This window comes from Halalkalibacter oceani (genome assembly GCF_023715605.1).
GTDB lineage: Bacteria > Bacillota > Bacilli > Bacillales > Bacillaceae_D > Halalkalibacter > Halalkalibacter oceani.
The window spans coordinates 1-57,671 of sequence record NZ_JAMBOL010000001.1 but is presented as its reverse complement, the minus strand read 5'-3'; the positions used below and the strand labels follow the sequence as shown (position 1 = coordinate 57,671).

General features: G+C 43.4%; 46 protein-coding genes, 13 tRNA genes and 3 pseudogenes (1 of these 62 running past the window's edge). 7 read left to right on the top strand and 55 right to left on the bottom strand.

Going from position 1 to position 57,671, the window contains the following annotated elements; all coding sequences use genetic code 11:
* From M3202_RS00300 to M3202_RS00260, 9 genes are all read right to left on the bottom strand, one after another.
* A protein-coding gene (locus tag M3202_RS00300) for an ABC transporter permease (protein ID WP_251221388.1) crosses the window boundary here: on the bottom strand, positions 1-170 show its 5' end (the start). The gene continues 826 nt to the left of window position 1, outside the view; 170 of the gene's 996 nt are visible here — the first part of the coding sequence; the start codon lies at positions 168-170; its stop codon lies beyond the left edge, outside the window.
* A complete protein-coding gene (locus M3202_RS00295) occupies positions 167-1,678 on the bottom strand; it encodes a sugar ABC transporter ATP-binding protein (protein WP_251221387.1) in 1,512 nt (503 codons plus the stop codon). The genes M3202_RS00300 and M3202_RS00295 overlap by 4 nt, the downstream gene beginning before the upstream one ends.
* An 82-nt stretch (positions 1,679-1,760) precedes the next feature.
* On the bottom strand, positions 1,761-2,924 hold the full coding sequence (locus M3202_RS00290) for a sugar ABC transporter substrate-binding protein (protein WP_251221386.1): 1,164 nt from the start codon (positions 2,922-2,924) through the stop codon (positions 1,761-1,763).
* A gap of 116 nt (positions 2,925-3,040) precedes the next feature.
* Positions 3,041-4,480: an aldehyde dehydrogenase family protein gene (locus tag M3202_RS00285; RefSeq protein ID WP_251221385.1), complete on the bottom strand. Its 1,440-nt coding sequence runs from the start codon at positions 4,478-4,480 to the stop codon at positions 3,041-3,043.
* A 14-nt stretch (positions 4,481-4,494) separates the two neighbouring features.
* Positions 4,495-5,637, bottom strand: a complete 1,143-nt coding sequence (locus tag M3202_RS00280; protein WP_251221384.1) for a zinc-binding dehydrogenase — start codon at positions 5,635-5,637, stop codon at positions 4,495-4,497.
* A gap of 21 nt (positions 5,638-5,658) precedes the next feature.
* Positions 5,659-6,735 (bottom strand): zinc-dependent alcohol dehydrogenase, encoded by a 1,077-nt coding sequence (locus tag M3202_RS00275; protein ID WP_251221383.1) that lies wholly within the window; start codon positions 6,733-6,735, stop codon positions 5,659-5,661.
* Positions 6,736-6,976: 241 nt separating this feature from the next.
* On the bottom strand, positions 6,977-8,533 hold the full coding sequence (locus M3202_RS00270) for a response regulator transcription factor (RefSeq protein WP_251221382.1): 1,557 nt from the start codon (positions 8,531-8,533) through the stop codon (positions 6,977-6,979).
* Positions 8,508-10,262 (bottom strand): cache domain-containing sensor histidine kinase, encoded by a 1,755-nt coding sequence (locus M3202_RS00265; RefSeq protein WP_251221381.1) that lies wholly within the window; start codon positions 10,260-10,262, stop codon positions 8,508-8,510. The genes M3202_RS00270 and M3202_RS00265 overlap by 26 nt, the downstream gene beginning before the upstream one ends.
* A gap of 65 nt (positions 10,263-10,327) precedes the next feature.
* A complete protein-coding gene (locus M3202_RS00260) occupies positions 10,328-11,452 on the bottom strand; it encodes a sugar ABC transporter substrate-binding protein (protein ID WP_251221380.1) in 1,125 nt (374 codons plus the stop codon).
* A gap of 405 nt (positions 11,453-11,857) precedes the next feature.
* Here M3202_RS00260 and M3202_RS22670 point away from each other — a divergent pair, with 405 nt between their 5' ends.
* A complete protein-coding gene (locus M3202_RS22670) occupies positions 11,858-12,046 on the top strand; it encodes an alpha/beta hydrolase domain-containing protein (protein WP_432805959.1) in 189 nt (62 codons plus the stop codon).
* 142 nt (positions 12,047-12,188) lie between these two features.
* Here the strand turns inward: M3202_RS22670 and M3202_RS00255 are convergent, their stop codons facing one another.
* Entirely contained in the window at positions 12,189-13,070 is an 882-nt protein-coding gene (locus tag M3202_RS00255) for a LysR family transcriptional regulator (protein ID WP_251221379.1), read from the bottom strand.
* A 113-nt stretch (positions 13,071-13,183) separates the two neighbouring features.
* Here M3202_RS00255 and M3202_RS00250 point away from each other — a divergent pair, with 113 nt between their 5' ends.
* Positions 13,184-14,410: an MFS transporter gene (locus tag M3202_RS00250; protein ID WP_251221378.1), complete on the top strand. Its 1,227-nt coding sequence runs from the start codon at positions 13,184-13,186 to the stop codon at positions 14,408-14,410.
* Between the two features lie 250 nt (positions 14,411-14,660).
* On the opposite strand, the gene M3202_RS00245 is transcribed toward M3202_RS00250, so the two are convergent.
* From M3202_RS00245 to M3202_RS00235, 3 genes are all read right to left on the bottom strand, one after another.
* The gene (locus M3202_RS00245) at positions 14,661-14,978 is read right to left on the bottom strand and encodes a transposase (protein ID WP_251221377.1); all 318 of its coding nucleotides are present in this window, start codon (positions 14,976-14,978) and stop codon (positions 14,661-14,663) included.
* Positions 14,979-15,184: 206 nt separating this feature from the next.
* Positions 15,185-16,774, bottom strand: a complete 1,590-nt coding sequence (locus tag M3202_RS00240) for an acetate--CoA ligase (protein ID WP_251221376.1) — start codon at positions 16,772-16,774, stop codon at positions 15,185-15,187.
* A 143-nt stretch (positions 16,775-16,917) separates the two neighbouring features.
* A complete protein-coding gene (locus tag M3202_RS00235; RefSeq protein ID WP_251221375.1) occupies positions 16,918-17,682 on the bottom strand; it encodes an ATPase in 765 nt (254 codons plus the stop codon).
* Between the two features lie 62 nt (positions 17,683-17,744).
* On the opposite strand from M3202_RS00235, the gene M3202_RS00230 reads away from it, so the two are divergent.
* Complete coding sequence (locus M3202_RS00230; RefSeq protein ID WP_251221374.1) at positions 17,745-18,197, top strand: DinB family protein; 453 nt, start codon at positions 17,745-17,747, stop codon at positions 18,195-18,197.
* 79 nt (positions 18,198-18,276) lie between these two features.
* Here the strand turns inward: M3202_RS00230 and M3202_RS00225 are convergent, their stop codons facing one another.
* Positions 18,277-19,128 carry a DUF3221 domain-containing protein gene (locus M3202_RS00225; RefSeq protein WP_251221373.1) on the bottom strand — a complete coding sequence of 284 codons (852 nt, stop codon included), beginning with the start codon at positions 19,126-19,128 and terminating at the stop codon, positions 18,277-18,279.
* A gap of 202 nt (positions 19,129-19,330) precedes the next feature.
* Positions 19,331-20,197, bottom strand: a complete 867-nt coding sequence (locus M3202_RS00220) for a pirin family protein (protein ID WP_251221372.1) — start codon at positions 20,195-20,197, stop codon at positions 19,331-19,333.
* Between the two features lie 210 nt (positions 20,198-20,407).
* On the opposite strand from M3202_RS00220, the gene M3202_RS00215 reads away from it, so the two are divergent.
* On the top strand, positions 20,408-21,058 hold the full coding sequence (locus tag M3202_RS00215; RefSeq protein WP_251221371.1) for a helix-turn-helix transcriptional regulator: 651 nt from the start codon (positions 20,408-20,410) through the stop codon (positions 21,056-21,058).
* A 103-nt stretch (positions 21,059-21,161) separates the two neighbouring features.
* Here M3202_RS00215 and M3202_RS00210 read toward each other — a convergent pair whose 3' ends face one another.
* From M3202_RS00210 to M3202_RS22665, 4 genes and pseudogenes are all read right to left on the bottom strand, one after another.
* Positions 21,162-22,640, bottom strand: coding sequence for an aldehyde dehydrogenase family protein (locus M3202_RS00210; protein ID WP_251221370.1), 1,479 nt, complete (start codon positions 22,638-22,640; stop codon positions 21,162-21,164).
* Positions 22,641-22,961: 321 nt separating this feature from the next.
* The gene (gene eutH / locus M3202_RS00205; protein WP_251221369.1) at positions 22,962-24,239 is read right to left on the bottom strand and encodes an ethanolamine utilization protein EutH; all 1,278 of its coding nucleotides are present in this window, start codon (positions 24,237-24,239) and stop codon (positions 22,962-22,964) included.
* Between the two features lie 288 nt (positions 24,240-24,527).
* A complete protein-coding gene (locus tag M3202_RS00200; protein ID WP_251221368.1) occupies positions 24,528-25,277 on the bottom strand; it encodes a potassium channel family protein in 750 nt (249 codons plus the stop codon).
* A gap of 65 nt (positions 25,278-25,342) precedes the next feature.
* Positions 25,343-25,621, bottom strand: a pseudogene (locus M3202_RS22665) (hypothetical protein); the annotation flags it as partial.
* A gap of 233 nt (positions 25,622-25,854) precedes the next feature.
* Here M3202_RS22665 and mntA point away from each other — a divergent pair.
* A complete protein-coding gene (mntA, locus tag M3202_RS00195; protein ID WP_251221796.1) occupies positions 25,855-26,256 on the top strand; it encodes a type VII toxin-antitoxin system MntA family adenylyltransferase antitoxin in 402 nt (133 codons plus the stop codon).
* Complete coding sequence (gene hepT / locus M3202_RS00190) at positions 26,246-26,650, top strand: type VII toxin-antitoxin system HepT family RNase toxin (protein ID WP_251221367.1); 405 nt, start codon at positions 26,246-26,248, stop codon at positions 26,648-26,650. The genes mntA and hepT overlap by 11 nt, the downstream gene beginning before the upstream one ends.
* 377 nt (positions 26,651-27,027) lie before the next feature.
* Here hepT and M3202_RS00185 read toward each other — a convergent pair whose 3' ends face one another.
* Together M3202_RS00185 and M3202_RS00180 are read right to left on the bottom strand one after the other, a co-directional pair.
* On the bottom strand, positions 27,028-29,097 hold the full coding sequence (locus M3202_RS00185; RefSeq protein WP_251221366.1) for an S-layer homology domain-containing protein: 2,070 nt from the start codon (positions 29,095-29,097) through the stop codon (positions 27,028-27,030).
* Entirely contained in the window at positions 29,094-29,429 is a 336-nt protein-coding gene (locus tag M3202_RS00180) for a hypothetical protein (protein WP_251221365.1), read from the bottom strand. The genes M3202_RS00185 and M3202_RS00180 overlap by 4 nt, the downstream gene beginning before the upstream one ends.
* Positions 29,430-29,800: 371 nt before the next feature.
* Between M3202_RS00180 and M3202_RS00175 the strand changes: the two genes are divergently transcribed.
* Positions 29,801-30,250, top strand: coding sequence for a DUF1569 domain-containing protein (locus M3202_RS00175; protein ID WP_251221364.1), 450 nt, complete (start codon positions 29,801-29,803; stop codon positions 30,248-30,250).
* 184 nt (positions 30,251-30,434) lie between these two features.
* Here the strand turns inward: M3202_RS00175 and M3202_RS00170 are convergent, their stop codons facing one another.
* From M3202_RS00170 to M3202_RS00005, 34 genes and pseudogenes are all read right to left on the bottom strand, one after another.
* Positions 30,435-32,225 (bottom strand): S-layer homology domain-containing protein, encoded by a 1,791-nt coding sequence (locus M3202_RS00170; RefSeq protein WP_251221363.1) that lies wholly within the window; start codon positions 32,223-32,225, stop codon positions 30,435-30,437.
* 586 nt (positions 32,226-32,811) lie between these two features.
* A complete protein-coding gene (gene garR / locus M3202_RS00165) occupies positions 32,812-33,708 on the bottom strand; it encodes a 2-hydroxy-3-oxopropionate reductase (RefSeq protein ID WP_285890037.1) in 897 nt (298 codons plus the stop codon).
* Between the two features lie 696 nt (positions 33,709-34,404).
* Positions 34,405-35,349 carry a D-2-hydroxyacid dehydrogenase gene (locus M3202_RS00160; protein ID WP_251221794.1) on the bottom strand — a complete coding sequence of 315 codons (945 nt, stop codon included), beginning with the start codon at positions 35,347-35,349 and terminating at the stop codon, positions 34,405-34,407.
* Positions 35,350-35,428: 79 nt separating this feature from the next.
* Entirely contained in the window at positions 35,429-36,682 is a 1,254-nt protein-coding gene (locus tag M3202_RS00155; RefSeq protein WP_251221362.1) for an enolase C-terminal domain-like protein, read from the bottom strand.
* Positions 36,666-38,159 (bottom strand): tripartite tricarboxylate transporter permease, encoded by a 1,494-nt coding sequence (locus M3202_RS00150; protein WP_251221361.1) that lies wholly within the window; start codon positions 38,157-38,159, stop codon positions 36,666-36,668. The genes M3202_RS00155 and M3202_RS00150 overlap by 17 nt, the downstream gene beginning before the upstream one ends.
* A gap of 69 nt (positions 38,160-38,228) precedes the next feature.
* Positions 38,229-39,221 (bottom strand): Bug family tripartite tricarboxylate transporter substrate binding protein, encoded by a 993-nt coding sequence (locus tag M3202_RS00145; protein ID WP_251221360.1) that lies wholly within the window; start codon positions 39,219-39,221, stop codon positions 38,229-38,231.
* 21 nt (positions 39,222-39,242) lie between these two features.
* On the bottom strand, positions 39,243-39,722 hold the full coding sequence (locus M3202_RS00140; protein WP_251221359.1) for a tripartite tricarboxylate transporter TctB family protein: 480 nt from the start codon (positions 39,720-39,722) through the stop codon (positions 39,243-39,245).
* A gap of 741 nt (positions 39,723-40,463) precedes the next feature.
* Positions 40,464-41,156, bottom strand: coding sequence for a GntR family transcriptional regulator (locus tag M3202_RS00135; RefSeq protein ID WP_251221358.1), 693 nt, complete (start codon positions 41,154-41,156; stop codon positions 40,464-40,466).
* Between the two features lie 251 nt (positions 41,157-41,407).
* The gene (locus M3202_RS00130; protein ID WP_251221357.1) at positions 41,408-41,575 is read right to left on the bottom strand and encodes a hypothetical protein; all 168 of its coding nucleotides are present in this window, start codon (positions 41,573-41,575) and stop codon (positions 41,408-41,410) included.
* Positions 41,576-41,762: 187 nt separating this feature from the next.
* On the bottom strand, positions 41,763-41,999 hold the full coding sequence (locus M3202_RS00125) for a DUF5348 domain-containing protein (protein WP_251195967.1): 237 nt from the start codon (positions 41,997-41,999) through the stop codon (positions 41,763-41,765).
* Positions 41,996-42,796 carry an ExeA family protein gene (locus M3202_RS00120; protein ID WP_349775588.1) on the bottom strand — a complete coding sequence of 267 codons (801 nt, stop codon included), beginning with the start codon at positions 42,794-42,796 and terminating at the stop codon, positions 41,996-41,998. The genes M3202_RS00125 and M3202_RS00120 overlap by 4 nt, the downstream gene beginning before the upstream one ends.
* A complete protein-coding gene (locus M3202_RS00115; protein ID WP_251221355.1) occupies positions 42,789-44,144 on the bottom strand; it encodes a DDE-type integrase/transposase/recombinase in 1,356 nt (451 codons plus the stop codon). The genes M3202_RS00120 and M3202_RS00115 overlap by 8 nt, the downstream gene beginning before the upstream one ends.
* Before the next feature lie 46 nt (positions 44,145-44,190).
* Complete coding sequence (locus M3202_RS00110; RefSeq protein ID WP_285890036.1) at positions 44,191-44,721, bottom strand: DUF6431 domain-containing protein; 531 nt, start codon at positions 44,719-44,721, stop codon at positions 44,191-44,193.
* Between the two features lie 374 nt (positions 44,722-45,095).
* Complete coding sequence (locus tag M3202_RS00105; protein WP_251221353.1) at positions 45,096-46,622, bottom strand: DndE family protein; 1,527 nt, start codon at positions 46,620-46,622, stop codon at positions 45,096-45,098.
* A 2-nt stretch (positions 46,623-46,624) separates the two neighbouring features.
* Positions 46,625-48,616 (bottom strand): DNA sulfur modification protein DndD, encoded by a 1,992-nt coding sequence (gene dndD / locus M3202_RS00100; protein ID WP_251221352.1) that lies wholly within the window; start codon positions 48,614-48,616, stop codon positions 46,625-46,627.
* Entirely contained in the window at positions 48,606-48,800 is a 195-nt protein-coding gene (locus tag M3202_RS00095) for a DNA modification system-associated small protein (RefSeq protein WP_251221351.1), read from the bottom strand. The genes dndD and M3202_RS00095 overlap by 11 nt, the downstream gene beginning before the upstream one ends.
* Positions 48,801-48,802: 2 nt before the next feature.
* Positions 48,803-50,161: a restriction endonuclease subunit S gene (locus tag M3202_RS00090; protein ID WP_251221350.1), complete on the bottom strand. Its 1,359-nt coding sequence runs from the start codon at positions 50,159-50,161 to the stop codon at positions 48,803-48,805.
* Positions 50,161-52,896, bottom strand: coding sequence for a type I restriction-modification system subunit M (locus M3202_RS00085; RefSeq protein ID WP_251221349.1), 2,736 nt, complete (start codon positions 52,894-52,896; stop codon positions 50,161-50,163). Before M3202_RS00085 ends, M3202_RS00090 begins: the two co-directional genes overlap by 1 nt.
* A 19-nt stretch (positions 52,897-52,915) precedes the next feature.
* Positions 52,916-53,104, bottom strand: a complete 189-nt coding sequence (locus M3202_RS00080; protein ID WP_251221348.1) for a helix-turn-helix domain-containing protein — start codon at positions 53,102-53,104, stop codon at positions 52,916-52,918.
* A 615-nt stretch (positions 53,105-53,719) separates the two neighbouring features.
* A pseudogene (istB, locus tag M3202_RS00075) lies at positions 53,720-54,434 on the bottom strand (IS21-like element helper ATPase IstB); the annotation flags it as partial.
* A pseudogene (gene istA / locus M3202_RS00070) lies at positions 54,431-55,920 on the bottom strand (IS21 family transposase). The pseudogenes istB and istA, both read right to left, overlap by 4 nt.
* 466 nt (positions 55,921-56,386) lie before the next feature.
* Positions 56,387-56,468: transfer RNA gene (locus M3202_RS00065), tRNA-Leu, on the bottom strand.
* Between the two features lie 13 nt (positions 56,469-56,481).
* Positions 56,482-56,558, bottom strand: a tRNA-Arg gene (locus tag M3202_RS00060).
* Between the two features lie 18 nt (positions 56,559-56,576).
* Positions 56,577-56,662: transfer RNA gene (locus M3202_RS00055), tRNA-Leu, on the bottom strand.
* Between the two features lie 14 nt (positions 56,663-56,676).
* Positions 56,677-56,751 (bottom strand) — tRNA-Cys (locus tag M3202_RS00050).
* A gap of 13 nt (positions 56,752-56,764) precedes the next feature.
* Positions 56,765-56,836, bottom strand: a tRNA-Gly gene (locus M3202_RS00045).
* Between the two features lie 4 nt (positions 56,837-56,840).
* A tRNA-Gln gene (locus tag M3202_RS00040) sits at positions 56,841-56,915 on the bottom strand.
* Positions 56,916-56,930: 15 nt separating this feature from the next.
* Positions 56,931-57,006, bottom strand: a tRNA-His gene (locus tag M3202_RS00035).
* Between the two features lie 17 nt (positions 57,007-57,023).
* A tRNA-Trp gene (locus M3202_RS00030) sits at positions 57,024-57,097 on the bottom strand.
* A gap of 3 nt (positions 57,098-57,100) precedes the next feature.
* Positions 57,101-57,185 (bottom strand) — tRNA-Tyr (locus tag M3202_RS00025).
* Positions 57,186-57,250: 65 nt separating this feature from the next.
* Positions 57,251-57,323, bottom strand: a tRNA-Thr gene (locus M3202_RS00020).
* Positions 57,324-57,366: 43 nt separating this feature from the next.
* A tRNA-Phe gene (locus M3202_RS00015) sits at positions 57,367-57,442 on the bottom strand.
* A gap of 22 nt (positions 57,443-57,464) precedes the next feature.
* A tRNA-Asp gene (locus M3202_RS00010) sits at positions 57,465-57,541 on the bottom strand.
* Positions 57,542-57,548: 7 nt separating this feature from the next.
* A tRNA-Met gene (locus M3202_RS00005) sits at positions 57,549-57,622 on the bottom strand.
* Positions 57,623-57,671: the final 49 nt, after the last annotated feature.

Below are 57,671 nucleotides of genomic sequence, written 5' to 3'. Positions count from 1 at the left end.
TTTTGCAGGATTGAAACCGAAAAGAAAATCGAATTGATCGAACCCATAATTAAAATGGCCGCGATTAAAAGGAACCAGACGATATTATTCGCGCTAAATTCCAGCCAGTTGCGATTTGTATTCAAACTTTTCTGCTGCTGAACGACAAGATTTGTTTCTTTGACACTCATGACGCCTCACCTTCCTTTGCTTCATCCCTAATTCTGATCACCTCATCCGTTGTCAGGTTGAGATTAGCCCTTTCTGTCACAACCTTTCCACGGTCAAAGAAGAGCAGCCTGTCAGCAATTCGTAATAATTCATTGTAATCATTCGTTAAATAGAGCACGCTCAGTCCTCTCACTTTCGTCAGTTCATGAATTAAAGCGAGAATCTCTTCTCGACTTTTGACATCAATTCCGACAGTCGGTTCATCGAGAATAAGCACTTCCGGCTGACAGCTGAGCGCCTTTGACAGGACGACCTTCTGCTGATTCCCACCGCTTAACTGACCGACAGCTTCATTGACGGAGGCGGCGAGGATATTCAGCTTTTCAAAGTATTCCCGCGCATTTTTGTCTTCCTGTCTTTCATCTATAAACCCAAACATCCGCTTCAACGACGATTCCAGAATTGACAAGCTGATATTTTTCTTGATTGACAGCAGCTGGACGACACCTTCCTTATGCCGATCATAGGAAACATAAATGATCCTTTGCCTGACTGCCTGAGCCGGGTTTTTAGGTGTCGGAATTTCACTGCCATTTAGCTTGATCCGGCCGGCGCTGACCGGATGCAAGCCACTGAGCGCACGTGCCAGCTCTCTTGCTCCAGAACCGGGGAATCCTACCAGACCGAGTACCTCTCCCTTGCCTGCTTTAAACGATATTCCTTGCATTCCCTTCCCACTAATATTTTCACAGACGAGCAGCGGCTCCTTATTCTTCATCCGCTCCTCCTCTGGACGCGAGCTAAGTTCAATGTTTTTGCCAACGATTAATGTCGACAGCGTTTCCTCATCAACCTCGCCCTTCTTATAGCCCGTATAACACTGCCCATCACGATTGACCGTAATTGTATCGCACAGCTTTAAAATTTCCTCTAAATAGTGGGAGATCAAAATAAAGCTTGTGCCCTCCTTTCGTAATTCCTCAATAAAATCAAATAGACTGTCTCTTTCTTCAGCTGATAAAGCAGTCGTCGGTTCATCTAAAATCACGAGCTTTGCCTTACTAAATAAGGCCCGGACAATATTGAGCTTTCTCTGCTCCACTAAGGACAGCTTCTTTCCCTTCATCGCCGGATCATAAGAGAGCCCATATTCCGCCAGCGCTTTTGCGGCATTTTCATAAAGCTCCTTCCAATTCACCTGCCCAAGCCTATCCCGCGGCCAGGTGCCTAAAAAAATATTTTCAGCGATGCTGAACTCAGGAATGATCGCCGCATGCTGCGGCACAACATAGATTCCTTCCTGCTGTCTTTCAATTACCGAAAGATGGTTAATATTTTTATCATTGAACAAAACGTCACCTTCATAATCGGTCAGCACCCCGGAAATGATTTTCACAAGCGTTGTTTTGCCGGCTCCATTTTTTCCGACAAGACCGTGAATTTCCCCGTGATCCACCTCCAGATTATTATCAAAAAGGACCCGCTTGTTACCGTAGCTTTTATAAACATGATTGACCTTAAGCAACATCTGTCTCCCTCCTGATCTTGCCAAAAGAGATCCCCAATATTGATTATCGGGGAGCACCTCTCTTTCAGCATGCTTTACCGCCTTAATAGCGAATCCCGTACTCGTTCCAGGCCACATTTCCCCAATGAGTTGGATCATCGACATTGGTTGCATCAATCACATATGGATCAATCACCATATGAGGCCCGGCTTCTCCTTCGATAATTTCAGCTGATTTCCAGTAGTATTTATCATTTTCATACGTTGTACCGACCGGAACCTCTTTCCCTTGCAGTGTATATTCAGCCAGCATCTCCAACACAATTTCTCCGTAGGCGACACAATCCTGATTGATCGTCGCATCATAGTAGCCTTCTTCCACCCTTTGGAGCGCAATCGGTTCAGCATCAATTGTGACAAAAATCACATGTCCTTCTTCGCCAACCTTTTTTAAATGACCGGTCTGCTTTAATGCTTCATACAACCCCATAGCCGGAGTGTCACTCGGTGCATGAACGGCATCGAGGAATCCGTGCTGGGCGATCGCATTTAAGGCGGCATCCTGTGTAAGTCTCATATCACCTTCAGCTGGCATCGCCAAGTAATTGATATTCGGATGCTCCGCCATTACAGCGTCAAAGCCTTCCTTCCGCGCTCTCCAGGCAGAGCTCGACATCGCCCCGTACGCATTGAGAACGACCCCTTTCGCTTCACCATACTTCTCAACAAGACGGTCAATAATTTCCTGAGCTGCCATTTCTCCAGCCTTATAGTTATCAAAAGCAATCGTAAATGCGACATCCCCACCTGTTGTCGGCGTATCAAAGACCCCGACAGGAATCCCGGCATCCCGTGCCTGATCAATCGCAGTAATTAATCCTTCACTATCATTTGGATCAGAAATAATCGCCAACGGTTTCTTTGAAATAAAGTTAACGAATTGATTCATTTGTCGCGCTGAATCAAAATCGGCGACGGCCGATTCAAATTGCCAGCCATATTCCTCCGTTTTCTGCTTCGCAGCTTCCTGCATCGCTACAAAAGCGTAGTAATCGAGGCTTTTATGTGACAGCGCAATCAGCCCGTCCTTCGGCAGTTCACCTGCTCCCTGTTCAGTTTCATCACCGCCTGCCGGTTCCTCTGTTTCCGCTTCCGGTGCCGACGCTTCGCCTTCGTCCGTGCTCGCTCCTTCCCCGCCGCATCCGACTAGAACGAGCGCGAACAGCAACGAAAGAAGAAATGCTGTTAATCCTTTCGTAAACGTCATCATTATCCCCCCATTTTCTCAATTTCTTCATCGGGGCCCTGGCAAAAAGGCTGATCGTTTCCCTTTTTCCCAGCCCCGTCATTGTGGTTTAATAACCACTGATTGATCTCTTCGTCTTAGTTCATCACCCCGCGTAGAACAATGCTCTTCAGCTGGGTCAGCTCCTCAAGCGTATATGCCGATCCTTCACGGCCAATGCCGCTTTTCTTATAACCACCAAAGGCACTGCAAAACGGTCGGTAGCAAGTTCCACCATTAATCGAGACGATCCCGGCCTCAATTCGATTTCCAGCCTCCATTGCCTTGTTCATATCACGGGTGAAAATCGAAGAGTTCAGGCCGTACATTGTATCATTGACAATCTCAATCGCTTCATTAAACGTTTTAAATGAAATGATCGAAAAAACCGGCCCGAAAATTTCCATGTTTTTCGCCACATCCATTTCTCTCGTCACACCTGTAAGGACAGTTGGTTCAATAAATGTACGGTTGATGCGGCGCCCTCCGAAAATCAGCTCGGCCCCCTGCTGGACCGTCTGCTGAATCTGCTGTTCAACACGAATCGCCGCTTCTTCACTGACTAACGGGCCAACATTCGTATCCTGTTCCAGCTGATTGCCGACCTTTTTCGTATGCAGCTTCTCCGTTAAGCGGTTTTGAAAGGCCTCCAACACGCTTTCGTGGACGACGAGCCGCTTGTTGGCGCAGCACACTTGACCATTGGCAAGCAGGCGCCCTTCTATCGCATGATCGACCGCGCTTGCAATATCGCCATCCTCGCAGACGATCAGAGCATCATTTGCTCCAAGCTCAAGAAAGACACGCGACAGGTTTTTCGCCCCGCTTTCGTAAATGGACGTTCCTGTTTCCGTACTTCCTGTAAAGCTGATCGCATCGGCAAGCGGACTTTTCGTTAAATAGGCACCAACATCCTCCCCGTAGCCCGTCACAACCTGCAACACATTTCCCGGCACTCCCGCTTCATGGAGCATCTCCACCATTTTGATAATCGTCAACGGATCATCCTCCGGCGGTTTGATAACAATTGCGTTGCCAGCCGCTAGCGCCGCCCCGGCCTTATGGGCGAACAACTCGACCGGAAAGTTAAACGGAAGCACCCCGACAATCACCCCTAACGGTTCGCGCTTTGTAATCATCAGGTCTGCTTCCAAACCTTCCTGGATTTCCAATGGAATCGTCTGTCCGAAAAGCCGCTTCGACTCCTGCGCAAACTCGTGAAAAAGGTTGGCCGCGACGCCGACTTCATCAATCGCCTGAGCGAGAATTTTGCCGTTTTCGGCACTTAACAGCCGACCAAGTTCCTCTTGCCTCTCCCATAAAGCGCTTACAAAACGTTCGATGATTTCCACACGTTTATAAATTGGCGTGGCTGCCCATACCTTGGCCCCTTCCCGCGCCGCTTCTAACGCCTCCTGCGCATCTTCAATTGATGCCTGTGGCACTGTATCAATCAGCTCCATTGTCGCCATATTACGGACTTCAATGACTTTCTGTGACGTTGCTGCTCTTTGTACTCCATTAATAATCATTTGCATACTATCTCTCCTTCTTATTGATTTGCCAATGCCTGCCAAGGGTCGATCGCAATTTTAATCACTTCCTCCTTGCCATCGAGAGAATACCCTTTTTTGCTCATCGCCTGAATCGCGTCTCCAATCCGGTTAAGTGGCAGCTTATGGGTCACAAGCTGGTCATAAGGCAGCTCCAGCTGTTCGATAATTGAAAGAGTCATCTCCATATGCTCAACATCACTTCCCCAAACACCGCGAATATTGGCATTGTTTCGCAATATATGCCAATGCGGATTGATCTCGACACCGCCAACATCCGTAAAGTGACCCAACTCAATGTACTCCGCACTGTCACGAAGATAGCTTAAGCCTTCCGGTACGGCACCAGGGAAGCCGGCGCATTCGACGACCATATCAGGTCCGCGTCCGCCCTTTGTTTCTGACTTGACCAATTTGATCCGTTCCTGTGGATCCTTCACATCGTCAATATCAATCACCACATCTGCCCCCAGCTGCTTCGCTAATTCAAGACGCCGCTTTGGCCCGCCGACGGCAATCACTTTTGCCGCACCCGAACGCTTTGCAAAGGCAATTGCCCCAAGACCAATCGCTCCCGTTCCCTGAACGAGTACCGTGCTGCCAAAGCGGACACCACCCGCACGTTGAAAGCCGTGAACACAAATCGAAAGCGGCTCGGTTAATACGGCGATATGCGGCTCTAGCTCCGTTTTGAAAAATGATGTATTTTCATACTTGATATGGACATATTGACTGAATCCTCCTGACAGTAAATGTGGTTCCCGGTTTGGCAGGAAGCCGTAAGCTTGAACATGACTACAACGAGTCGGCGTTTTTGCGATTTTGCAGTAATAGCATTCGCCGCAGCTGACACCAGGGACGATCACCACCCGATCTCCTTCCTTCACCTGCTGTCCATTGCTGTCAACAATGTCGACTGATCCGAGCTTTTCAATTTTCCCGCAAAATTCATGCCCCATCACAATCGGGTATTCAACCGTATTCAAATGACCGTAATACATATGGACATCTGTCCCGCACACACCGGCATACTCCGTCCGTAAAATAAACTCACCTTGCTTCGGTTCGGGCACTTCATATTCCCGAATATGAAACTGGCCTTCAATTCCATCAAGTACAGCTGCTTTTGACACTAAGCTCATGCTTTCTCCTCCTGTTCACTTCTATGGTACTAGGACCACCTTGATCGCTTTTCCCTTCCGATTCGCTGAGCAGGCCAGCGCCTCCTCCACATCTTCCAATGAAAACTGGTGGGTAATCATCTTTTCAATTGGATACATTCCACCCGCGATAATCTGAATCGCGCCCTGATAAGCCCATGCACTAAGAAAGGACGAACGGATTGTCAGTTCCTTAAAGGTCATTTGCTTATCCGTTTCGATCTGGACCGGCTGATTGCCGGTCAGACCGAGGTAATTGACGACGCCTCCAGGTTTTGCGTACTCCAGACTTTGCCTTTGCGCCAGAGCCGTACCCGCTGTTTCAAAGACAATGTCAGCTCCTTGTCCGCCTAAGCACTTCTGTAATGTTTCAAACACATTTCCATCGCGGTAATCAAGGACTTCATCTGCTCCGAACTCTCTTCCGAGAGCAAGCCGTTCCTCGCGCGAGCCGACCAACATAACCGGGGAAGCTCCCGCCGCTTTGGCAGCGACAACAGTCAGTAAGCCAATCGGTCCGGCGCCGACAACGACGACGCTGTCTCCAAGCCTTGGCGGTGTCAAATTGACCGCCCGGACTGAGACAGCAAGCGGCTCGGTCAGCACGGCCCTTTTTAACGGAACATGAGACGGGATTTGATGAACAAGGGCATGAGCCGGCACATATAAATACTCCGCCCAGCCTCCATATAAATGGGGCTGCCGTTCACTGCTGATGTTGCAGCCATATTGCCGTCCCTCCTTACCGTCATAAACACAGAGATTGTACAGCCCGGCCCGGCAAGGCTGACACGTTCCGCACGGCAAAATCATTTCCACCGCGACTCTGTCCCCAATCTCCACCTGATGCTTGCCCAATGCCTTCGATCCAGCCGCTTCGACAATACCGATAAATTCATGTCCTGGAATGAGAGGGTAGGGCTCCCCCCAATCCCCTTTAAAGATGTGCAAATCCGAGCCGCATACGCCACACATTTCAACTTTTATAAGAAGGTCTTCCTCATGCAACTCGGGGAGTGGAAATGTTTGCAAACCGATTTTTTCTTTTTCGGTTATCACTGCGGCTTTCACTCGCTTCACTGGCATTCCTCCTTTTACAAATCGTTTTCGCCTACAGAAATCGTCTGTTTTTCTGTATGAGTAAATCTTAATCAAAAAACGAAAAGATGGAGTGAGCCAAAATTTCAAATTAAGTGGATATTTTTTTGATAGCGCTTTCTTAATTGGATGAAGTGGATAATATTTGGAAGAGGTAGAAAATATTTAGCTGGTCCAACAAAAAAAGCCCCGGAAGATCAAAGGCTGATCTCCCGGAACTTCCTTATTGCAAATAGATGGAGCGAAAGCGATTTGGAGACATTCCTGTCATCCGCTTAAACTGTTTACTAAAGTATTTCGGGTCATGGAAACCGACCTTTTCCGCCACTTCAAAAATCTTTAACTCAGAGTGCAAGAACAGTTCCTTCGCTTTTTCGAGCCGAACATCATTCAAATATTCAACAAAGCTTTTTCCGGTTCCTTTTTTAAACATCGTGCTTACATAGCTTTTGCTCAAGCCAACCTCCCGGGACAACTCCTCCAGTGTCAGGTCCTTGGCGTAGTTCTGTTCGATAAAGCTTACAGCCTGCCGGATGACGTGATGACTTCCGCCGATAAATTGCAAGCGACTGTCCTCCAGCTTTTCCAGACCATGATAAAACCAGTTTTTCACATCCTGAAATGTCTGGAGCGCTTTCACCTTTTCCTTATAATCAAGACTGTTGCTGCCCCAATTTTTTGTATGCAAATTGCTATTTGACTTCAAGCCGAGCATCACGGTCTCAACCATTGTCATTGTCGCCATTTTAACCGTTTCGACATCAGTCTGCTCTGTTTCAAACAGCAAAAAGATTTCTTCACATTGAGCTTTCAAGTGAACCCAGTCTCTCATGATTGTTAATTGATGTAACGTATGAAAATCAAGCACTGGCGGTTCAAATTCAGCACTCCCGATCGTCTCAGCAGAAACGAAATGACCGAATCCATTATAAAAACAATGCGCTTCAGCCTTGCTACAAAGCGATTGATAAGTTTTACAAAGAGTTTCCAGTTGAAAGGACATACCTTCATAAAGGTTCATGCTTCCTTCCAGCTCGTTCAATTCAGCAAACAGCTCTCCAGCCATCCTTGCCTTCCATTCAAGTATCTTTTGCTGACTGCTCCCTAAGTCAGCTGGAAAGCCGGTCAGAGCGAGAAACGAAAGGTCCTCCATCTGAAAAAGAAAAGAGATGTTCTTGTCGAACAGCCGATAGAAGGCTCGTTCAACGTTTTTGAGCGAAACAGGACGAGCAAACACAATTTTGAGTATGAGATGGGAAGCCAAAAGCCAGCTGAGTTCCTGATGAATCGGTTGCGGTTCTCCTCCCTTCAAAATGCTTTTGATTTGTTTTTCTTTGATCAAAGCAGCCGATTCCCGCGCTTTCACTTCCAGTCTCTGATAGGATTCCCGCTTTTCCCGCTCTTGCTGAACCTCTTTCGCGATTTTTTGCAGCTGTTTTTCCAGGCTGCCTCCCTCCAAGTCAGTTTTTAGTAAATAACCGGATGCTCCTAGTGCCACCGCTTCCTGTACATATTCAAAATCATCGTAGCAGGTGAGCAGCATCACCTTCATATCAGGATAGCTTTCTTTCGCTTTCCTAGTTAGCTCAATTCCATCCATCAACGGCATCCGAATATCGGTAACGATCACATCAATTTGATGCTCCTCCAAAAGCGCCAGGGCGTCCTTGCCGTTATTCGCCTCTAATAAAACATTCATTTTGTAATCATCCCAGTTTATCATCGCTTTTAGCCCCTGACGGACGATAAATTCATCATCGACTAATAAAACGTTTAACATCCTCTTCACCATCCTCTTTTTCAAAAGATATCGGTAAATAAAGATCGATAGTCGTTCCGTTCCCCTCCCGGCTCGAAATTGAAAGACCGTAGCTTGAGCCGAAATAGAGCTTGATTTTGTCATCGACATTGTGAATGCCAACCCCGCTCGACATCTTACCGCTGTTCGGCTGCCTTTTGGCCATTATCTTCTCGACAGTTTCCGCCGACATCCCTCTCCCATTATCCTTTACCTTAAGGCGCAATAGACCGCCCTCCCGTAAAGCGGCAATTTTGATGTCGCCTTTCCCATCAGAAAAAGCGTGGAAGAAAATATTTTCAACTAACGGCTGCAAAATAAATCGTGGGACATAAGCAGATAAGAGCTCTTTTGGAATGTCATATGAAATGGTAAAGCTGTCCGGATAGCGGAAGTCCTGAATTTTCAAATAAAAGCTCAGTACCTCCAGCTCTTCTTCGAGCATATGAAGATGATTCGTCGCATTTAAACTTGTCCGCAGCAATTTAATCAAGTTTGTTAGCATTTCGCTTATATCAGGTATGTGATGGAGCTTCGCAATCCATTGAACTGAATTTAGCGTATTGTATAAAAAATGAGGATTAATTTGATATTGAAGTGACTGCATTTCGATTTGCTTTTTCTTTTTCTCGTTAATTGAGATTTGTTCAATCAGCGTTTCGATTTCCCGCATCATTTTATTAAAGCTTCGGCTTAAATCTCCTATTTCATCAATACTCGTAATCTCTGACCTGATCTGGAAGTTTCCTTTTTCAACTTCCCGGATATTACGCTGGAGCTGACGAAGCGGGTTAATAAAGCGGCTTGAAAAAAGCCAGGCCAGCACGACCGAAATACAGAAAAAAACCCCCAGCAGAATAAAAACAGTGAGTTTTATCGAATGAAAGCTTTCATTAATAAGCTCTTCCGGAATGAGCGCACCGATTCGCCAGCCGCTAAAAAAATTAATATCATAGATGAAGCGGTTTTCCTGATTCAGCTGTTCAAACAGGTTAATCGTGTTAATGTATTGCTGAGAGCCACCTTCCAGCATTTCCGGGTCTGTACTGAAGATCACCTCTCCAAACTTATCGATCAGCAGCAACGTCCCGAGGTTTTGCAAGTCCGGCCTCGTAAAAAGAAGATTCAATTCCTCCTGTTTCATCTCAATAATAATCGTCACGATATCCGCGTCATCGTGAATCGTAAAAGGATGAACAAGCGAAATGACCTCCCCGGCCAATGGACGAACGGTATACTCATTTTGATGAGGTCCGACCCATGTTTTTTCCCCTATCCTGGTCAGGGCATCCGAAAACCATTCCGTCGCTTCCAGTTCCTTCATTTTTAACCCACTTGCCGTTGTCGCCTGTTGCTTTGCTGCTACTACGTGTATATCTTCAATAAACGTCCGATTATTTTTTAATGCCATTAACAGTTCTTCTGTTTCTTCCTGGTTAAAAAGAGCATTTTCTAAGGCAAGCTGCCCATCTTGATTGACTGCAAGCTGAAGCTGATAATAGATAATCCGTGACATCAAATCCATTTCTTTTAAATAATAAGTGATATTCTCATTAAGCTGGTTTACCGTGCTTTGTGCAAACTCCAGCACCTGACGCTGCACAATTTCCTGCGATTTATAATACGGGATAAAACCAACTAGCAAAATAGGGAGAAGGCTTATAAGTAAAAAATAGGTAAGCAGACGGACTTTTATACTTTTCCGAAACATCAAAAAAAGCGCCTTTATTTCTAACATCTCCTTTTTAGAAACAGCAACACCCCTGGTCAATTCTATTAAACGTATTTAATTCCCCACTCCTTTAAGGCAATATTCGCCCAATGCCTTTTGTCGTTGACATTGCTCTGGTTGACCTCAAATGGAGGAATTACGAGCTGGGGACCGGCAATAGTTGGGCGCAGCTCAGCTTCCTGCCAGTAATAGCGATCATTTGAATACGTTTTAAACGGAATAGGCTTGTTTTGAATTGTATACGTATCGAGTAATTCCACACATATTTCAGCATAAGCAATTGGATCCTGAGATATACTGGCATCGAGCGAACCCTCTTTGATCCACTCATGGGCGATCGGTTCGCCATCGATCGTCACAAAAATAACATGCTCCGCGCTGCCAGCCGGATAAAGGCGTTTTCGCGACTTCAATGCCTCGTAAATCCCGCGCGCCGGCGTCTCAGAAGCAGCGTGCACGGCATCCAGATTTGGATATTCCCATAACGTTTCCTCTGTCACCTCATACATTTTCGTCACATCACCTTCAGTCGCTTTGCTGATTAATTCGATATGACGGTATTGCTGAAGCGTCTTCTCAAACCCTTCCTTTCGCAGCTTCCAGGCGAGACTGCTTAATGATCCGTAACAGTTCAGCACGACTCCCCGGGGCGATCCGTATTTTTCAATTAATAAGCGGACAACCTTCTCGGCCGCCATTACTCCGCCTTTATAATTATCAAACGCCACCGTAATCGAAACATCTCCCTCATTCAGAGGTGTGTCGATCACCCCTACGGGAATCCCCTGTTTTCTCACCTCTTCAATAACTTGAATAAATTCTTCGTTGCTGTCAACGGGATCACAAATAAGAGCGGCCGGTTTTTTCATCGCCGCACGTCGGACTTGCAGTGCCTGCCTCTCCGCATTGAAATTTGAAATCGTCGCCATAAATTCAAACCCGCGCGCCTCCACTTCCCGATGCATTGCTTCCTGCTGTATAATAAAAAAGTAGTAGCCTAAGCTTTTATTCGCATAAACAACCTGTCCTCTTCCTTCCAGGACTGGCTCATGCTTGGCAGAAAACGAACAAGCGGACAGCAAATGAGTACCCATTAACGCCCCCGTGCCAAAGGCACTCCACTGTGCCGTTCTCTTTAAAAACTCTCTTCTACTCATTAAATTACTCATCAGGCTCCTCCATCTCATTATTTCTGTCATCAAACCAAAGCATAGCGAAACTTTAGCATCACCTCACTATTCTCAGGAAATTGCCAGACATGATCCGCCCAATGAATGCGCTTACATTAAAGAGTACGCAAATTCTTCCTTTCCAACTTAAAACTGTGCACATTACATTATTCTCTCAAAAATTCAGACTTTTTTCTGTAGGCTCTTTTATCGTAAACGATTGCTGAATGAATTGCAATTGGTTTTAAGTTCAGTACTTTCATTAAAAGAAGCCTGTAACGAAAGGGAAGAATAACCTTTTATCACAGGCTTTAAATCACTTGGTTATACGACTCCGTTCTTTATTAGTACATTTCTAAGCAGCTCATTTTCTCAACCGTAAGTGGTTTAAACGGCCTTCGATAAGTGCCGCCTCAATTCGTAGGTGGACCAACATATCCTTTTACCGGCTATACGATTCGATTTACTGAAAAGAAGCTCAAACAGCTCTATCCAACACATGACGAATATGTTGAAAAGGTCAAGGCAGCAGCCGAAGCAGCGACCATTCCTGAACCCCATAGACCGAACTTAAACAAACAGCGACTCCCCTAAGAAAGGAGGAAAATAAGCTATCCCACTTTTAAACACCGTACACAAGTGAGCATAACCGCCGCGAGCTTTTAAAAGCCCGTTATGAGCATTTTTTCTCACAACGGGCTTTCGGCATTGCCAATAAGTCAAAGCTGATTTTGTCTCAAGCTCTCCCATACAGCTCCACAATAAAGTCCCGAAACTGCTCCACTACCTTTGGCATAAAGCTTTTCTTCCTCCAGACAATTCCAATCGTCCGCCGGCAGTCGACATCACGGACGGGAAGACAGGAGACTTGATAAGCGTCCATCCTGCTTCGTTTCGGTACGAGGCTTACGCCGAGACCGACGCCGACAAGGCCGGCTACTGTCCCGACTTCCTGTCCTTCAAAGGTGAGTTGTGGAGTGAAGCCGCTCTGCTGGCAAAGTCGATCCGTTATACTTCGCAGCCCCGCCCCTTTTTTAAAGCCGACAAAGGGCTCATTGGCGATGTCCTTCAGCCTGATTTCCTGCCGGTCCGACAGCCGATGACACTGCGGTACAATGACGAGTAATTCCTCAGAAAACAGTTCAACCCATTGAATCTCCGGATCGGGCTCCACAATCGTCGTCAAGCAGACGTCAATATCGCCCGCTTTCAACTGTTCAATTAAATCATGCGCTGTATTTTGAAAAAGCTGAAAGGTAACATCCGGATAAGTAGCGCGATACTTTTCAATCAATTCCGGTACGAAGTCCGTTCCCAGGGTAGGTAAAAAGGAAAGCGTAATATTGCCGCGGTTCGGACTCATTTCACTTTGCAGCTCCTGCTTTCCCTCCTCAATTACCTGAATCGCCAAATTCACTTTCTCCAAAAACAGCTTCCCGTAACGATTCAATTGCACGGTTCTTCCCTGCCGTTCAAACAAAGGAACGCCAAGCTCCTTCTCCAGTCTGGCGATTGAACGGCTCAACGCCGGTTGGGAAATAAACAATGACTGAGCAGCTTTTGTGACATGCTGCAGCTGGGCGACACGTTGAAAATACTCCAGTTGCTGCCATTCCATTTCTTCACCTTCTCCATTCATAACTTGAACGCATGAAAACGATAAGAATTATAAATTAGACATTATCATTTGTCAAAAGTATGCTAGTGTATAGAGAGAAAGTGAGGAACATCATGACATATTTAATCAAAGGAAAAAAAGGTTATTATCAAGCTATTTCGGCTTTATTTTTAGGAAGCTTTGTCAGCTTCATGATTTTATATTCCGTCCAAACCCTTTTGCCAAACTTTACAACTGATTACCATGTGTCCCCCGCCGTAGCAAGCCTGGCTCTTTCCGTCTCAACCGGCTGCCTCGCGGTTTCGATGCTGCTTGTTGCGCCACTGGCCGATGCCATCGGTAAAAAGCGACTGATGACGACGTCTCTGTTTTTAACTTCGCTTCTTTGTGTTCTTGTCGCGTTCAGTCCGAATTTCTCAACATTGCTCGTCATTCGAGCCGTCCAGGGAATCGTTCTTGCCGGCTTTCCTAGCATTGCGATGGCCTATGTCAGCGATGAATTTGACCCGAAAACACTCGGCACTGTTATGGGGCTTCATGTCAGTGGCAATACGATCGGCGGTTTGACCGGCCGCTTTTTAACCGGAGTGCTGACCGAATGGGTTTCGTGGCAGTTCGCCTTGCTTACGATGGGAATTATTAGTCTAGTGATCAGCTTTTTCTTTTTAAAACTGTTGCCGGAATCGAGGCGGCCAGCAAAAGAGACGCCTTCGTTTCGGACATTCGCGCTCTCCATTGTCCAACCATTAAAGGAAGCCCGGCTGCTTTGCTTATTCGCCTTCTCCTTTGTTCTGATGGGAAGCTTTGTCACCGTCTATAATTATTTAGGCTTTCGGCTGCTTGAACCGCCCTTTTCGCTAAGTCAAACGTGGATCGGAATGATTTTCTTCGTTTACTTGGTCGGGACGTTCAGCTCGACGTTTATGGGTCAGGTCAGCGACAAGGCCGGCAAGGCAAAAACGCTGTCTGTCAGCATTCTGATCATGCTCATTGGCGCTGGCTTGACATTAAGCCAGCAGCTGCTGTTTGTTATTCTGGCGCTTTGCATTTTCACCTTCGGCTTTTTCGGCGGACATTCGATTGCCAGCAGATGGGTTGGTGAAGTCGCGGCACGCTACCGGGCTCAGGCGGCATCATTATATTTATTTTGCTATTACCTTGGATCGAGCGTGATTGGCTCAAGCAACGGATTTATTTGGGAGCATTTCAAATGGGAAGGAATTATCACCGTCGTCTGTACGTTAATCGGGCTGGCCCTGGTACTCATCGCGACCTTCCTGACACTTCAGAAACGGCAAAGCGCACAGCCGCCTGCCTCTTTACTGAAAAAGGGAAGCTGATGAAAATAGGCTGTGTCAAAAGGAGAGTCCTTCCTTTCGGCACAGCCACCGGCCATTTTTGGACTGCCATACACCCTTCCTGAATCATGATAGTGATAAGCGATTCGGTCTTGAATCTGATTCTTCCGCTGCTCTTGAGGGCTTGGTTGATGGGTTCTCCATTTGAAATAACCGCTCCGAGATACACCTAAAATGTGACACATCTTCATCACTGAGTGCTCGGAACGATGCTCCTCAATGAATGAAAACTTCATAGCTTTGGTCTGCTGAAGATGTGCATCGCCTTTTTTACAATGGTTAATTCCTCTTCTTTGTCAGCTAATTGACGCTCCTTTGCCTTTAATTCACGTTCCTGATCTCGAATTTGCTGTTCCAGCTTGCGAATCCGTTCCTCGGCAGCCACAGGTTCGTTCTCAAATTCACGATAGTGGGTCGTCCATTGATGCAACGTACTTATGGGAATGTTCAATTCTTCTGCGATATCTGAGACTGTTTTTTTCTGTTCCTGCACAAACTTGACCGCTTGACGTTTAAACTCTTCATTATACCTTTGGCGGGGTTCACCCATTGAAATCCCTCCTCATTCCTACTATCATACCCGATTTTGATTTCCGTTAAAGAGGTGTCCACTTTTTATTCTAGTTGCAGAGGTTCCTTGCGCGTCCCATGAAGGGGCATTTAAATCGAAATAACGGAATGAGGTTCCCTCTTCGTCTTGGCAAGATCGGCTCGATTAGCTTACATTGAGCGTCGCGTTTTTTTAACATGGTCGTTTTAGATAGTCCCTTTTCCCTGCTTTTGCTCGCGCTGTCTTAATTCGACGCGGCGTATTTTACCGGAGGCCGTTTTCGGCAGTTCCGTCACAAATTCAATTATACGAGGGTATTTATAAGGGGCAGTCATATACTTCACATGCTCCTGAAGCTCTTTGACGAGAGCTTCACCGACAAGCTCCGGCTGCTTTAGAATGACAAACGCCTTGACGACGGAGCCCCGTATTTCATCAGGAACAGCGACGACGGCGCACTCTTTGACAGCCGCATGTCTGACGAGCGCATCCTCCACTTCAAATGGCCCGATCGTATAGCCGGAGCTGATAATAATGTCATCAGAGCGGCCCTCAAACCAGAAGTAGCCATCCTCATCCAGCCTCGCCTGATCGCCTGTTAAATACCAGTCCCCGCGGTAGGCGGCTGCCGTGCGCTCAGGATCATCCAGGTAGCCTTTAAACAGAGCCGCCGTACTTTTATGGACGGCGATATCTCCTACTTCTCCTGCCTGCACACGATTCGCCTCTTCATCAATGATCGCGACATTATTACCGGGGGTCGGCTTGCCCATAGAGCCCGGCTTCAGTTCCATTCCCGGCAAGGTTCCGACCAGTAGCGTATTTTCCGTCTGCCCGTAGCCATCCCGCACCTGCACTTGAAAATGCCGCTTAAACGTCTCGATCACTTCCTGATTCAATGGCTCACCCGCGCTGACCATACTGCGCATAGCAGGCAGCGAAAAGCGCTCCAGCTCGTCTAATTTTGCCATCAGCCGATATTCCGTTGGCGTACAGCAAAGGACATTCACTTGATAGCGCTCCATCAGTGTCAAATATTTCTCCGGCTCAAAGCGTCCGTTGTAAACAAAGCCCGTCGCTCCGGCTCCGAGCGTCGACATGAACGGCGTCCAATTCCATTTCGCCCAGCCTGGTGCCGCCGTCGCCCAGACGACATCTCCTTCCTTCACATCAAGCCACTGCGAAGCTACCGCCTGATGGGCATAGGCCCAGCTATGCGCGTGTACCACGCCCTTCGGATGACCGGTCGTCCCGGAAGTATAGTTCAAAAAAGCAATATCGGCGGCCCGCGTCTCGACGATAGCAAACTCTGATGGCTCATCCTGCACCAGCTCTTCATATTGCACCCAGCCGTAGACCTTCTCACCAACGGAAATAAAATGAGTCAAACTATCCGTCTGCGAACGAATCTGCTCAAAGCTTCCGGTCAAGCCGGCCAGGCAAATGGTCGCCTTCGCTTTAGAATGCTCCACCCGGTAGAGCCAATCCTTCTCCCGCAGCATCTCCGAGCCTGGCGAAATAATCAGTCCAAGCTTTAACGCTCCAAGGTAAATGCTGTACGTTTCAGGAATGCGGGGCAGCGTGATGATGACTTTATCCCCCTTTTGCAGGCCGAGCTTTTTCAAGCCGTTCGCCAGCTTGTTTGATTCCCGCCGCAAATCGGCATACGTCTTTTTCTGTCTGTTCCCCTTTTCGTCCTCCCACAGCAAAGCGACCTTCTCTGGATCCTTTGCATGGCGGTCAATATCCTCCGCCATATTGTACATTTCAGGCGCATATAGATCAGCTTCGTTCATGCATGACTCCTCCTCACCATAATATGGAAGCGCTTTCTCTATTATATGAATGTCTCTCCACATTACTACTTTTCTCGCTCTTTTCCGCTTCTCCTTCCGTGATTTAACAAAAATGGTTGAAGGGGATATATCTCCCCCACTTTTCACATCATTTCCAGCGGTGTGAGCCAGCCGGCAAAGTCGCTGCTCAGCTTTTCCTTTTCCGCTTTATCAAAGCTGATGATCACACATGTTGCCGGTCCCGCTGATTTACAGACGTCGATGAAATCACACTCGGCACGGAGATTTCTCACGCCCCACACATGCTCAAGCTCATACTTAATTCCTTTTGACCCGACAGGCACCACTTCGTAAATAGCAGGATGTTTTAGTAAACGCAAAAAGAGGTCTAGTGGAAGTACGTCATCCTTCCTCGTCAGCACCTCTTCTCCGTACAAAGGCAGACCGGCTACCGCAAACGCAGCGTCCGACGGCGTTTTTCCGACTTTCTTTTCGTCCTTTGCGACTTTTCCAAGAACGGTGATGCCGAGCGCCGATTGAACGAGCGGCATATTCGATTCCGTGCTGCCGCCGATCTCAAGCTCTGTGAGACCACTCTTCTGCGACATGTTTTTAATTTCGTCTATTACGATTGGCCAGGCTTCCTCGGAAATAAAATTTTGCACAAGCACAGAAAACGGAACGGCCCCGACTGCCATACATTCCATTAACGCCACGCGGTATGTATACTGACTCAAAATTCGATAAGACGTCTGAACGACGTCCTGCTCCTTTTCCCCTATTCCCCCGGCACCATCTGCAGCAATCACCAATTCTTCATTGGCGGAAAGAGGAATGAAAATCACATCTCTCATCATCGTTTCTCCTTTATCGCTTACTTGGCTTGTCTCTCTATTATACTGCTTCATTGCTGACATTCCCTCGTTATATAATAAAATCATTGGTACGCAAATGAAAGGGAGGTATGTTGATGAAAACATTGGAGCAAATGTTTTTGCATTTGGATTGGGCTAATCAGCGAATTATTGAAGCATTGCAAACAAACAAGACCGAGGACGAGGAAGCTCTCCGCCTTTTTTCACATATTCTTTTAGCGGAACGCATCTGGCTAACTAGATTAGAAGGAAAAGACAGTACGAAACTGCCGATCTGGACTGTGGAAAGCTTGAGCCGCTGCCAGGAGATGGCGAGGGAGAACAAGGAAAAGTACGACGCTTACCTTTCCAATCTAACAGAGGATATACTCGACGAACCGGTCATCTATAAAAATAGCCGGCAAACAGAGTTTCATAGCTCGATACGCGCGATCTTAACCCATGTCGCCCTTCATGGACAGTACCATCGCGGCCAGATCAACAAGCTTCTCCGCCTTGCCGGGGCTGAGCCTGTAAACGTTGATTTTATTACTTTCATCCGTTCATAGATTTCCGGTACAATGCAGCCGTCAGCCGGGAAAGCGCTCCAGCTGACGGCTATTGCCCAATGCTTGAAAGAAAACCCGATTACTCCACTACTTGAATAAACGCCGCCGAACCCTGGGCGGGAAGCGACTCATTGACTCCACCTTCGACCCAAAGCCGTACCGTGTCGCCCACATTCAGCTCGTCAAATGCGATTTCCCCGCTGCTGTTGACGATTACAGCGTGCTTCGACGAGGCATAAATCATGTTATCAACAAGCACAACCTTACTTCCGCGGTTCACTTCAGTAATGGGTCCCGTGATATACGGCTCGGCAGTCGGCACAGGTACCGGATCATCGCTCAGGTTGGCCAGTGGCCCTTCGCTAAACGTAATAAAATCCGTATGACCAAAGCGCTCCGCAAGCTCTTCAAGGTCGACATCTTCAACCCGGCTGACAGCTAACACGAGCTTATTCGACCAGGCGTCAACATAACCCCCCCACATTTTGCGTTCCCCTTTAAAAAAGCGACTCTCCTCCTCAAAAATTTCATCTTGTGCCTTGTCAAGAAAGGCTTTTGAATACGTAACATGATCGATATGCACCTTAAAGGCTTGGCCATCGGTTTCAGAAAGGTAGCTTTTCAATTCATCGGCCACCTCTGAAACATCCGTCTCTTTTGTCACCTGAATCACAAAATCTCCTTCACGCTCATCATGATTGAGATAAAATTCTCCCCTCTGTTCCGAGGACAGCTTCTCATTCATAAAATCATTCAACTTCACCGCAAGCTCTTCTTGATCGTCTCCATAGACTTCAACATAGTCTTCATACTCAATTACCGTGTCGTCTGCCTCTGCTCCATTTGGTTCACTATTTCCCACGCCAGTGGCATTCCCCTGACCACAAGCTCCGATGATAAGCAGTACGCCGATGAGCAGCAGCTTTCTCATTGATCTTCCTCCTTAGCTAGTGCCTTTTTTATAAGACTGCCGCAAAGGAGAAGAAGTTTCACTTTCTTTTTCTTATGAGCAGCTACATTCATTCGATCTTTTTTTAGTAGCTCATTCAAATAGAGAGGAAAGAGTAGCCTCTGAGCAACGAGCGTAATCAAAGCTAGTTTTGTCCCGAACGTTTCTATGATGAAGCTAGCCGCTAAATAGCCGGCGGTCCGAACTTTCCGGCATGATAGTCGCGATAGGCCTGTTTAATTTCTTCCATCGTATTCATTACGAACGGGCCGTAGGGGACAATCTCTTCCTTAATCGGCGCGCCGGAATAGATCAGGAGCTTGGCTCGTCTGCTAGCCGATGTTATGGTAAATTCGCTGCTGTTTTCCGGGTTTCCGTCCTCTTGATACGTCAGCGTGGCGACCCCATGCTTGGCGAGATGAACGGTCTCACTTGTTCCAAGTTCCAGCTCACCTGATAAGACATATAAAAAGGCATTGTGGTTTTCCGGCAAAACATGAGTATAGCTCGCCCCTTTTTCAAGATTGACTTCGGCAAGCGTGATCGGCACGACGGATTGAAGCGGTCCTTTCACGTCACCGAACTTCCCGGAAAACACCTTTACCGAGCCGCCTTCAACGCTCAAGACCGGGGCATCCTCGGCATAAATGTTTTGATACGATGTTTCTGTTTTCCGCTTGCTTTTTGGCAGGTTCAGCCATAGCTGCAGCGTATGAGCGATATCATCGTCAACGCCTTCCTCGGCGTGTCTCGCCGCCCAGCCGGCATTCATGTATTGAACGTCGCCGGGCTGCAAAATATCACGGCCGCCCCCGTTGTCAATATGCTCCAATCTTCCATCAATGACATAAGTGATCGTTTGGATGCCGCGATGGGGATGATCGGAAAAGGCCCCTCTTTTAAACCAATCTTCCGCCATCAAAATAAATGGATCAAAGTCCCGCCAGCGGTCTACTGGCAGCACCCACCCCTTTTGAATAAATGGAAAGGACGCTTCCTCGTATTTGACATACCAATGATCTTTGACTTCTCGTTGAAAAATGTCTCCCATCTCTTTTCCCACTCCTCCCATACACTTTTTATACAAAAAAGTATATTAAATTAGGTAAATCATACATGACTCTGACTGCAATTAGCAATTTTTTTGCCTGGCGATCAGCTGCCCGAGTAGCTTGATCCCTTATTCTTTCCTTTTTTTATACCTTCTAGTATAATTAACTGTCATAGAATGCAATCCAAGATGAAGAATCGAGGAACCGATATGAATAAAACAAAAAAGACAACGAAAGATAAAATACTCGAAGCGTTGAAAATCGACGTTTCATTAACTGTTAACGATTTAACTGAACGATTAAAGATCACCCATATGGCCGTGCGCAAGCACCTCTCAACACTTGAGCAGGATCAATTGATTCAAGCTAAGGAAGTAAAGCAGCCAATGGGCCGACCGTTACAAGTCTTCTCGCTTACCGCTGAAGGAGAGCGGCTTTTCCCAAAAAACTATGAGGGGATCAGCGTCGAATTTCTGCAAGACATTCAGGACTTGCATGGAAAAGAAACGATCGACCACTTGTTCCAAAAAAGAGAGCAGAGACTTGCAGCAGAGTACAAAGCAAGAGTCGAACATAAACGGCCGACAGAAAGAATCTATGAACTGGCCCGCATTCAAAATGAAAAAGGCTACATGACGGATGTCCATCAGTTGGACGAGCAGACGTTTGAATTAGTCGAGCACAACTGCCCGATCCTGGCGATTGCCAAAGAATTTAAGACAGCCTGTCACTGCGAAACGGCAATGTTTAAGCAGGTGATCGGCACAGAAAATGTTAAGAGAGTTTCCTGCAAAACAGAGGGAGATGACCATTGTAAGTTTCTCTTTGCTTTAAAGGAGGCTCTGCCACACAGCGGTTAATCTTTTAGCCGGCGGCGGTGTACAACATCTGTGCTCTGTTTAAGAAGCTTTGAGAAGAGGCCGGGCAAAAGGTAAAAAACCTTAGCCCAGCCTTTTTTTCGTGTTATTCCGGAATATAAGGAAGCTCGCCTTTTTTCGGGATATTGATAATATGAGTATCCGTATACGCCAGAAGCCCTTCTTTTCCGTATTCACGGCCGATGCCTGACTGTTTCACTCCACCAAACGGAAAGCGAACATCAAGTCCTTGCACCGCGGCGGTATTAATCATCGTTGTGCCGGCCTGGATCTGTTTGGCAACTTCAATCGCATGCTCTTCATCGCCCCAGACTGAGCTCGTCAAACCGTAAATGCTGTCGTTCGCTAATTCAATTGCATGCTCATCTCCGTCGAATGGCAGGATTGGCACAGTCGGGCCAAATTGCTCCTCCACTACGATTGGATCATTGTAATCAGCTCCGAGCACAACCGTCGGCTGCAGGAAATAACCTTTTTCAAATACATCCTTATCGAGTACTTTTCCAAGCTTGACAACCGTTGCCCCTTTAGCTGTAGCATCATCAATCAGACTTTGCACAAACTCCGCCTGCTTTTTATTGTTTACCGGGCCGATTGTGACGTCCTTATTAAATGGATCGCCTACCCGGATCCATTTATTCGCTGCTTCAATGTATTTTTCAACGAATTGCTCGTAAATCGAGCGATCGACATAGATTCGTTTGGCAATCATACAAATTTGCCCGGCAGTCAAGAAGTTGGAGATGACGAGACGGCGCATCGCCCGTTCATCATTGACATCAAAATCGTTCAAAATGATCGCCGCATCGTTTCCACCTAATTCGAGCGTCATATTTTTAATCGTATCAGCTGCCGCCTTCATAATATGCTTCGCCGTTCCTGTTCCGCCTGTAAAAGCGATTTTTGCCACTTTCGGATTCGACGTCAACTCAACACCGACGTCGGCTTCCCCATGAACGAGATTCAATACGCCGTTTGGAAATTCCGCTGCGATCATCTCCACCACTTTGCTGACAGCTAAAGGAGCAAGCGGACTTGGCTTCAGCACCATTGTGTTACCTGCCAGCAACGCTGGAGCAATTTTGATCGTTGAGAGCGACAACGGATAGTTCCATGGAGTAATCGCCGAAACAACGCCGATGCCGTCATGGGCGATGATCGTCTTCCCATTTTCGTCCTCTCTCATTTCATTTTGCAAAACGTCCTTCGCATTTTGGCAGGCGAATTCCATCCATGCAAGAGAAACGCCGATTTCCCCCTCTGCATCATAAAGCGGCTTGCCATGCTCCCTAGACAACAGCTCGGCAATATCAGGTGCAGCGGCTTTAATCGTTTGAATCGCTCTTTCCATCCGTTCAATTCGCTCTTCGATTGCCACCTTCGTCCAGCTTGCGAATGCCGTATGTGCCGCATCAATCGCCCGCACTGCATCCTCGCGTGTATTAATTGGCGCATAGCCGGCGATCTGCTCTGGGTGGGTTGGGTTTTCCCGCGCTTCATGTCTCTCCGCTTTTACTTTTTCCCCGTTAATAATCGCTTGAACCGTAATTTGGTCGTTAAACATCCTATATTCCTCTCCTTTATTATCTTACTATCGATATAGTTGCTATAGCAACTATATCAGGAAATAAGCCCTTGCCCCTATATTCCTATCGAAGTGTAACCTAAACATTAGACAAATGACAAATAGTTTGCTTCACTAGCTCGCAAAAAAACCGTACCACAATCACCACACTTTTTAAACAATAAAGTATAAATAGTATAGGTGCAGTGTAGCTCAGATTATGTTCAGATGCAACATTTTTGCTTCGTCTTTCCAGCATAAAAAGTGCCGCAAAAGGATCGAATGTTGACCTTTTGCGGCGCCCCTTGTATGTTGATACGTCTAGCCAATCTTCTGTTCAGCTTCCACTTCCACGGGAATGTCTTCTTTATCCATGTACTCATTTTCGCCGATAATCCCCAGTCGGCGGTCCTCTTCCTCAAGCTGCAGTGCCTTCTTTACACAGAGCCAATGCGCTAGTGCAATCGCCGCAAGCCCTGCTAGAAGCTTTCCGGCCACGATCGGCAAAATCAAATTGGGCTGGAAATTCGCCGTAAAGGAGAGATGGTCGCCAAGCAGGAAAGCGGCACAGACAGCAAAGGCAATATTAATCACTTTATCCTTTGGCCGCATCGTTTTAACGAGACGGAACATCGCCAGCACATTAGCGCTTGAAGCAAGAATCCCGGCACTTCCAACGGCGTTTAAACCGACTTTCTTCCCGACGACTTCAAGCGGCCGCGACAAATACTTGCGAATCAAATAGACCATCGGGAACGCCCCGGCCAGCATAATTCCGATGTAACCGGCGGTTTCAAGGGCACGGAACTGATCCTGCTCATCTGCAATAATCGGATCAAATCCCCAAACGCCAAACATTGTTGAGAAAAAGCCGGTAAAATATTCGACGATCGAAAAGCAGAGAACAAGCTTGATCCCGGCATCCATCCCCTTTCCAAAAATCATAAAGCCTTTGACCATAATATCAGGATAGAAACGTAACCCTAGCGCAATCACCAACACTAACACAATCAGCGGAATTAAATTAACAAAAATAGCGCCAAAGCTTAATGCTAACTGATAGGTTGCTTCTGAGCTTGTTGAAATCACATCACGCACAACAGGATTGCCGAAGACCATCATCGCGCATGAAATCAAAACGCCGATCGGGATTGATAAAATGCCGGCCATGACGCCCAACGCCATATATTTATGGTCGCGCTGATCGAGCATCGCCAACCCCATCGGAATCGTAAAGACGATCGTCGCCCCGGCCATATAGCCGACTGTCATCGCCATAATCCAACCTTCATGCGTCTCAGCCAGCGCTTCCGCCAGCTGGTATCCCCCCATATCAACAGCGATAACGGCCGTAGCGGCAATCGCCGGATCGGCCCCCACTGTGGCAAAAATCGGCCCAAAAAAGCCCGAAATAAATGTCGACAAATACGGAATCGACGCCATGATGCCGGCAGCCGGAACGAAAATATGGCCGACGGAATGCAGCCCCTCCATAAACTCCTTACCGAGACCTGTTTGCGTGTTTTTTATCGAAGCAATCGCACCAATAACTGCACAGGCCATAATGACATAGATGACGTAAGTCCCTAAATTCTCCATCCACCTTCCTCCTCACGTTGCAGCTCCAAAAAAGACAAAAAGGTGCCTGATTCCAGCTCGTCACGATCTTCGTCACAAAGCAAGCATCAGGCACCTTTGCCTATTTCGATTCACTTATTCACTGCGATTTACTTGACCAGCTCCATTGCCGATCAGCTATAGCTACATGTTACAGAAAGGTCGGGTCCCTTTGTACTTTTTCGTCAGATTATCTGACTGAAAAAAGAACGGGGCATTTTTTCCATAGAGAATGCACATGCTCCTCCCGTATCCGGCAACAGGCTGTTGTCAAAGCACGTTGTTCCTCTTATAGCTGTCAATCAGCAGTTTCACCTTTTCAATTTCGTCATCCGAAAGCTCTTCCAGGTGATCAATCTGCTCCTTTAAATAGGCAACGGTCGCACTCTCTTTTCTTTTTTTGTTTTGCGAAAAATAAGCGGCAATCGAGCTTGTCACCAAACCGAGTAACCCAATCCCAAACACCATCAAAATGATGGCGATCAGTCTGCCGACGACGGTAACAGGAGAGATATCGCCATAGCCGACCGTTGTAGAGGTGACAATCGCCCACCAGACCGCATCAGAATAATGAGCTATGCCCGGCTCCAGCATCGTGATCGGAATCGACGTAAGAAAGATAAGAACCACAAGCAGAATCAGGACTTTATCAAGATTATTCGTTCTGAAAATATCATAAACAGGCTGAGCGTAATGCTTTAAAATCGCCAATGTCCGCAATAGCCTGATGAAGCGTACGAGACGGGCCAGCCTGAAAATGCTGTCGAGGGGAATAATCGCCACAAGATCTAACGGATTCCGCTTTATGTAAGCCCATTTGCTTTCGCTCGAAAAGAACCGGACCGTGACATCCAGGACAAAAATAAGCCAAATGACAAAGTCGAGATTTCTAATGAAAGGATGATCATTCCAAATAAAGATAACGGAGATGAACGCCAGCACGGCCATAAAAATTTCATACACCATTTTAAGTCGATGTCCCCGGGCAATGACAACTGTTTTTTTCTTATCTAGTTCCATGTCCCCCTCCAAAACAATCGTTTCTCTTATCATGATAGGAAAATTATAACATCAGTTTCCTTTTTTTATGAGATAAATTTCATATTTTCAGTGATTTTCTCCAGCGCAAGATTATCCAATATTTGATGCCAAAACTCCTTTCTGATTCCGTTCTTCACAATATGAGAGTGAATCGCATCGTCTTAATAAACACCACTAGCTCGCCGCTAACCCATCATGAGTGACAACCTTCTCAAAGCACTCCATGATCACCGGTGACGATTTCGAATCCAAATGCCCCGTCGGTTCATCCGCTAAAATGATACTCGTTCATTTACTAGGGCGAGGCTGATGGCGGTTCTTTCTGCCGAGCGCCGGATAAAAGTATAAAAATAACTTAATGAAGAGGTAACGGGTTTTCACTGGAAACCTTATCAAATCATTTTTAATACTTTGAACATGTGTACGAATATACTCATTAAGCAGGATAGGGAAATAGATGAATAATGTCTCTGCCTGTCTGGTATAATAAAGAAGATGATAGAATGTCGCTCTTTTTCTATTATTCATAGAAAGGCTGGAGGGATTTGGATTGAATATGGTGAATGAACAGCTCGTTATCGACAAGCTTGTTGCTTCTTTGTCTCCGTTCCTCATCGTCTTGTTCGGCTCACATGCAAAAGGGACGGCGAATCAGGATAGTGATATTGACATTGCCTTTTTAAGCGAGCAGAATAAAGTAGACTCTTATCAATTGTTTATGATCGCGCAAGACCTCGCTGCGAAGCTGAATCAAGAGGTTGACCTAATTGATTTACAAGAAGCAAGCACGGTTTTTCAAGCGCAAGTGATCCAGACTGGCAAAGTCATTTATTGTTCAAATCAAGAAAAGAAACAGCTTTTCGAAATAAAAACATTAAAAATGTACACGAAATTAAATGAAGAACGCGCTCCTATTTTCAAAAAGATCGCTGAAAGTGGGTCAATCTATGAAAAATGATGTTGTCTTGAATAAGGTTGCCATTATCGAACGTTGTATCAAACGGATTACAGAGGAATATGAACAGAACCCAGACCATTTAAGAAACTATACAAAACAAGATTCGATTGTGTTAAATCTCCAACGTGCATGTGAAGCCAGTATTGACCTTGCCATGCACATTGTTGCCGAGAAAAAACTAGGCATTCCACAAACGAGTCGTGATGCTTTTTCGTTAATAGAAGAAGAAGGAATCCTTCCCGCCTCACTTTCTCATAAAATGAAAGCAATGGTTGGCTTTCGAAACATTGCCGTGCATGATTACCAGGAGCTTAACTTGAGCATCTTACAACAAATACTTGATAACCATCTGCAGGACTTTACGGACTATACCAAAGCGATCCTTTCTTATTGAGATAGGGGGTGTCATAAAGGTTGATACTCCCAACGAGTTTCCCCCGAATGTTGATGGCTCAATTTCACCGAACGCCTCCTCAACTTTCATAAAATCGTCAGGCTTATACACGTCATAGCCATACCGCTCCAACTTATCCTGCACAAGCTCACTTAGCTGCACATCATCCTCTATGAGCATCACTTTATACATTCATCCACGCTCCTTTCCCTGCTCCTATTTTATCAAGCGGCTAAGTATGAAGAAAGGAGCTGGAACCAAAAAGGTTATTTTCCCCTTTTGGTCCAGCCCCTACTGATATAGCTTGTCATTTCAAACATCTTTCTCGTATTGCGCCCTTCAAATTGAATTGCTCACAAGCTCGCAGGATCGTTCGGTTAGTCCCCCTCCTCCATTACTCGTCCAATCACGGCTACAGCTTCTGCTCTTGTTGCGGTTTGCTTCGGTTTGAAGCTGCCATTCGGATAGCCGGTGACAATACCATGTAATGCAACAGTTTCAACAGCTTCTGCTGCCCAGTGAGAGATTTCATCCTGATCGGTGAAACGAGGGGATTGCTCTTCAGCTCCAGCCAATTGACTGGCATTCACGATGATTCTCGCCACCTGCTCCCGTGTAATCGGGTCATCGGCACCAAACGTCGCTTCATTGTAGCCGTTAATCAGGCCGTGCTCATAGGCTGCTGCGATGCTTTCTCTTGCCCAATGGTTCACTGTATCCTCGAACACACGGCTCGCTGTTTCTTCTATTCCATAGGCTTTCACAATCATCGTCGTAAACTCAGCTCTCGTCAGCGTACGATTTGGCTTGAACTCCCCATCAGGATACCCATTTACGATATTTTGCAGAACCAATGCCATGATATGCTCCTCTGCCCAATGCCCGTCAATATCGGTAAAAGATTCAGGAAGCTCCGGCGACGGTTCCTCCTCGATTTCTTCCTCTTCCGTACTTTCTACTTCCAATACGGCAAACTTCGTAAAATGATCAACCTCTCCGGCTACCGTACCGTCCTGCCAATCGATTTGAATATTGTCTAATTCAATCCATTCTCCAGATTCTTCATCGAGCCAGAAAATACTGACGCTGCTGCTTTCTTCATCGACAAGCTCAGGATCAAATGGCAGTGTAAGGGTAATCGGAACAGAAAAGGACTCCGTCGTATCTTTCGTGATCTCAAACACATCACTTATGACTCTATCAGACGCTGGAAGAGCATCAGTGTTCCTCACCACGTCCACATTGATCCGGGTGGTTCCACTGACTGCCCCGCTCGGGAGCTGCAGCGTCACACCCTCCATCGTTAATGATCCACCTGACTGCGGGATCGAGTTTGCCGGCGGAGCAGGCGAACCGGATCCACCGCCTCCCCCTCCACCGGAGGAGCGTGCAGTTACTTCAACCGTGCGCGTCACTTGCTCGGCCGCATTGCCAGCCTCGTCAGTCACATCATAATACAAAATATATTCCCCGGCCGTTGTCGTATCCACCTCACCTGTAACGACAATGGAGCTTGTAATATCCCCATCTTCATTATCAAGCGCAGTAGCACCAGGGTCCTCAAAACTTCTGCCGCGGACCACAGACATTGTCTCGTCGCCTAGAAGCGTAATGACGGGCTTTTCTTTATCAATATTGCGAATTTCAATCGTTTCAACTGACGTATTTCCAGCTTCATCACGGGCAAACACACTGAATGTTCCGTTTTTTGAAACGGTGAAGCTATCATCAGCAAAAATAGTTCCATTATCCTCATCAAGGAACCACTCAGCTAGCGGCGTTCCTTCCGCCCATTTTTTCGTCTCGATTGCTCCGTTATCTGTCATGTCCGCTGTAATCGTCACATCTTGATTGGTCATTGTCGTGGGGTCCGCACTTAACTCAATCGTTGGTTCGGTCTGATCAATCAGAATCTCTGCCCTTGCAACAGCACTTCCCGGCACAGACATCCGGCTTTTCAACACAGAACGACCTTCTTGATCAAATTTAACCTCATCACTGTAATTCGCCCATTCGCTCCAACTGCCATCCGGTGTTTGAATGCGGTATTCGGCGTCGCCTTCCTCATTGTAACAAGCCCCACCTTGTAAGGTCACCGAGACCTCCTGCTTCCAACTGCCAGCAGCATCAGCCGGTGTCGTCACAATTTCGGGTGGCACACATGACACGACCTTCCCATCATCGTCGACATACAAATCAGGATCCAAATAGATCGCCGGTGCAACCCTAGCCGGTATATTTCCTACAGCAGCATGAGCGGGGGTAACAAGGAAGTCGCTATCAGCACGAGATCGTACATTGATAATATTGATATCGTAATCCGAAGCGGCGGTCAGGGTGTAATAATCATAAGTAGCATCTAAATTGTCCAAGATGACCGTTTCATTCAGTTCTGCCTCAAAACGACTAGGCAGGCCGATTTTTGCCGAAGCCTCGCCCCACGTCATTGTCTGAATCCAGTCCGTATGCTCCAATTGGTTGATGTCACATTCAACCAATTGGCGACAGTCAGCGGATCGTTCGGGTCAAAGTTCATATTTACATCTATTGGCGAGCCGGAATTGTAGTAGTATCTGCTAATTTCGCTGTTTGTGCGCAAAAACAATCCTTGCGGCTCGCCCGCCATCGACTGCAAATACACCCACTCTCTATCACTATACGTGACGAGATCACCAGGGGTTAAATTTTTAATCGTTTTAGTACTGGCTTTTATCTCCGCAGGAACATATAGAGAAAAAAGCAAAAGAAAGACTACTATTCCACTTGTCAGTTTTTTCATATCACATCTCCTTATTTGTTTTCCGGTGCTCCATTTACATACATCCCTCTTGACTATGTTGTAGATCCTTTATCTCTTTAAAAAATCACATGACCAATAGCCTACGTCACCCCATTTTTATTTACTCCCAGACCTTTATCTCCTCCTCACATAGATACTCCTTTAAAAGTATACAGCATTCCACTTGCCTTTGATCATCAAACATGCATTCCAGACATTTTAAGGTGTATAGTCCTGGTAAATTTATACCTGTAAAGATAAAATAAAATATTTTGTTATGCTGATGATAGGTCTTTTGGGAAAACCTCCCGTTTATCAATAGATTTCTTGTCGACTTAAAGGTAGATTTAGTTAGAAAGGAAGGTGTACAGATGAGGAATCTATTTAATCAATTGGATGCAGAGGACATTTTGATTCGCATTGATCATGTAAGCGCTGATGCCAAAGCGCAATGGGGGAAAATGGATGCCGCCCAAATGCTGGCCCATTGCTCAGCCTTTCAAGACATTGCCATGGGCAACTCCTTCCCTTCGCGCGGATGGTTAGGCAGACTAGTAGGCCGCTTCGCCAAACCGCTTTTTTATAATGACAAGCCGCTCCCCAAGAACATGTCGACCATTCCAGATATTCTCATTACCGAGCCAAAAGAATTTGAACCAGAAAAAGAAAAACTGAAGCGCAAAATCATCACCTTTCAAAACAATGGTCGGGAGACATGCACGCCCCACCCGCATCCTTTTTTCGGGAAGCTCACTCCCGATGAGTGGGGAAAAGGCATTTATAAGCACCTCGACCACCATTTAAAACAGTTTGGCGTTTAGTTTATTGAAGAAACAGGAACAGCAAGTGTCAACCCGGAATCAAATTCAAGGAATACCCTTGTCAACTGTTGGAAAGCACCCCTTCTCCCTTCCTGTAAAAACCTATTGAATTGTTCTGTGTGCTCTCGTGCCCCACAAAAAAACTCACAAGCGTCAGTGATCCACACTTGTGAGTTTATCTTTGTTACTTTTCTTTTATCTCAATCTCGACATCCCAATCTTCATCATCTGGTGTTAACGTAAGCACATCACGCTTCACAGAGATGCCAAGAGCAGATCTGATCTTGGCCTTATCCAGAAGCGCATCAGCGATAGCATCGGCAATCTCTTCCGCCGAATCGCCTCTTTTAACGGAAAATCTTACTGTTTCATCGATATTTTCATCATCAATGATAACGTTCATTTCAAACTCCTGGTCTTTCGTCGCATCCGCTTCCACCGTAATGTTCCATACTCTAATTCTTTCTCCGCTTGCTCCTTTTACTTCGTCATCGTCAATTCCAAGGGCGTCCAGTACATCGGCATCCCCATCGAATTGGATCGTAGGAACCTCATCGATTGGACTCTTGGTCGTTTCAAAAACAAATCGTCTCGTATTCTTATATTCCACTTTGACCCGTCTATCATCAAGCGCGTCTTCAATAGCTGCTTGCAGCAGTTTTGCTACTTCAGCCCCATCTCTCTGACGTCCATCAATTTCATCGAGGTCAATCTCTCTAAAACGACTTCCGTCAACACTGATTCTTAGACGTTTCCCCTCTAAGTCAGGCGTAGCATCATTGACTCTATCCCCTGTCAGGACTGCTTCTTTAAAATTAGTATCACGCTCATTCCATTCCCGTTTCACGCTGAACTCAAGCGCTGACTGCTCAGCAACTCTAAAAGCGAAGATAGATTCTATTTCTTCATTGGCGATAACGACAACGGTTTCCATGCCTGTTTCTAAATTACTAAAGCCTGCAACCTCGCCATTCACCTCGATTCGCACACCATTGGCAACATCAAACGACTTCAAGCCAACCGTCACTTTTCGATTGTTTCTGTCGATACTTGAAATCGAGCCCGTCACGATCTCTTTGATGACTTCTTTCTCGGTTGAATAAGCATAAATTTCCGCCATTTTTTGATTCTTTAAAACGACACGAACATTCATCGTAGTCTTCAAGTCTTCAAAGCTGGCATCCTTGTCATTAATTTGAACGGTATAATCATCTGCAACCCCGAACGTGGCCGACCCGATTGTTAGCTCTCTCACATCAGCTGCGATACGGGAAATTTTCCCCGTTACAACCTCAACTCTCTCAAACCCTTCTTCAAAATCATACTCATCTTCCAGCGTGTTGAACAAACGATCAGCAAACACCGCCATTTCCGCCCGTGTTACCGAATTGCCTGGCCGAAACGTATTATCCTGATAGCCTTCAACAAATTTATTTTCCAAAGCGATAGCCAAATAAGCCTGTTCATCCGCACTTAAATCTGTTAGGTCGGTAAACGTTAAATCATGCTCTTGTACCGCATCGATCTCCGCTCCTAAAGCATGCACCAAAAGCTCCACAATAAACATTCTGGATGCTTCCGCCTGATAATCCTGAATGTCTTCCCAGCTGACGATATCATTGTAGAGAGCCAGCTCCACACTGTTCCGCGCCCATTCCGGCACCTCTCCTATGTAATCAGTCCCCGTTGTTTCCAACGTTCTTTTTTGTGACAACAAATTCGTCACAATTGTCACCGCTTGCAGCTTCGTTACCTTCACATCAGGGCGAAACGTAGCATCCGGAAATCCATTAATAATCTCATTTCCAGCCATATTTTCAATAAAACTCTGAGCCCAATGCCCCTCAATATCATTGAACTTCACTTCCAAAACATCTGTTTGAACAGTATCCGCATACGTCACAGGCCCAAACGAAAACACCATCGCCCCCGCAAGCATGACAGGCAATGCTTTTTTCTTCCATCCTCTAGTCAAAACCCTCACTCCCACCATTCCATATTATTCTCCTATTTTACCATAGATTTCTGGAATGGATAGAGAATACTCTGTGAATTTGTTCATGGGCTATAAGAAATAAAATGGATGTGGTTAATCGGTTTGACGGTGATGAAAGATGAACTAGCATCTAAATGGCCTGATATGAATAGGAGATAAATAATGGAAGTCAACCATGTTGACAAATATTTATGAATGGGACAGACGAAGCGAGACATATCAGCCAGGTACATGTTATGCAGGCGTTCACGGCTATGATTCGATTTTGATTTGACCTCCACGGCGAATATCCCCCGTTCGAATCACCCTGGCGTACACTCCCATGACTCCCTTATTATGCTTTACTGCTGCCCGCAAAACTGACGGTCATTGGGCAGATCGCCTTTCCAAGCTGGCTGAAAAAATGTACGGAGGTCTCGAAAAAGGAAAATGATGATCTCAAGCGGCTAACATACGAAGTACAGTCGTCTTAGCCCGACGGCTCCGTGAAAATCCCATACCGAGGAGATCCGTTTCGGTATGGGATTTAAAAAAAGCGGGGCTTCCCAACGGACTTCGTAAGCTCCTACTTTACTAATTTCGGGTTGACTTCCGTGCTTGCAACTTTTTCAAAATATTTAACAATTGCAGCATGATCCTCATAACCGTCACCATCAATCACCAAAGACTTTAATATCTCACGTATAGAAGATGTTAGCGGTAAAGGGGTGTTTAGATTTTCTGATGTGTCCATTACATTATTTAAATCTTTTAAATGTAGGTTGATTTTAAAACCCGCTCTAAAATCTCGATTCATAATCATAGGAGCTTTAGAATCAAGCACAGCACTTCCTGCCAATCCTCCTCGAATCGCTCGGTACACGAGTTCCGTATCTATTTTCATGCTTTGTGCTAACACAAATGCCTCCGATACTGCGGCTATGTTTAATGCGACGATTATTTGATTTACTAATTTAGTAGCATTACCGGAACCTACTTTTCCCATTCTTACTACTGAACTAGTCATTGTTTCTAATATTGGTAGACACTTATGAAAAATTTCCTCTTTACCTCCAACCATAACAGAAAGGGTTCCATCAATGGCTTTAGGTTCGCCGCCACTAACAGGTGCATCTAAAAAATCAATATCCTTTTTTATCAGTACTGAATATATTTCTTTACTAACGATCGGTGATATTGAACTCATATCTATTATAGTAGTCCCACGACGAACCCAATTAATAATACCTTCTTTCCCTAAAATCACGTCCAGGACTTCTGGCGAATTTGGTAACATTGTAATTATCGTATCAGAAATTTCAGCAAGTTGTTTAAGTGAACTTACTACTTCAGCCCCTAATTCATTGAGTTCTTTATTCGTTTCACTATTTCTGCTTGAAATTTTTATATCGTAACCTGCTTTAAGTAGATTTTTGCACATAGGCTTCCCCATTATTCCTAACCCTATAAAACCTATTTTCATTGTTATACCTCCATGGAAATATATTTTCGTTTATGTTCGAAAGCAAATTCATAATGCCTAACATAGTAAAGATAAAGGCAGGAATTTTTTACTGAACTTATATAAAACAAGCGAATAAGCAACTTGTTTGTTCTTTGCTTCCTTAAACTAATTCAGGATAGAAATTTCTTCTTGTTTCTTCATTCCTATTTAAAGCGAACAATCAGCTTATTATTACCAGCAATATATGTAGACTCATACATGATAAAAGACAGGATTGAGGTTTACGAAGGCTTTGTTCGTCTCTCATGCTTCAAGCCAACTAAAAAAGTTGGCTTGAGCATAAGAGGTCTTCCCAGCTGCCGTTGGAAGCGCGAAGCATTTTCTATAGCGGCGGTCTAAAGAGCATTAAATTCATGTCCGGATTAATCCCTGATTAAAATCCTTTAGTCTATCCTCTTTGTCACTTTGAAATATCGTTAAAACACCCTATCTCAATGTCAAGTTAGCCCCCCTCTCAAAAGTTCTATCATTGTGATACTTTACATTTTTAGTGCCACAGGCTACTTAGCGTTGTAATTCTACACTTTCAGGATGTACCAAGGAATATTTAGCTTTCAGGATATTGGTGGCTATGGTTTTCCCACTCACAGAGTCCAGAAATCGATCGTCATATTTTCGTTCGTAATCGACACGTACGTCGTCTTCTTTACGAAATTAATATCTTTCTATTAAATCTACCCGGGTCCTCATCGCGTCCCCATTTTTGTATGCGGAATAAAGCTCCATGAAAACATGCAATTTCCGAATATCATGACCTGATTCCACAGATCCAGCATTGTGTGGAGAAATAATTACGTTAGGCATACGCCATAAAGGATCGTCTTTTGGCAGCGGCTCTTTATGAAAAACATCAAGCCCAGCACCTCGTATGCGATTGTTTTTCAATGCAGACATCATCGCTTCATTGTCGATAATATCGCCGCGTGAATAGTTAAGTAACACGGCTGAACGTTTCATTGCGAAAAATTCTTTTTCTCCAATAAAGTGGTAAGTTTGCGGGGTCAAAGGAAGTAGTAACGCCATATAATCTGCCTCTTTCAGTGCTTCTAGCTTATTTTGCAACGTCATGACTCGGTCGAAATATTCGGGTACTTCCGACCTTTTTCTGATACCGACTACTTTCATCCCAAACGCTTTAACCCTTTTTGCCAATTCCTTCCCAAGATAACCAGTTCCTGCGATGCAAAGCGTCTTCCCGTAAAGTCTTTCTAAGACGTAACTATTATCCCAAATAGAATCCAATTGATTTCGATAGTTCACGTGCAATCCCCGAGAAAACATGATCATCATCCCGAAGATTTGTTCACAAATTTGCGGTGCCTGAATCCCTCGAGTATTGGTCACTATAATTTGCTTTTTCGACAATTGATCAAACGGTAGCCCCTCTACCCCGACATTATCCGCATGTATCCATTTTAACCGAGGAAACAGTTCCACTTGTTCAGGTTCCATGGCACCAAGACTCGCCCCGAATCCGACCATAATATCAGCTTCAGCCATCTCCGAATCTATGACTTTCAGATCCTTTCGGACAATCACTTTCTCTCCCAGTTTCTTCTCAAGCTGTTCCTTATGTCTCTGCAACATGGAATTGATCATTAAAATCACCGTTCATTCATTCTCCTTTCATCATGATAACCTGTACGCTAATCTTCCGAGATTATTATCCCAACGGGCTCTACGGGGTATGAATCGTCCCATCAGGCAGTCTTACCTGCCACCTGTGAATCCATGATTTTTCATCCGGAGGATACTTTTTAGCTAGTTCCTCGTTGAAATCGATGCCCAAACCCGGTTTTCCATTTAAGTAAACCCCGTTCTTCTTTAATTGTGGAGAGCCTGGGAAAATTTCCTCTTCCGCCTCGCTTAGACCAGCCCATTCCTGAATCCCAAAATTGACGCATGCATAATCAAGGTGCACATTGGCTGCATGTCCAATGGGAGAAACATCTGTGGGGCCGTGCCACGCCGTCTTTACACCGAAGTTCCCAGCAAAAACAGCCAGTTTTTTCGCTGGCGTTATGCCTCCGATTGCCGAAATATGTACCCTTATATAATCAATCAATCGGTTGGTTATCAGATAATCCCATTCTTTTGGGTTCACAAAAAGTTCTCCCACCGCTAACGGCGTGATTGTCTTATTCCTGATTAACCGGAACCAGTCCCCCTGCTCCGGAGACAGCACATCCTCCAAGAAGAACAGCTGATACTGTTCCATTTCTTTGGATAGGCGTAAGGCATCCTGTGCGTCTAGCCGTTCGTGCGTATCATGCAGAAGCTCAGCCTGATTTCCAAACTCACTTCGTATAAAACTCACTGTTTCAATCAGCTCTGCGATGTATTTTGCTGGATGATAATATCGCCCCTCCTGTCCTTGGTATTGGCCGGGCGGCAAAATTTCGCCGCCAAAATTTCCCCATCCCCTTCTAATTCGAATATGCGTATTCCCTTCGTCCAGTCGCCTTTGAAAATCCTCACCGATTTCGGTCAGATTATTGCCTTCAGCATACCGATAAACAGTTGCATATTCTCGACACTTTCCTCCCAGTAAGTCATAGATAGGCATATTAGCCATTTTTCCTTTTATGTCCCACAATGCGATATCGATGCCCGATATCGCGTTTTGCTCGATCGGCCCTGATCTCCAGTATGAGCTGTAATGTAACAAGTTCCAAGTGTCTTCAATTTCAGCCACGCTCCTACCAATCAAAATTGGTTTCAAATAATCTTGAATCACGCTTTTGACCGCTAACGTGCGATAAGCGAGCGTGGCACATCCTAATCCAAATAAACCTGGTTCCGAAGTCTCCACCTTCACAACGACCTGATTCATTGCTCCTGGCTTCAGTATAAACGTTTTAATATCGCGTATCTTTACACTCTGCATATGGTTTTTCTTCTCCTTTTTCTCTTTTTTACATTTCGTTTCCAATTTTGTCTCTTGACCGAATTCTAAAGAACAGGATAAAGAAGATGATGACCAGCACGATCAAGGATAACGATAACGGGCGTTCAAGCAAAAACAACCCGAATGACTGATCTTTGGCCACTGCCATTTGTTTCGCTCTTCTGAAATTTTGTTCTATTAACGGTGAGAGAACGGCTCCAATTACCACCGGAGGTATCGGTATTTCAAATCGAATGAGCAAGGTTCCCAAGATTCCGATTGAAAGAGCTACAAAAACATCAAACACATTGTTATTGATACTGTATGCGCCAAATATCGCAAAAACAATTACGATGGGAATAATATATTCCATCTTCGCTTTTAAAATATAAGAAAAATACTTAATCCCGACGCCGCCGATCAACAGCATCGAAAGGACCGTAAAAAGCATGCCGTATAAGAATAGATAGGCCACATCGGGATTTCTTACAAAAAGATCCGGCCCAGTAATGATTCCATGCGTGGTAAGCCCGGCAGCTACGATGGCCGCCGTTGTCGACCCTGGAATACCAAGAGCAAGCATAGGCACCATTGCCCCACCAACTAAAGAATTGTTTGCTGACTCCGCAGCAATAATGCCTTCCGGATTTCCTTTCCCAAACCGTTCCGGATGTTTAGAGGTGCGCTTCGCTTCGCCGTAGGCAAGAAACACTGGCATAGTCCCCCCAACTCCCGGAAGTATGCCCACAAGTACACCAATCACCGATGACCTCAAAAACAAAATAGGTCTTTTTAAAATATCTTTAATCACCGTCAATCGTTTTATGGGTTTATCTTTATAAACAAAAGTCGCTGCTTTTTTCTGCCCGATATTTCTAAACATTTCTGTGAAAGCGAAAAGTCCCAAACAAATCGGAATAATAGAAAAGCCTGTATTCAAGCTCTGGAATCCAAAAGTCATACGGGATACAGTAGACATTTGGTCCATGCCTATAGTCGGCAGAAATAATCCTAGACAGACCGCCAACAACGATTTCCAGATGTTGTTTCCAGAAAGACTGCCTACGATAGACAACCCGCACAATGCGGCTAGCATCATTTCCGGCGGCCCGAATTTCAACGCAATACTTGCGAGCAGAGGGGTAAAAAAAATCAATGCCAGGATTCCCACTAAACCACCAATGGAACTGGAAAATACTGAGTAGTATAAAGCCTCACGCGATCGCCCTGCTTTAGTCATCGGGTAACCTTCCATCGCCGTACATGTTGCAACAACATCGCCCGGAACGTTGATTAGAATAGCTGTAATGGATCCGCCATACATCCCTCCCATGTAGATTCCGCCAAGCATAAGAATGCCAGTAGCTGGAGACATGCTGAAGGTCATTGGCAGTAATAAAGCGGCTCCCACAGCTCCATTCAATCCCGGTATAGCCCCGACTACTATGCCAAATAACGTACCCAACAAGGCATAGATAAATAATTGCGGGTCAAGTAGCTGGGTCAAAATGTCAAGACTCAAAATATCCTCCTTTCCAAATCCATGTTAATCTCCGGCTATGAAGGAAAAATAGCATGGTTTGTCTTTGCATCATTGATTCAAAATAACGTCTGTATACTGGTCCGTCAGCTCCTTAATGGTATTGTAGTTTTCGTCGATATTGTTTAGGAGTTCTTCACCCATTACGGCCTTATACCTATATCCAGTGGCTTCGATTTGATCGATCAATTCCTGTGTTTGTGACACTTTTTCAACTGCTTCCGTAATCTTCTGCACCACGTCATCGGGTACGCCTTTCGGCATGACAAGCGTATTCGCTACAGCAAGAAAGTCAACGGACAAGCCATAGTCTTTAAACAACGGGGCATCTGGATATTCAGCAGGCGGTTCGTCTCCCCCCCATGCAATCGGTATGTAACCTTTGGGAAGATAACTGCTGATTTGCTGATTACCGCTGCTTGCTGCATCGACCTGGTCTCCAAGCAACGCGGATACGACATCAGAAGCTCCATTGAACCCAATCGTCGTAAATTCAATATCGAATTTATCCATGATGGATGCTGCAAGCACCCGATGGGCAATTCCACCCTCGGCAACCGTCAGATGACCAGGATTTTCTTTTGCATAATCGACAAACTTTTGCCAGCTGTCAATCTCACCGCCTTCTTTAGAATAGTAAGAAAAAGGAGTATCCGTAAAACTAGCGATATAATCCACGCTTTCGTAAAGATCGAATTCAAAAGTCGGATTGACGATGCTTGAAATAATATAATCTGGGGAATTGAGAAATCCAATCGTATATCCATCCGGTTTTGCGTTGGCGATTTCCATCGCCCCCAACTCACCGCTAGATCCTGGCTTGTTCACGACTGTAACCTGAACGCCCAACTCGTCCCCCAAATATTGGGCTACAAATCTCCCGACCGTGTCCGCGTTGCCTCCAGCGGAATAAGGTATAATCATACTGATATTCCCATTGGGATAGGCGGCTCCTTGCTGAGACGCACACCCCGTTGCTATAGCTAATAGCACCAGTCCAACCACTATATTAACGACGATGAGTTTGATCCTGCTATTTTTCATTTTATTCTCCCTTCTTCTGACTTAAAAACCAAAAATACCTACCGGCGTTGGCAAGGATAATAAAGTCGCAAAGCAAATAAACATAAAGACTATAGCACAACCCGCAAACACAAAGCTTTTGACTATGAATTTTCTCCTAAAATGAAAACGGCCTTGGATGATATATTCCTGAACCATAATGACCGCCACAACTATGAAAAATGAAGTGATGTAGAATCCTAGCACATTCAAGAATAAACACAAAGCAAGCAAAACTGCCCCCGGAATTCCACTTTCCAAAAGGAACTCTTTCATTGAAAGTCTGTGATAGGACTTTCCATTTTTCTTCATTGAATGAAAAGCTCTCAGTATAATGCAAACCCCTGAGATCATCATCAAATACAAGATTGCCTTTGGATACATCGCTACCTCCTCAGGCAGTTTCTGAGTCTGGGTTAAAAATAATCCTGATATCATGATCACCAAAATACCCAGCTTCACATCTTGATCCTTTAAAACCAAATCTCTAACCTCCCTCATGAAAGTTTGATTTTCTAAGAATATGCATGTTTTCTTAGAATTTCATAAACACCTAACAGTAAATCCAACAAGAATAAGAACTAGAAGTGTTATTATTTGAATTTTCAGTCATAAGAGGTTCATCAAAACCAGATCATAGTGCCCAAATGGTGATAAAAACTACGGCTCTGTCCTGTTGGTGTTTTTGTAAACAATATCTTGAGTAATGGCTAAATTTTATAATTAACATTTATTGAAAGTCTTGATGGGAGTAACGGGCATAATAGGCCCGTCAGCTAAAGTAAATCGTTTGATTCAATCGCCTCTTCGCCAAGATTTTGTGTTCACAGAGGCTCCATGTCAAGCAACTTTCATTCATTGTAACCCTTTTAGTTATGCAACCTATACTTGATCGATTTGAGATATTCTCCTCCATAATTTAGAATCATCAAACTCTCGTCGCCTTTTGCCAATGACAAACTAGACACATAGGTAACGTACATCACAAGGTGAGTAATTGTTGCTTTTTCAAAGGACGTTCACGGTGTTTTATATTGTACTCATGTTAGGAGAGAAGTGGAGTATCGCTAAATATAAGGCGCGGGTGTACCCTCTTCTTCCTCCTTTCCATCATTATCCTAATTAGGATTCCTCCTCTATTTGATATTTAATATTTGATCAAATCCCTCAAAGTAAAAAGTAAGACATGAACGCTTACATAGTGGATTTGCTTTTTTGAAAGGGTTATTCCGATATTTTCATTTTTCTAATCAGCTCATTTTTGGCTCTCAAGGCATGTTGCGTTAGCACTTTTTCAAGCTTAACCTGATCACGCTTGCTCAATGAGTATATAATTTCTTCATGCTCAGCTATTGCTTGCTTCATTTCATCAATTTCATTCGGGTAACGTTTCTTTAATGCTTTCAGCAAACCAGAATAAAATACATACATATCCTTTGCGCGGTTATTGTCACAAAGGGAAAACATATAATAATGAAATTGATTATTAACATCTTGATACTGAATATTCATCTCTTCTTTACTTTGACAAAGATCAAAGAGGCTGTTGATCCTGCGTAACTCCTCTATGAAGTGTTCGTCATACTCTTTCGTAACCACCTCGGACATGATCAAAAGTTCCATCATACGCCTGATATCGTAAATATTGCTAGCGTCTCTTACATTGATGGACAGCACACGTGCACCTTTATATTGCTGCACCTCCAGCAGACCTTCTCCTTTGAGACACTGAAATGCTTCTCTCACTGGCATTTCGCTGACACCGTACTTATTCACAATGTTTTTAACAGTGATATGTTCACCAATCTTGTAAACGCCGTCAATTATCTCTTGTCTTAATCGATCCGTTACATGATTTGCCACCGTTTTAATAGTAATCTTGTGATCATCTTTGATGACTAGTTTGTTATCGCTCATGATTCTATCCTCTCATTTTAAATGATATTTGATCAAATATTTATCTTTATAATATCATATCCTCTCTAATTGTCAAACTATTCTTTATATTATTTCTTTTCATTTTCATTTAAAATTCAATCATGCGACCTAAGCGTACTCTCAGATCCACCTCTGTAAACTGATCAACTAGTGTTTATGGCCATCCAAAATATGTAGGTAATGACAGCTAATTTATGTATATAAAAAAGGTCACTTGCCAACATCCGAAATCATACATACACTCCTGTTTGCGTATCTGCCTTGTATTCATCAATCGCGATCGCCGGCGTCAGAGAGGTATGGTACTGCTTGGCTGTATCCGTAAAGTTGTTCCCTTCGATCACCCTCATCCCCAACGCCTGGTTCCATTCTCTCGTTCTTCTACCTTTGTCACGCAAACCTCTTTTAATCCTGGGATTTTCATGATAGACTTTTGTTGCACGCAGCTCCATCCTTTCTTTGTTTCTCGTCAATTCTGTTAATGACGTTCTACAATGTCTGGATCTTGACGGCGCTAATTGTCCTAAAACTGACGGATTCACTGTCCAAAATGAAGAGGAAGCAATCCTTTGCTCCCCCTTCATTTTACAAATCTACTTGATACGTTTCATTTTTCTTAAGATAAAATTTTACTTCATTTCGGCCAGTAACGATATACCAGTCTCTGCCAAGTTCCAAGCGGCAGGGAAGAGTCCGACCATATCCTAGATGAAGATCAAACCATTCACCGTATCGCATCTTATAACCTAAATTCTCACCCCACAACACAACCCAACAATCCAGCTCTTCATTGTAATTCATCTCTTTCCAACGGGTTTTCATGAGAGTTCCCCTTGGATGACTTGCTTGATCATATGATCGTCAATGATCCTACGGCCATTTTGTGAGCCATACAGAAGACTATGTGTACAGAGTTTATTAATGAGCCTTGCGGCACCACCAGAGAACCGATGAATTTCGCCAATCGCCCCATCTGAAAAGATTGGTTGATCAACTCCTGCATATCGAAGATGCCCAGTAACATATTCCTCAACCTGAGCACGATCGAGGTGTCCTAGCTGGAATTGGATATCAATTCTTTGACGTATGGCTGTGTATGACTGTAAGCGTAGTCGGTCCCACAATTCACTTTGACCGACAAGGATAAGCGCCATTGGACTTAGCGAATCCATTTTAAAGTTTAGAAGAAAACGGACCTCTTCAAGCATTTCCCGATCCAGAAGGTGAGCTTCATCCACTACGACTACTGGTTGTAGTCCTCGTATGCCTTTCATTAATTCAATCTCACGATGAAGTTGCCGTTTTGCATCTCCTCGATAAAACTTCGCTTCAGAGCCCAGTTGTTCCAGTAGCCCCTTGTAAAAATGGCGAGGAGTTAACTTAGAGTCGGATAGATAAAGAACGTGGAATTTGCCTTTATCCAATTTGTCCACAAACTTACGGATTGTCGTCGTTTTTCCCGTTCCACTATCTCCACTCAGGACGGCAAAAAGCTGTCTTTCAGCTGTATATTTCAACCTTCCAAGGATTTCTTGCATCATAGAGGAATCATACAATTGGTCCGTTGGCAAATCTCTAGTGAAAGGCGTGTTCTCCATTTCATAGAAGGCTTCAAACACGTGAATCATCCTCCTTCCAAACGCCACGGAAGGTCACGGCAGGCTTCTGTTCGATTTGACGTTCCTGGTTCTTTCGTTCAGCTGCCTTTAATAGTCTTGAAGAGTCAACACCCTGCACCTGCAGGTGCTCAGGTAATGCAGGACGCTTCCCAGCTTTTTCTCCAATCACAAGCTTCTTGGCTTTCCAAGGAGTATAATCCTCGAACTCAATGGTAAGCTCCTCAATATTCGCAGGATCATAGATAACCTCAACCCGACGTCCAATAAATGTCAAGCCCACTTCATATTTCTGATCCATGAAACTGATGCATCCTGATTTATCGACTTTTCTTGTCTCGCAATGAAGAAATGCATTGCTTAACGTTTCTGGATCGATGAACCGAATCGCTTTCTTGTCTGAACGAAATGCGGTTTCCGGGCTGATTTTCTCCCCAAGTGCAGAATGAGGCTTATTCTGATAGCACTCAGTCAGCCAGACTTGGAAGAGTTCATTCAGACGATCCAGAGTATTCGGCTTTTCGATGACAGCTTCACTGATGAATGAATCTATGACTCTATTGAACCTTTCAATTTTGCCCTTCGATTCCGCTGCATACGGCCTTGTGTAAGTGAGACGAGTGCCTATTATTGAGCAGGTACGTGTCATCCATTTGGTTCGATATTGCTTGCCGTTATCAAAATATACAGCCTCTGGAACACCATACTTTTGGATGGACTGCCGGAAGGCATCTTCAATGATCCTTGAATCCAAGGTAGGATAGAAAGCTGCGTGAAGCATAAACCTGGTGGCGTCATCGATAAAAGCAACAAGATACACTTGTTTCTTCATTCCATTCGGACCAATCGGCAAGTAAGGACCATACTTGATATCTGATTGCCAGAGTTGGTTGCGATGTCGTTTCTGAAACCTTCGGGCGGCTACTCCTGTCTGGGAATAGAGTCTCATTTGCCGTGTACTGTAACCCTTTTCCGTCAGTTTTTCCTGAAGGGTTGACCTTTTGATTTGTCCTGGTTCAGCCAGCCCTTCCCATTCAAGAATCTGTATAATTTGAGCTACGCTCCGGCTCGGCACTTCCTTACGTAGAAGAATCGCCTGGTCTAATAGATTAGGAGGGATAGCTTCTGACTTTCGAGCAACATTTCTCGATTGAGGCTTCAATCCCCCAAACCCACCATCCCGAAATTGAGCCAAATATCGTCTGATGGTTCTTTCTGAAAGGCCATTGGCCTTAGCTATCTGGCTCCTTAATTCCTTCACTTTTCCAGCGTCAAGCCCCTCTGCCAATAAAGGTGATATCAGCTGAAAACGTTTCACTGCCAATTCTTCTGATTTCTTATGATCCCTCATGATACACATTCTCCTTTCTGTGTCTATCATGAGTGTAAATCAGGGGTTATTGGACAATGAATGCAGAACGGGTGTGTAGCCAAAAATTAATATTTACGATAGGCCGGACAATTCTTGTCAGCCACCCATTGGCATCTCCTGCCAAGCGTCCTATCCTTTGAAGTGCAGCCCCTGAATCTTTGGACGTGTAATCCAGGGGGGTATTCTCCTGGTTGGTTCTGATCATGATGGAAGTCAAACAGCCAATCCAATAATCCACAAATTCTAGAAACCAGCCATGCCATCTCGAAAGAGTGGAATCATCAGCAGGAACAATGTGGGTGGATGGATTTGTAAGAACGTCTTCGATACATTCCGCTTCATAGCGCTTATAAGGAATCAATAAGTCCGGCAATTCATGGTGGATGGTACCACAATTGGTACACTTCAACCTCCGAATGTTATATGTCTTACTTTGTCCCGTATGATCCTTGGCTTTTCGATTCCTAGTTCCTCTAACCAGCATGTCTTTCCCGCAACATGGAGAAGGGATCCTCTCTGCACCCCTAACTAAAAACTCCAGTAAGTATGTTTTCAATCAGCTGATAATCTGATACAATAACCATATACTTTTTTGGTGGGACGTCTCCCGTATAACTGTTGGCGCAGTTATACGTTATGGGAGATGTCTTTTTCCTTTCCCCAGAATTATAAATGTCGAAATGTTTCGAATTATATACGGACATTATAATCGACTAATTCTGGACAGGCAATACCGTCAACTTTCGGTAATTTAAGGGTGTCAAAAACACAATTCAAGGATAACAGGATCAAAGGAGCTTGCGTGTCTTTTTTTGTCCTCATTGTGCGAATACCCCAACATTTATTTTAGAGCCAAAAATAAATGGAGAAGCAACTTTTAAGTGTTTGCTTCTCCTAATTTAATACTCTTTTATATTTACTTCTCGCTTGTCAATATGATTTATAGAATGCTTCAGCACTAAACTTTACAAATTCGGCTGTCTTTTCATCACTTCTAGAGATAACTTGAAATGGCTCTAATCTTGCCACTTCTGTTTGCAAATCATAAGCTGTTTTCTTACTACATCCCAAAATATCTTGCATTGAGCTTGCAGAAACACCTTCACACTGAAATATATATGCAAATTCAAGCAGTTCTTGAAAGTTAAAAAACTTCTGCTGATAATCGTTAGGGGACTGACTTGCAAAGAAAACAACGATACCTTTAGACCTACCCTCACGAATTATACGCTCTAGAAATATGTTTTTTTGACCTAAATAGTTATGTGCTTCATCAATAACTAAAATTGTCCTAATGGTCCTTCTACCATCTTCAACAGGGCTATCAGGCAAAGAAGCCATTTCTTTATACAGCCTTTCGATAACAAGATAACCTACCAATTCTTTGAGAACAGGCATTGCGTGAACGTCAATTAAAAGTGTCCTATTAGTGAGTTTTTCAATTGGTTCTGTTTCACTTCCATGTTTCCAAAATAAATCAAAGTCGGATAAATCCCTTAACACTTCAATTAAACTATCATCTTTTTTATTATCTTCTTCATACATTGCCATAGTTAGTTCAAGAACATCTTGAAAATCAGGATATGGCAATGCTGATTCTGATCTTTTCGCATAAGCAGCACGTATAGCCTCTGTTAAAGCCCCTTTTTGAACTACACCTAACTTTGAATTTATTGAGGCAAAACTTTCAGCTTTTTCACGTGCAGAAACATTGATTGTCTGTTCTTCGTAGTTAGGTAAAACAAATGGGTTAATAGGTAAAGTCTGATTGCCCTGTAACAACCTATATGGCTGTACCTTTGCAATATCTATAAATTTTTGATTATCTACTACATCACCCTTATAATCAAAGAAAATAAAATTAGTCTGATAGTTTGACTTAATTCGAATATCTGCAAGGATTTTTAAAAGAAATTGTGTTTTCCCAACTCCAGGCTTCCCCATTATCGCTAAGTGTGAATTGGCGTGTTTATATGTGTTATTTAGTTCAAGGGTAATCTCTTTTTTATCAAGTACAGTCTTTCCGATAAAAAGATCTAAGCCAGAACCCTTGATTTCTTTTCGTCCACTAAACTCTACCAAATCAACTATCTTTCTTAATAATATATCAGAGTTATGACCTGACTCATCAAAAATTCGTGATAAATGTCTACATCCATTATCGATATGATTTTTTATAAGTGACTTATTAGAATAAAAATCATCTTCAGCAATATCTGGCATTTTATGAGCGTATGCTAAAGTGGCTTTTAGAAACATTTCGTCAGTTCCTACGAATGTGGGTCTTTTCATTTCTCCCCCACTAATGTTATTGCTTGTAGGAATATTAGATCCATCTATTTCCAGAGATAATGCAAAAGCCATTCTCGCTAATATATACTTTTCAAGTTTTGTCTCAAACCTAAGAGCACTCAATATCTCCTCTGATTCAGAGCTTGTATACAATCTATCTGCCATTTTTAAACCTCCCAGAAATAGCCGGTTTTTAGAGTGGTAAGCTCTTGCTGTTGATTAAATACAAGACTAACCGCACCACTCAAATGGCTTTGCAAATTTTTAAAATAATTATTATCAATCTCAGTATCAGTAGACAAAATAATTACTTGTTCCCCGGCATTGGGAAAGTAATTACGAATAATATTATCACGGTGAGTACTATCTAGCCGTGATAGTGGTGTGTCAATTATAATTGGTAACTTTAATTCACTTGTTTGAGCTAGCCCCCATAGTAAAGCCAATGCAAAAACTTCTTTTTCTCCAGCTGATAGCCCTGATTTTTTTATTTCTTGTCCATTTTTATCTAATATCCTAATCTCATAAGTCTTGTCATCAATAGTGATATCCTTAATTAATCCACTTTTGGAAGACAATAATTTATACATTTCGTAGGTTTTTTCTTGAAGAAGATGTACCTTATTTTTTCTCATGCGAATTATAAATTGATTTAGTAACCCCGCAATTGCATCACATTCCTCAATAAAATCAGCTTTAACTTTTGAAACATTATGCTTTTCATAAAGCTTTTCAATTTCAATTTCAATGTCTCTTATTTTCTTTTCATAAATCAGGATGTCTTCTTCTAATAATCTTAGTTGTTCCGTTTTACGGCCTATCTGTGTTGTACACCCCTCAATTTCGGATTGAAGTTGATCGAAAATCTCTCTCTCAGAGTCTGTTGCAGCTCCACTTTGCAAAGAAAATTCAATCTTATCTAATTCAATCCCAAGTTCTTTTTTCTCTTCTAGTAACGGCTGTAATAGAAAAATATCACAATTTTCTATTTCCTCCATTCTCTGAAGTAATCTAGCTGCGTCTCTATCTGAAAGATTTAATATTTTTATAGCGGAATTTACTGAATCCCCTTCACTCAAGAGTGTATAAATTCGTTTCTCAAGTTCAGCCATTTTTTCATACGAAAGGCGTTCTTTATAAATAGGTTCAGGATCTTCTACAGCACGAACTATTCTTTTCGCCAGTTCTGCTGCATTTTGTTTAATTGCTTCTCCCTGGGTAGATTCTCTTTCATCTTCGATTTGTTGTTTAATCCCCTCAAATAAACCACCTAATAAACTATAAGGTAGGTATTTTTCACAAAGAGTACGGATTTCACTTTCTACTTGACCTAATCTATTAGCTGTCTGTATTCTACGTTTTTCAGTTTCTCTAATAGCATCTCGTGTCTCTGGCTCTACATTAAAGTGTGCCTGAAATCTCTTACTCGCCTCTTCTTTTTGAGCCTTAAACGATTCAAGATCTTCTTTTATTTCATAACGTTTTTTATTTAATCTTTCTAGTTTACTCTTTTGAAGTTTCAATTCGCTTTCTTTAAAATCAAGGTCTTCATCCGAAATTTCAATAAAACCCTTTCTCTCCTCTTGCTTTATATATAGCAAATCTGAGGACAGCTTGTTTATATATTCAATTCCCAATGCAGCTTCAAGGGAGGACTTTAGCCTAATTTCCGAATGATCGTCAGCTGCAATTTCTTGTATTTTTTCTCCATCAAAAAAGAAAAATTGTGTAATCCCAGGTGGTATAGTTGCTCGGATAAAATCTTGCCACATTTGTTTATTTTGTACCGAAACTCTCTTACCATCTCTAACTACCACAAGACGTTCTTCAAGATCCTTTGCTTTTGGTTTATCAATCACTCCGGCACTCCAAGATCTTTTCACAATTAGTGGGGAAGCATCATCCATTTCGATTTCAAGTTCAAAGCTGACACTAGCATTACCTAATGCCAGTGATTTTCGATTGATTGCTCTAAAAATATCTTCTACCTTCCCACCATAAAGACAATAACTAATACCTTCCATAATTGCTGTTTTACCAGCACCATTCATACCACCGATTAAAAATATAGACTTACCATTATCACCATCTGGGAAAAGGATTTCTGTTGGAAATTGAAAAGACTTATAATTATCAATGGTAAATTTTCTAAACTTCATGATTTACCTCCCCATTGGGCATCCTTCTTAAAATGTCACGTAAGGCATCATAAATTCCAGTTCGACGATCTTTAAACTCATACTCCTGAACAGTGTCTAGTAGTTTTATTACTTTTTCATAGTTCACTTGATGTTGTGAACATAACTCTTTTAAAAGTGTTTTATCTTCGGTAGATAATTTCATTACTAAATCACCTCTTCGATAAGGTTCTCAACTCTAATTACAGCTTCTCTAATCAATCTTTCTGATTCCTTTTTCAAATTATAGCCATCTAGAACTAATGAAGTTAAACTTCTAGCAATTTTAGAATCTAATATGGGTATTTTTATATTTCTGAGATGATAATCTGGCAAAGATATGATGCCTGTCGATCCAACAATTCCTTGATATATTAAAACCTGCCCGTAAGAGGATGTAAGAAAGAGTAATGTAGGAATTATATCCAATTCGTACCCTTCTTTAAATCTAAGAATTCTAAGTGTCCCATCTATAATTGCATTTGTACTTTCTTCAAATACATAACTTATTCTCCCTAAAGATCCAACTCCCATCGAAGCAATAATTAAATCATTCATCCTTGTTGTAATATATTTTCCAGAGTTATTGACAAAATCATTTATTTTGCTTTCGTCAATAATCGGCGTTCTAATATTTTTAGTTTTTAGGACCGGAATACCTTCTTTAAAATAGGAAGAAGGTGTTTGTCCTCTCAAAATAGTAAACATCTCTTTTAAAGGTACTGATTTATTAAAACAATCAAGTTCATATATTTCTTTTGAATGTGGGTGATAAAATTCAGCATCAACTCTACTACCACTCACAATCTCACCATAATTAGCCTCATAGCATTTTGTCTTCTTTAGATGTAACTTGGCCAAGCCTAGAGCTTTTTCAAGAACTTGTTGCGCTTGAACAAAAATATCTTTAGATTTTGTCGCTAACTCAAGAGAAGAACGTACTAAATCAGCAATATTTTTTTCCTCTTTTGGATAAATTGGAACAGGAACAGTTTTTAAATCATCCTTATTTAACCCAGTTTGTATGGCCCCTCTTTGTCGTCTTAATAAGCAATCACGGCCATACTTACTATTAAAATACGCTAACAAATAATAAGGATCAATAATTGAGTCTCTAAACACTGTACTCTTACAACTAAAGATACCTTCAATATTTTGTGGGACAATAGCTACATTTCCAAGTGTTCCGACCACTGAGATTAGTAAATCATCTGGCATGACTGCATATTTGACTAGTCTCTTATAATCCTTTTCAGGCATATACACATTATCGTCATCTAAAAGAGTAAAAGGTTTAACATCTTTTCCTCTTATATAACGATACTTAGACTTAGGGTCATAATTACTAACATGGAAAGCTGATCCAAATGGGCCAATAAGGAATTTTCCTAATTCACCTAATTTCTTATACTCTATAGAATTAACTACTTTATCCTCCGAAGCTAAGTAGCCAGGATGGAAAAATTCACTATCAATTCTATTATTCTTCGATAATTCTACTGCAGTTGTTGTACTCCAAACAGCCATTACATTTCCCTCCAGAACTCAAAACCATGTTTCTGAGCAAACCGAACAAAAGCTTCGGCGATACAGACTTTATCATCAGTTAAATCTTTAGCGTCTTTTAAATCACTTGGTTCTAAGTCAAAATTGACTAAGTCTTGGTCAATAACTGGTTGTCCATCATCATACTCAATTATCCCACCGTCTTCATCAGTAATATATTCATAGTCCCCTGAGTTGTTCTTTCCGCCTCTTTCGGAAACAGCCATAAAAATTGGGTAGTCTAATTTCTTTGCTACTTCTTCATCTATCCAGCGATCTTTTAAAGTACCCGTCATTTCCTCATCTGCAAGTAATAGTTCCAACTTCCCACGGTTTGTAAGTAATTTTAGTTCATACTCAGCATTAGGAATAGCTTTTTCTAATCCTTTTATTTTCGCTTTAATTCTTTTAGTTTCTTCTTTTTGTGAATTCTTCAAATATTTTACATTTTCTTTAAGTCTTTGTTTAATAGGTCTTAATTCTGCTGCCAGAGCTTTTTTTGTCCCGGTCCAATTATTTGTTATAACTTCTATTTCTTGTACGGCTTTTAAATTTAAAGCTTCTATGTCAGATTGCATATCCTCTAACTTTTGCTTTTCTTTTAAAAGTTCTCTTTTTAATGAGAGGATGTTCTCTGCTGCCTGTTCAATTAAATCTTCAATTTCAGGAACTTCTATAATTTGTTCTATAGAGGAATCATCCTCATTTTCTTCTGTATCTATTAATTCTGTTTCAATTTCTCCAAAGTTTTCAAACAAGACTTCTGCTATCGCTTCAGGAATATTTTCATCCGGCACATCTACTTTATTATCAAATTCTTTTAATAGTTGTTTAATGTCCGCTTCATAATCAGGACAAGCTGATGCTACTTCTTCCTTAACTAACTTAATCTTGGATAATTCAGTATCAGTATATTTTTGTACAAAAAGAACTGAAGTTTTTGTTCCCGTATGAGGTTTAAAAGTATTAGGATGTAGGCCTACAACTGCGAGTAATCGAGCCTTCCTTAATATCCATTCTCGGATAAAGGCAAGGGAAGAGTTATTAAATTTACCTTGTGGTAAAACGATTGCTGCACGTCCTCCTGGTTTTAAAAACTTTAGAATTCGTTCAATAAAAAGAACGTCTCTTTCTTCTTTTGCAGCCTTATCTTTTGCTCTTTTGAGTGCTGGCTTTGCTAATTCATAATGTGAAAGCATAGTTTTATCTTTCATCTCACCGGCAAAAGGTGGGTTAGCAAGGATTACATCAAATTGAAGTTCATCAAAATACTTCCATGCAAGATCCTCGTCCCTAAGTACTTTTGCTTCATCTTCCCGAGAAGGTCTATTTTTTAAAAGCTTAGACTCAATGAGCTTACTCATAAGTTTTTGACCCGATGGTGTTTCATGCCAAGTTTTCGGGTCTAGACTACTTACATCCGGACCAAAAATATTTGTATGACCATCTCCAGCTATCAGCATTAAAGCACGAGATGTCTTAGCTGCCCTCTCTTCAAAATCTATTCCCCACAAATACTTGGCTGCATAACGATGCTTTCTAAGTTCTCTACTATCCTTATCATCTGCAGGATAACACCATTCCATTGTATGTAACAAAAAACCTGCCGATCCACAAGATGGATCCATTACGAATTCATTTTTCTTAGGGTTTAACATACGTACACACATTTCTACTACATGACGTGGCGTAAAAAATTGTCCTTTTTTCTTTTTGGCTTCAGTTGGAAGCAAATACTCAAACGCATCATCCATAATGCGAAGATTTGAGCCCATCAAACGAACACCTTCAATAGGTCCAATACAAACTTGTAAATGCTTTTTAGTAAGTTCTATATCTTCTCCTTCTTTGAAAATACCAGGCCATTCTTCGCAAGCCTTTTTAAAGAGATTGTTAATTCTTTCGTATGTAATCTCAGGATCTAAAGCCTTAGTAAAACGAACTTCTTGATTTGTGCGATTTTCTGCAGCTTCTTTTTCATCCCAAATCTTTGCAAATATTAACTTAAATATTTCATTGAATTCATCTTTACCACTGTCAGCAAGAACTAGTTCTTCAAGGTCTTGTATGATTTTTTTAAAGTTAAAGCTCTTTTTAAGATGTGCAAGCGTTTTTTTAGCTTCTAGTACATCTTTAGGCTCTTGTCCCCTTTTTGGGATGTCAACAAGAGTATCATCAAAATTAGCAGGATACGGCCTAAATAAGATAATACTATCACTACCATTTGACCATACTCCTACTGGTGAACCCTGTGCATTAAGATAGCTTTTTAATTGTTCAATACCGTCTTTCCTTTTTGGCTTCTTAACTTCAATGATAATTTTAGGTGTTTGTTTTGTACTATCTGTATATACGATAATATCTGCAGCCTTTGCATTGACTTCGGTACCAAAGTGTACACTTTTTTCAAGTTCAATTTCGTCAGCCTTATATTCATACATATTTAATAGTTTATATACCCATAGCTGTCGAACAATTTCTTCAGGATTAGACTTTCCATTTTCATCATATACTTGTACTTCTTCTTTTCCTGAAGAAAATGGAACAAAACTTTTCATATAATACTTTGTCTTTCCAGCATCACGACCTGAGTCCGATGTCTTAGGATAAATACTCACTATTTCATGAAGAAGCTTTCCAAGTGTATCAAATTCAGTTAATTCATATAATGTCTTGGGATCTTTAAAAATCTTGTCTAGTATTTCTTTAGTATTCATAGTTATTTCCTCCACCATATTAATCACTACTCTTTCCTTTTCTTACCCACTCATCAACTTCACTGACCTTGAATTTCCATAGTCTACCGATCTTATGCGCAGGCATTTGCTTATTAGCTATCCATCTATACACAGTATCTTTGCTAATACCTAGATGTTCAGCAATTTCGTCTAGTGATGACCATTTTTCTGTAGTTGAATTCGACATATGCTAGACCTCCTTTATATTAACTCGCTCCTATAATTATACCAAACAAATACTACCTAATCTACGATTATATTAGGATTTAATATGTATTATATGGCATAACTTAGTTTTACTTTGAATACTTTAAATTATTATTAAGAGAATTAATTTCTCTATAAAAATAGCCTATTGCAAGTGCAATAAGCCAATTTTCATTCATAAACTTAAACAGGCTTAGCAATAAAATTCAATGCTATTTCAATAATGAATGTATTACCTCTTCATCATTTTTCTAGCTTTCTAAGGAGTAAGGTATTAGTATAGTTGCTTTATATTCCCCCTCATACTTTTTTGATGTGTTAGATGGGTTTTAATTAATTGAACCATCTAATCAGCAGCAAAAGGATAAACCAAAGGAGGAGCTACTTTTGCTCCTCCCATAGTGATTATGCTCTTAATGTATTCTTTATTTCTATCAAATCATCTTTCCTCTTAAGTTCCAAATTAGAATAACAAGCGTTATGAAGTATTTTTGCGTTCCTAACTGTTTTTTGCAAGCAAGAAGTGCAGAAAAATGCAGGGAAATTTACATAGGCTTGCAGCCGAATCATTTGAATGACATTTCCCTGTTATCGGGATGGAAGAGAGTGCACTTTTTAATCGGTAACTTTCCCCTGTGAATGCCACAACGTGGGCATGGTGCACCAGCCGATCCACAAGGGCCGAAGTTAAACGATTATCTCCGAAAATCCGATTCCACTGACTAAACTCCAAATTTGATGTTAAATGACACTTTTTTGTTCATAACAGTCGGCAATGATGTGAAATAACAGCTCTGATCCCTGTTTCTGAAAGGGAACATAGCCTAATTCGTCCAGTACGAGTAATCACACGTTTCAATTTGCCGTTTTACTTTAGGCAACGTTCCCTGCTTGAGAGCTTCTTCCAATTGTCCAACCAAATCCGCGACTCTGAAGAAACGGACTTCATGCCCCCGTTCGCAAGCTTTGACCCCTAAAGCTGTCGCCAGATGAGTTTTTCCGCTTCCCGGTGTTCCTAATAAAAGAAGGTTCTGCTTCTCTTTGATAAATAACAGGTCACAAATCGCTTCTTTCGTTGTCGTGGCAGGGAGATGCCGCTGATCAGACCATTCATAATCCTTCAGCCATTTCAACTCTCTAAACTTCGCCTTTTTTATCAACCGGGCCACCTTCGTGTGCTGACGTGAATGGACTTCGATCGTGAGGACGTCCCGGAGAAACTGCTCTTTATTCTCAAACGGAATTTTTTCGAACTCCTCCGCAATGTGAGCCAGGTGGAGCATCTTACAAATTGCTTTTAACTCGCTCATGATGTAACACTCCCTTCAAGGGATGGGCATAGCCTCTGATCGTAGGTATGCAAATTCGTTTCATAATCAAGCAGCACTGCAGGGGTATGCATGTCGTTTCGTTTTTCAGGATAAGTCGCTTCCTTCGCTCCGAGAATAGAGCCTAGTTCATGTGGTGCTCTCTCATATCGGTCTTCTGACCCAAGCACTACGTTAATTTCCTCAAGTGAATACTTTTCCATTAACTGTTGGAGGCCTTTGACGCGTTCTTTCGTATCTGCCGAGTGAATCGTTAGATAACGTTGGATCTTTTCCGGCAGATACTGAAAAAATCGTGAGTACCTGACGGATCTCGGCTTCTTCTCCCAGTCTGTTAAAATATCCTTCCACGGTATGTTTCTTGTGGTGTTCATATATGGCCGGTCTTCCTGAAACACCACCTCGCCATCTTTTGTAAAGCAGGTGAATCGATCCCAATCCATTTTCAGTATCAGACCTTGTTTCATTCTTGCTTTATGAATGACAAACTTTTCCCCCTCTACCTCAATCTCCCCATACTTGTTCACCAACGCAGATGTCACTGAGTAGATCGGAAGATCGGATAGAGGTAATGCCTTTAGATACTTTTGATCCTCTTTCCACAGTGTGTCGATCAGGATCTGTTTGTCATAGTGAAGACCCTGCCGGTCTTTTCCTATTTCTGTTTTCATCCACTCGGCTAATTGAGTGAAGCTTTCCATGATTGGAGGGGTGGTGAAGAAGTTGTTTCTCAGATAACCGACTTTTTCCACGTTCCCCCTTTCATGCCCACTCGCCGGATTACACGGCTGTACCTCAAATCCATAGTGACATTTAAAGCGTGTGAATGCTTCCGTATAGGTTCGTTTATCACCCTTTCCAACTGAGAGATTACCGCAGCTGCTAGGTTGTCGATACGCAGGTGGGTTGGGACTCCGCCGATCTGATGAAATAGTTGCTTTACCCCTTCTAGGAAACACTCTGTATTTTCACTTGGCAGAAGATAGCTAAAACCGGCATTACTATGCGGAAAACTGAGAATCAAGGCTTTGATATCTTTATATGCACCTTCTTTTACAACTGTCATATTTCCAAAGTCCACCTGTGCCTCACCCGGAGGGTGTTCCAGACGCTCATATCTTTCCACTTTAGTTGCTTTTAGCTGTGGCTTTCGGTACTGAATATAGTCACATACCGTACGGTAAGATCCTGTAAACCTAAGCTCTTCATAGATTTTTTTGTTCGTTCTTCGTTCTTTTTTCTTAAGCTTCCTATCCTCCTCAAGCCAGTCATCAACGATTTCTCCAAACCCTTTCTCGTACATCATTCCTCTTTTTGTAAACGTAAGACTTTTCTCAAAATTGTCTTTATCAGTGTATTTCTTCACAGTCCGCCAATTGTGACCTGTTTTCTTTGCGATCTTATTGATTGAAAGGTCTTCTTCCTCTCTTAAATGTTTGATATAATCAACTACAGGCATTGCTAGCATCCTTTCATGTCCTCCTACCGTATGGTCTATTCAACAATACAGTAGGAGCTATTTTGGGGGCTGGCAAGCCTTTTTTATGCAGGTCAACTCTGCACAAATTCCTCGCAACTCTCTGTACTTTTATTTTTCATTAAACACATCGTTTGACAGGCCGGACATTCATGGGGTCTCCTTGGTACCTCCACATGAATCGCCACCATGTCCTCGCGTTCTTCTATCTTTGTCACGTTGACCTCTTTTAATCCTGGGATTTTCATGATAGACTTTTGTTGCACGCAGCTCCATCCTTTCTTTGTTTCTCGTCAATTCAAGGATAACAGGATCAAAGGAGCTTGCGTGTCTTTTTTTGTCCTCATTGTGCGAATACCCCATATTCTAGGCCTTTTTATAGGCGAACAGTACGCATAAACACGAAAAAACGCTCCCCTTACGAGAAGGGAAACGTTGATGTCTTGCATGTTTTAAGTACCGGTGGTCGGGGTCGAACCGACACTCCCGAAGGAACACGATTTTGAGTCGTGCGCGTCTGCCAATTCCGCCACACCGGCACATCAAATATTATGGCGCGCCCTGAGAGATTCGAACTCCCGACCTTTTGATTCGTAGTCAAACACTCTATCCAGCTGAGCTAAGGGCGCATATGGTTGTCCTACTAATGCCGAGGGCCGGACTTGAACCGGCACGGTAGTCACCTACCGCAGGATTTTAAGTCCTGTGTGTCTGCCAATTCCACCACCCCGGCAGGGTAGTAAATAATGGAGGCGGTACCCGGATTCGAACCGGGGGATAAGGGTTTTGCAGACCCGTGCCTTACCACTTGGCTATACCGCCGAATAAAAAACAAAGCGGAAGACGGGATTCGAACCCGCGACCCCCACCTTGGCAAGGTGGTGTTCTACCACTGAACTACTTCCGCAAAATGGCTGGGCTAGCTGGATTCGAACCAGCGCATGACGGAGTCAAAGTCCGTTGCCTTACCGCTTGGCTATAGCCCAATACTTATGTATAAATGGGGCGACTGATGGGAATCGAACCCACGAATGCCGGAACCACAATCCGGTGCGTTAACCACTTCGCCACAATCGCCACATGATCAAATTAATTGGCAGGGGCAGTAGGAATCGAACCCACACCGGAGGTTTTGGAGACCTCTGTTCTACCGTTAAACTATGCCCCTAAATGGTGGAGGGGGACGGATTCGAACCGCCGAACCCTGAGGGAGCGGATTTACAGTCCGCCGCGTTTAGCCACTTCGCTACCCCTCCAAAGACACATTATCTATATTACACAATATGTTTTCTTCAGTCAATATATGAATCTAGAGTAAAAATGCCGGCCAGAGGACTTGAACCCCCAACCTACTGATTACAAGTCAGTTGCTCTACCAATTGAGCTAGACCGGCATAATAAAAACTGCCGTACATACACAAAATCAGTAGTTATAAATGGTGGCTTGGGACGGAATCGAACCGCCGACACATGGATTTTCAGTCCATTGCTCTACCGACTGAGCTACCAAGCCGTTTGTATTATTAAGAAATAAATGGCGGTCCGGACGGGACTCGAACCCGCGACCTCCTGCGTGACAGGCAGGCATTCTAACCAACTGAACTACCGGACCAACGGTATTGCGGGGGACGGATTTGAACCGCCGACCTTCGGGTTATGAGCCCGACGAGCTACCAGACTGCTCCACCCCGCGTCGTTATTAAGTATTCGGATGATGTTTCTCAAAGGAGATTAGAACTCTC

Bases quoted from the DNA above. Each gene is read 5' to 3' on its own strand.
- M3202_RS00115 (WP_251221355.1), bottom strand. From the start codon at position 44,144: ATGAGGGATCATAAGAAATCAGAAGAATTGGCAGTGAAACGTTTTCAG.
- M3202_RS00125 (WP_251195967.1), bottom strand. From the start codon at position 41,999: ATGAAAACCCGTTGGAAAGAGATGAATTACAATGAAGAGCTGGATTGT.
- M3202_RS00240 (WP_251221376.1), bottom strand. From the start codon at position 16,774: ATGAACGAAGCTGATCTATATGCGCCTGAAATGTACAATATGGCGGAG.
- M3202_RS00295 (WP_251221387.1), bottom strand. From the start codon at position 1,678: ATGTTGCTTAAGGTCAATCATGTTTATAAAAGCTACGGTAACAAGCGG.
- M3202_RS00285 (WP_251221385.1), bottom strand. From the start codon at position 4,480: ATGCAAATGATTATTAATGGAGTACAAAGAGCAGCAACGTCACAGAAA.
- M3202_RS00250 (WP_251221378.1), top strand. From the start codon at position 13,184: ATGACATATTTAATCAAAGGAAAAAAAGGTTATTATCAAGCTATTTCG.
- M3202_RS00160 (WP_251221794.1), bottom strand. From the start codon at position 35,349: ATGATCAATTCCATGTTGCAGAGACATAAGGAACAGCTTGAGAAGAAA.
- M3202_RS00265 (WP_251221381.1), bottom strand. From the start codon at position 10,262: ATGTTTCGGAAAAGTATAAAAGTCCGTCTGCTTACCTATTTTTTACTT.
- M3202_RS00095 (WP_251221351.1), bottom strand. From the start codon at position 48,800: ATGAAATTATCTACCGAAGATAAAACACTTTTAAAAGAGTTATGTTCA.
- M3202_RS00210 (WP_251221370.1), bottom strand. From the start codon at position 22,640: ATGTTTAACGACCAAATTACGGTTCAAGCGATTATTAACGGGGAAAAA.
- M3202_RS00090 (WP_251221350.1), bottom strand. From the start codon at position 50,161: ATGGCTGTTTGGAGTACAACAACTGCAGTAGAATTATCGAAGAATAAT.
- M3202_RS00260 (WP_251221380.1), bottom strand. From the start codon at position 11,452: ATGAGTAATTTAATGAGTAGAAGAGAGTTTTTAAAGAGAACGGCACAG.
- mntA (WP_251221796.1), top strand. From the start codon at position 25,855: ATGGTGAATGAACAGCTCGTTATCGACAAGCTTGTTGCTTCTTTGTCT.
- M3202_RS00145 (WP_251221360.1), bottom strand. From the start codon at position 39,221: ATGAAAAATAGCAGGATCAAACTCATCGTCGTTAATATAGTGGTTGGA.
- M3202_RS00255 (WP_251221379.1), bottom strand. From the start codon at position 13,070: ATGGAATGGCAGCAACTGGAGTATTTTCAACGTGTCGCCCAGCTGCAG.
- M3202_RS00290 (WP_251221386.1), bottom strand. From the start codon at position 2,924: ATGACGTTTACGAAAGGATTAACAGCATTTCTTCTTTCGTTGCTGTTC.
- M3202_RS00245 (WP_251221377.1), bottom strand. From the start codon at position 14,978: ATGGGTGAACCCCGCCAAAGGTATAATGAAGAGTTTAAACGTCAAGCG.
- eutH (WP_251221369.1), bottom strand. From the start codon at position 24,239: ATGGAGAATTTAGGGACTTACGTCATCTATGTCATTATGGCCTGTGCA.
- M3202_RS00180 (WP_251221365.1), bottom strand. From the start codon at position 29,429: ATGAAAAAACTGACAAGTGGAATAGTAGTCTTTCTTTTGCTTTTTTCT.
- M3202_RS00230 (WP_251221374.1), top strand. From the start codon at position 17,745: ATGAAAACATTGGAGCAAATGTTTTTGCATTTGGATTGGGCTAATCAG.
- M3202_RS00135 (WP_251221358.1), bottom strand. From the start codon at position 41,156: ATGAGCGATAACAAACTAGTCATCAAAGATGATCACAAGATTACTATT.
- hepT (WP_251221367.1), top strand. From the start codon at position 26,246: ATGAAAAATGATGTTGTCTTGAATAAGGTTGCCATTATCGAACGTTGT.
- garR (WP_285890037.1), bottom strand. From the start codon at position 33,708: ATGAAAATAGGTTTTATAGGGTTAGGAATAATGGGGAAGCCTATGTGC.
- M3202_RS00215 (WP_251221371.1), top strand. From the start codon at position 20,408: ATGAATAAAACAAAAAAGACAACGAAAGATAAAATACTCGAAGCGTTG.
- M3202_RS00175 (WP_251221364.1), top strand. From the start codon at position 29,801: ATGAGGAATCTATTTAATCAATTGGATGCAGAGGACATTTTGATTCGC.
- M3202_RS00280 (WP_251221384.1), bottom strand. From the start codon at position 5,637: ATGAGCTTAGTGTCAAAAGCAGCTGTACTTGATGGAATTGAAGGCCAG.
- M3202_RS00080 (WP_251221348.1), bottom strand. From the start codon at position 53,104: ATGTCGAATTCAACTACAGAAAAATGGTCATCACTAGACGAAATTGCT.
- M3202_RS00200 (WP_251221368.1), bottom strand. From the start codon at position 25,277: ATGGAACTAGATAAGAAAAAAACAGTTGTCATTGCCCGGGGACATCGA.
- M3202_RS00225 (WP_251221373.1), bottom strand. From the start codon at position 19,128: ATGAGAAAGCTGCTGCTCATCGGCGTACTGCTTATCATCGGAGCTTGT.
- M3202_RS00105 (WP_251221353.1), bottom strand. From the start codon at position 46,622: ATGGCAGATAGATTGTATACAAGCTCTGAATCAGAGGAGATATTGAGT.
- M3202_RS00235 (WP_251221375.1), bottom strand. From the start codon at position 17,682: ATGAAGCAGTATAATAGAGAGACAAGCCAAGTAAGCGATAAAGGAGAA.
- M3202_RS00220 (WP_251221372.1), bottom strand. From the start codon at position 20,197: ATGGGAGACATTTTTCAACGAGAAGTCAAAGATCATTGGTATGTCAAA.
- M3202_RS00270 (WP_251221382.1), bottom strand. From the start codon at position 8,533: ATGTTAAACGTTTTATTAGTCGATGATGAATTTATCGTCCGTCAGGGG.
- dndD (WP_251221352.1), bottom strand. From the start codon at position 48,616: ATGAAGTTTAGAAAATTTACCATTGATAATTATAAGTCTTTTCAATTT.
- M3202_RS00185 (WP_251221366.1), bottom strand. From the start codon at position 29,097: ATGACGTGGGGCGAGGCTTCGGCAAAAATCGGCCTGCCTAGTCGTTTT.
- M3202_RS00085 (WP_251221349.1), bottom strand. From the start codon at position 52,896: ATGAATACTAAAGAAATACTAGACAAGATTTTTAAAGATCCCAAGACA.